General features: G+C 62.2%; 60 protein-coding genes and 1 tRNA gene (2 of these 61 cut by a window edge). 26 read left to right on the forward strand and 35 right to left on the reverse strand.

The annotated features are described in order from the left end of the window. The 6 genes from RB548_RS13950 to RB548_RS13975 all read left to right on the forward strand — a co-directional run. Positions 1-645: the 3' portion of an ATP-binding cassette domain-containing protein gene (locus tag RB548_RS13950; protein WP_153439080.1), read on the forward strand. The gene continues 141 nt to the left of window position 1, outside the view; only the last 645 of its 786 coding nucleotides appear in the window; the start codon falls outside the window, past its left edge; its stop codon occupies positions 643-645. 210 nt (positions 646-855) lie between these two features. Beyond that, a tRNA-Arg gene (locus RB548_RS13955) sits at positions 856-932 on the forward strand. A 132-nt stretch (positions 933-1,064) separates the two neighbouring features. After that, positions 1,065-1,616 carry an alpha/beta fold hydrolase gene (locus RB548_RS13960; RefSeq protein ID WP_331371884.1) on the forward strand — a complete coding sequence of 184 codons (552 nt, stop codon included), beginning with the start codon at positions 1,065-1,067 and terminating at the stop codon, positions 1,614-1,616. Between the two features lie 345 nt (positions 1,617-1,961). Next, complete coding sequence (locus RB548_RS13965; RefSeq protein ID WP_331371885.1) at positions 1,962-2,456, forward strand: MarR family winged helix-turn-helix transcriptional regulator; 495 nt, start codon at positions 1,962-1,964, stop codon at positions 2,454-2,456. Next, positions 2,446-3,207 carry a class I SAM-dependent methyltransferase gene (locus RB548_RS13970; protein ID WP_331371886.1) on the forward strand — a complete coding sequence of 254 codons (762 nt, stop codon included), beginning with the start codon at positions 2,446-2,448 and terminating at the stop codon, positions 3,205-3,207. Before RB548_RS13965 ends, RB548_RS13970 begins: the two co-directional genes overlap by 11 nt. A gap of 119 nt (positions 3,208-3,326) precedes the next feature. After that, positions 3,327-4,262: a bifunctional helix-turn-helix transcriptional regulator/GNAT family N-acetyltransferase gene (locus RB548_RS13975; RefSeq protein WP_331371887.1), complete on the forward strand. Its 936-nt coding sequence runs from the start codon at positions 3,327-3,329 to the stop codon at positions 4,260-4,262. 286 nt (positions 4,263-4,548) lie between these two features. On the opposite strand, the gene RB548_RS13980 is transcribed toward RB548_RS13975, so the two are convergent. The 4 genes from RB548_RS13980 to RB548_RS13995 form a co-directional block, all read right to left on the reverse strand. After that, entirely contained in the window at positions 4,549-5,109 is a 561-nt protein-coding gene (locus tag RB548_RS13980; protein WP_331371888.1) for a cytochrome P460 family protein, read from the reverse strand. 177 nt (positions 5,110-5,286) lie between these two features. After that, the gene (locus RB548_RS13985; protein ID WP_331371889.1) at positions 5,287-5,760 is read right to left on the reverse strand and encodes an aminoacyl-tRNA deacylase; all 474 of its coding nucleotides are present in this window, start codon (positions 5,758-5,760) and stop codon (positions 5,287-5,289) included. 238 nt (positions 5,761-5,998) lie between these two features. Continuing rightward, positions 5,999-6,841: an oxidoreductase gene (locus RB548_RS13990; RefSeq protein WP_331371890.1), complete on the reverse strand. Its 843-nt coding sequence runs from the start codon at positions 6,839-6,841 to the stop codon at positions 5,999-6,001. Positions 6,842-6,889: 48 nt separating this feature from the next. Continuing rightward, a complete protein-coding gene (locus tag RB548_RS13995; protein WP_331371891.1) occupies positions 6,890-7,735 on the reverse strand; it encodes an oxidoreductase in 846 nt (281 codons plus the stop codon). 145 nt (positions 7,736-7,880) lie between these two features. Between RB548_RS13995 and RB548_RS14000 the strand changes: the two genes are divergently transcribed. Further along, complete coding sequence (locus RB548_RS14000) at positions 7,881-8,765, forward strand: LysR family transcriptional regulator (RefSeq protein ID WP_331371892.1); 885 nt, start codon at positions 7,881-7,883, stop codon at positions 8,763-8,765. A 33-nt stretch (positions 8,766-8,798) separates the two neighbouring features. Here RB548_RS14000 and RB548_RS14005 read toward each other — a convergent pair whose 3' ends face one another. Both RB548_RS14005 and RB548_RS14010 read right to left on the reverse strand, forming a co-directional pair. Then, complete coding sequence (locus RB548_RS14005) at positions 8,799-9,743, reverse strand: PLP-dependent cysteine synthase family protein (RefSeq protein WP_331371893.1); 945 nt, start codon at positions 9,741-9,743, stop codon at positions 8,799-8,801. Then, a complete protein-coding gene (locus tag RB548_RS14010; protein ID WP_331371894.1) occupies positions 9,740-10,117 on the reverse strand; it encodes a DUF488 domain-containing protein in 378 nt (125 codons plus the stop codon). The genes RB548_RS14005 and RB548_RS14010 overlap by 4 nt, the downstream gene beginning before the upstream one ends. Positions 10,118-10,164: 47 nt before the next feature. Between RB548_RS14010 and RB548_RS14015 the strand changes: the two genes are divergently transcribed. Next, positions 10,165-10,626: a MarR family winged helix-turn-helix transcriptional regulator gene (locus RB548_RS14015; RefSeq protein ID WP_331371895.1), complete on the forward strand. Its 462-nt coding sequence runs from the start codon at positions 10,165-10,167 to the stop codon at positions 10,624-10,626. A 119-nt stretch (positions 10,627-10,745) separates the two neighbouring features. Here RB548_RS14015 and RB548_RS14020 read toward each other — a convergent pair whose 3' ends face one another. From RB548_RS14020 to RB548_RS14030, 3 genes are all read right to left on the reverse strand, one after another. Further along, the gene (locus tag RB548_RS14020) at positions 10,746-11,144 is read right to left on the reverse strand and encodes a GNAT family N-acetyltransferase (protein ID WP_331371896.1); all 399 of its coding nucleotides are present in this window, start codon (positions 11,142-11,144) and stop codon (positions 10,746-10,748) included. A gap of 44 nt (positions 11,145-11,188) precedes the next feature. Then, on the reverse strand, positions 11,189-12,622 hold the full coding sequence (locus tag RB548_RS14025; RefSeq protein ID WP_331371897.1) for a pyridoxal phosphate-dependent decarboxylase family protein: 1,434 nt from the start codon (positions 12,620-12,622) through the stop codon (positions 11,189-11,191). Between the two features lie 145 nt (positions 12,623-12,767). Further along, positions 12,768-14,207, reverse strand: a complete 1,440-nt coding sequence (locus RB548_RS14030) for an FAD-binding oxidoreductase (RefSeq protein ID WP_331371898.1) — start codon at positions 14,205-14,207, stop codon at positions 12,768-12,770. Positions 14,208-14,482: 275 nt separating this feature from the next. Between RB548_RS14030 and rfbF the strand changes: the two genes are divergently transcribed. The 3 genes from rfbF to RB548_RS14045 are packed head-to-tail and all read left to right on the forward strand — an operon-like array spanning position 14,483 to position 17,555. Continuing rightward, a complete protein-coding gene (rfbF, locus tag RB548_RS14035) occupies positions 14,483-15,250 on the forward strand; it encodes a glucose-1-phosphate cytidylyltransferase (RefSeq protein ID WP_331371899.1) in 768 nt (255 codons plus the stop codon). Beyond that, positions 15,247-16,320 (forward strand): CDP-glucose 4,6-dehydratase, encoded by a 1,074-nt coding sequence (gene rfbG / locus RB548_RS14040; protein ID WP_331371900.1) that lies wholly within the window; start codon positions 15,247-15,249, stop codon positions 16,318-16,320. Before rfbF ends, rfbG begins: the two co-directional genes overlap by 4 nt. Before the next feature lie 2 nt (positions 16,321-16,322). Continuing rightward, the gene (locus tag RB548_RS14045) at positions 16,323-17,555 is read left to right on the forward strand and encodes a class I SAM-dependent methyltransferase (protein WP_331374972.1); all 1,233 of its coding nucleotides are present in this window, start codon (positions 16,323-16,325) and stop codon (positions 17,553-17,555) included. A 138-nt stretch (positions 17,556-17,693) separates the two neighbouring features. On the opposite strand, the gene rfbC is transcribed toward RB548_RS14045, so the two are convergent. After that, positions 17,694-18,227: a dTDP-4-dehydrorhamnose 3,5-epimerase gene (gene rfbC, locus RB548_RS14050; RefSeq protein ID WP_331371901.1), complete on the reverse strand. Its 534-nt coding sequence runs from the start codon at positions 18,225-18,227 to the stop codon at positions 17,694-17,696. A 236-nt stretch (positions 18,228-18,463) separates the two neighbouring features. On the opposite strand from rfbC, the gene RB548_RS14055 reads away from it, so the two are divergent. Genes RB548_RS14055 through RB548_RS14065 form a run of 3 tightly spaced genes read left to right on the forward strand, consistent with a single transcriptional unit; the run spans position 18,464 to position 21,142 of the window. Then, positions 18,464-19,291 (forward strand): NAD-dependent epimerase/dehydratase family protein, encoded by an 828-nt coding sequence (locus RB548_RS14055; protein WP_331371902.1) that lies wholly within the window; start codon positions 18,464-18,466, stop codon positions 19,289-19,291. A gap of 23 nt (positions 19,292-19,314) precedes the next feature. Continuing rightward, positions 19,315-20,382, forward strand: coding sequence for a class I SAM-dependent methyltransferase (locus RB548_RS14060; protein WP_331371903.1), 1,068 nt, complete (start codon positions 19,315-19,317; stop codon positions 20,380-20,382). Continuing rightward, on the forward strand, positions 20,375-21,142 hold the full coding sequence (locus RB548_RS14065) for a cephalosporin hydroxylase family protein (RefSeq protein ID WP_331371904.1): 768 nt from the start codon (positions 20,375-20,377) through the stop codon (positions 21,140-21,142). Before RB548_RS14060 ends, RB548_RS14065 begins: the two co-directional genes overlap by 8 nt. A gap of 88 nt (positions 21,143-21,230) precedes the next feature. Here RB548_RS14065 and RB548_RS14070 read toward each other — a convergent pair whose 3' ends face one another. The 8 genes from RB548_RS14070 to RB548_RS14105 all read right to left on the reverse strand — a co-directional run bounded on the left by RB548_RS14070 (position 21,231) and on the right by RB548_RS14105 (position 28,745). Continuing rightward, the gene (locus RB548_RS14070) at positions 21,231-21,980 is read right to left on the reverse strand and encodes an ABC transporter ATP-binding protein (protein WP_331371905.1); all 750 of its coding nucleotides are present in this window, start codon (positions 21,978-21,980) and stop codon (positions 21,231-21,233) included. After that, the gene (locus RB548_RS14075; RefSeq protein WP_331371906.1) at positions 21,977-22,810 is read right to left on the reverse strand and encodes an ABC transporter ATP-binding protein; all 834 of its coding nucleotides are present in this window, start codon (positions 22,808-22,810) and stop codon (positions 21,977-21,979) included. Before RB548_RS14075 ends, RB548_RS14070 begins: the two co-directional genes overlap by 4 nt. After that, on the reverse strand, positions 22,807-23,739 hold the full coding sequence (locus RB548_RS14080) for an ABC transporter permease (protein ID WP_331371907.1): 933 nt from the start codon (positions 23,737-23,739) through the stop codon (positions 22,807-22,809). The genes RB548_RS14075 and RB548_RS14080 overlap by 4 nt, the downstream gene beginning before the upstream one ends. Continuing rightward, positions 23,736-24,797 (reverse strand): ABC transporter permease, encoded by a 1,062-nt coding sequence (locus tag RB548_RS14085; RefSeq protein ID WP_331371908.1) that lies wholly within the window; start codon positions 24,795-24,797, stop codon positions 23,736-23,738. Before RB548_RS14085 ends, RB548_RS14080 begins: the two co-directional genes overlap by 4 nt. 24 nt (positions 24,798-24,821) lie before the next feature. After that, complete coding sequence (locus RB548_RS14090; RefSeq protein WP_331371909.1) at positions 24,822-26,462, reverse strand: ABC transporter substrate-binding protein; 1,641 nt, start codon at positions 26,460-26,462, stop codon at positions 24,822-24,824. A 51-nt stretch (positions 26,463-26,513) separates the two neighbouring features. Next, entirely contained in the window at positions 26,514-27,569 is a 1,056-nt protein-coding gene (locus tag RB548_RS14095; RefSeq protein ID WP_331371910.1) for a dipeptidase, read from the reverse strand. Positions 27,570-27,793: 224 nt separating this feature from the next. Then, positions 27,794-28,135, reverse strand: coding sequence for a DMT family transporter (locus RB548_RS14100; protein WP_331371911.1), 342 nt, complete (start codon positions 28,133-28,135; stop codon positions 27,794-27,796). 49 nt (positions 28,136-28,184) lie between these two features. Continuing rightward, a complete protein-coding gene (locus RB548_RS14105) occupies positions 28,185-28,745 on the reverse strand; it encodes a TetR/AcrR family transcriptional regulator (RefSeq protein WP_331371912.1) in 561 nt (186 codons plus the stop codon). 137 nt (positions 28,746-28,882) lie between these two features. On the opposite strand from RB548_RS14105, the gene RB548_RS14110 reads away from it, so the two are divergent. Beyond that, positions 28,883-29,275, forward strand: coding sequence for a globin domain-containing protein (locus RB548_RS14110; protein ID WP_331371913.1), 393 nt, complete (start codon positions 28,883-28,885; stop codon positions 29,273-29,275). Between the two features lie 6 nt (positions 29,276-29,281). Further along, positions 29,282-29,650, forward strand: coding sequence for a DUF423 domain-containing protein (locus RB548_RS14115; protein ID WP_331371914.1), 369 nt, complete (start codon positions 29,282-29,284; stop codon positions 29,648-29,650). Between the two features lie 10 nt (positions 29,651-29,660). Here the strand turns inward: RB548_RS14115 and RB548_RS14120 are convergent, their stop codons facing one another. From RB548_RS14120 to RB548_RS14140, 5 genes are all read right to left on the reverse strand, one after another. Further along, positions 29,661-29,975, reverse strand: a complete 315-nt coding sequence (locus tag RB548_RS14120) for an antibiotic biosynthesis monooxygenase family protein (protein WP_331374973.1) — start codon at positions 29,973-29,975, stop codon at positions 29,661-29,663. Positions 29,976-30,086: 111 nt separating this feature from the next. Then, complete coding sequence (locus RB548_RS14125) at positions 30,087-30,356, reverse strand: hypothetical protein (protein ID WP_331371915.1); 270 nt, start codon at positions 30,354-30,356, stop codon at positions 30,087-30,089. Positions 30,357-30,410: 54 nt separating this feature from the next. Beyond that, on the reverse strand, positions 30,411-30,821 hold the full coding sequence (locus tag RB548_RS14130; RefSeq protein WP_331371916.1) for a DUF2325 domain-containing protein: 411 nt from the start codon (positions 30,819-30,821) through the stop codon (positions 30,411-30,413). A 248-nt stretch (positions 30,822-31,069) separates the two neighbouring features. Beyond that, positions 31,070-31,978, reverse strand: a complete 909-nt coding sequence (locus tag RB548_RS14135) for an energy transducer TonB family protein (protein WP_331371917.1) — start codon at positions 31,976-31,978, stop codon at positions 31,070-31,072. A 43-nt stretch (positions 31,979-32,021) separates the two neighbouring features. After that, entirely contained in the window at positions 32,022-32,459 is a 438-nt protein-coding gene (locus tag RB548_RS14140) for a hypothetical protein (RefSeq protein ID WP_331371918.1), read from the reverse strand. Between the two features lie 136 nt (positions 32,460-32,595). Between RB548_RS14140 and hemP the strand changes: the two genes are divergently transcribed. The 7 genes from hemP to RB548_RS14175 all read left to right on the forward strand — a co-directional run bounded on the left by hemP (position 32,596) and on the right by RB548_RS14175 (position 37,823). Then, positions 32,596-32,829, forward strand: coding sequence for a hemin uptake protein HemP (gene hemP, locus RB548_RS14145; RefSeq protein WP_331371919.1), 234 nt, complete (start codon positions 32,596-32,598; stop codon positions 32,827-32,829). A gap of 10 nt (positions 32,830-32,839) precedes the next feature. Beyond that, complete coding sequence (locus RB548_RS14150; protein WP_331371920.1) at positions 32,840-33,901, forward strand: hemin-degrading factor; 1,062 nt, start codon at positions 32,840-32,842, stop codon at positions 33,899-33,901. Between the two features lie 9 nt (positions 33,902-33,910). Beyond that, positions 33,911-34,861: a heme/hemin ABC transporter substrate-binding protein gene (locus tag RB548_RS14155; RefSeq protein ID WP_331371921.1), complete on the forward strand. Its 951-nt coding sequence runs from the start codon at positions 33,911-33,913 to the stop codon at positions 34,859-34,861. Beyond that, the gene (locus RB548_RS14160) at positions 34,848-35,972 is read left to right on the forward strand and encodes a FecCD family ABC transporter permease (RefSeq protein ID WP_331371922.1); all 1,125 of its coding nucleotides are present in this window, start codon (positions 34,848-34,850) and stop codon (positions 35,970-35,972) included. Before RB548_RS14155 ends, RB548_RS14160 begins: the two co-directional genes overlap by 14 nt. Positions 35,973-35,981: 9 nt before the next feature. Next, a complete protein-coding gene (locus tag RB548_RS14165) occupies positions 35,982-36,773 on the forward strand; it encodes a heme ABC transporter ATP-binding protein (RefSeq protein ID WP_331371923.1) in 792 nt (263 codons plus the stop codon). A 178-nt stretch (positions 36,774-36,951) separates the two neighbouring features. Continuing rightward, entirely contained in the window at positions 36,952-37,314 is a 363-nt protein-coding gene (locus RB548_RS14170) for a hypothetical protein (RefSeq protein WP_331371924.1), read from the forward strand. Positions 37,315-37,391: 77 nt separating this feature from the next. Beyond that, positions 37,392-37,823, forward strand: a complete 432-nt coding sequence (locus tag RB548_RS14175; protein ID WP_331371925.1) for a hypothetical protein — start codon at positions 37,392-37,394, stop codon at positions 37,821-37,823. Between the two features lie 33 nt (positions 37,824-37,856). Here RB548_RS14175 and RB548_RS14180 read toward each other — a convergent pair whose 3' ends face one another. The 3 genes from RB548_RS14180 to RB548_RS14190 all read right to left on the reverse strand — a co-directional run bounded on the left by RB548_RS14180 (position 37,857) and on the right by RB548_RS14190 (position 40,383). Further along, positions 37,857-39,359: a sensor histidine kinase gene (locus RB548_RS14180; protein WP_331371926.1), complete on the reverse strand. Its 1,503-nt coding sequence runs from the start codon at positions 39,357-39,359 to the stop codon at positions 37,857-37,859. 249 nt (positions 39,360-39,608) lie between these two features. Further along, complete coding sequence (locus RB548_RS14185; RefSeq protein ID WP_225106431.1) at positions 39,609-40,163, reverse strand: RNA polymerase sigma factor; 555 nt, start codon at positions 40,161-40,163, stop codon at positions 39,609-39,611. 7 nt (positions 40,164-40,170) lie between these two features. Further along, positions 40,171-40,383 carry a NepR family anti-sigma factor gene (locus RB548_RS14190; protein ID WP_331371927.1) on the reverse strand — a complete coding sequence of 71 codons (213 nt, stop codon included), beginning with the start codon at positions 40,381-40,383 and terminating at the stop codon, positions 40,171-40,173. 138 nt (positions 40,384-40,521) lie between these two features. On the opposite strand from RB548_RS14190, the gene RB548_RS14195 reads away from it, so the two are divergent. Beyond that, a complete protein-coding gene (locus RB548_RS14195) occupies positions 40,522-41,316 on the forward strand; it encodes a response regulator (RefSeq protein ID WP_331371928.1) in 795 nt (264 codons plus the stop codon). A gap of 358 nt (positions 41,317-41,674) precedes the next feature. Here RB548_RS14195 and RB548_RS14200 read toward each other — a convergent pair whose 3' ends face one another. From RB548_RS14200 to RB548_RS14240, 9 genes are all read right to left on the reverse strand, one after another. Then, on the reverse strand, positions 41,675-43,258 hold the full coding sequence (locus tag RB548_RS14200; RefSeq protein WP_331371929.1) for an FGGY-family carbohydrate kinase: 1,584 nt from the start codon (positions 43,256-43,258) through the stop codon (positions 41,675-41,677). Positions 43,259-43,346: 88 nt separating this feature from the next. Further along, positions 43,347-44,015, reverse strand: coding sequence for an HAD family hydrolase (locus tag RB548_RS14205; protein WP_331371930.1), 669 nt, complete (start codon positions 44,013-44,015; stop codon positions 43,347-43,349). 2 nt (positions 44,016-44,017) lie between these two features. Continuing rightward, positions 44,018-45,502, reverse strand: a complete 1,485-nt coding sequence (locus RB548_RS14210) for a mannitol dehydrogenase family protein (protein WP_331371931.1) — start codon at positions 45,500-45,502, stop codon at positions 44,018-44,020. A gap of 36 nt (positions 45,503-45,538) precedes the next feature. Further along, on the reverse strand, positions 45,539-46,312 hold the full coding sequence (locus tag RB548_RS14215; RefSeq protein WP_331371932.1) for an L-iditol 2-dehydrogenase: 774 nt from the start codon (positions 46,310-46,312) through the stop codon (positions 45,539-45,541). Further along, positions 46,309-47,310 (reverse strand): ABC transporter ATP-binding protein, encoded by a 1,002-nt coding sequence (locus RB548_RS14220; RefSeq protein ID WP_331371933.1) that lies wholly within the window; start codon positions 47,308-47,310, stop codon positions 46,309-46,311. The genes RB548_RS14215 and RB548_RS14220 overlap by 4 nt, the downstream gene beginning before the upstream one ends. Before the next feature lie 10 nt (positions 47,311-47,320). After that, positions 47,321-48,151 carry a carbohydrate ABC transporter permease gene (locus tag RB548_RS14225; RefSeq protein WP_331371934.1) on the reverse strand — a complete coding sequence of 277 codons (831 nt, stop codon included), beginning with the start codon at positions 48,149-48,151 and terminating at the stop codon, positions 47,321-47,323. Positions 48,152-48,156: 5 nt separating this feature from the next. Further along, positions 48,157-49,029 (reverse strand): carbohydrate ABC transporter permease, encoded by an 873-nt coding sequence (locus RB548_RS14230; RefSeq protein WP_331371935.1) that lies wholly within the window; start codon positions 49,027-49,029, stop codon positions 48,157-48,159. Positions 49,030-49,219: 190 nt separating this feature from the next. After that, positions 49,220-50,530 carry an ABC transporter substrate-binding protein gene (locus tag RB548_RS14235; RefSeq protein ID WP_331371936.1) on the reverse strand — a complete coding sequence of 437 codons (1,311 nt, stop codon included), beginning with the start codon at positions 50,528-50,530 and terminating at the stop codon, positions 49,220-49,222. A gap of 225 nt (positions 50,531-50,755) precedes the next feature. Continuing rightward, positions 50,756-51,709 carry a sugar-binding transcriptional regulator gene (locus tag RB548_RS14240; protein ID WP_331371937.1) on the reverse strand — a complete coding sequence of 318 codons (954 nt, stop codon included), beginning with the start codon at positions 51,707-51,709 and terminating at the stop codon, positions 50,756-50,758. 202 nt (positions 51,710-51,911) lie between these two features. Between RB548_RS14240 and RB548_RS14245 the strand changes: the two genes are divergently transcribed. Next, positions 51,912-53,273, forward strand: coding sequence for an NAD(P)-dependent oxidoreductase (locus RB548_RS14245; RefSeq protein ID WP_331371938.1), 1,362 nt, complete (start codon positions 51,912-51,914; stop codon positions 53,271-53,273). Positions 53,274-53,304: 31 nt separating this feature from the next. Further along, positions 53,305-54,555 carry the 5' portion of an NAD-dependent dihydropyrimidine dehydrogenase subunit PreA gene (gene preA, locus RB548_RS14250; protein ID WP_331371939.1) on the forward strand. Its footprint extends 63 nt past the window's final position, so 1,251 of the gene's 1,314 nt are visible here — the first part of the coding sequence; its start codon is at positions 53,305-53,307; its stop codon lies off the right edge, out of view.

Below are 54,555 nucleotides of genomic sequence, written 5' to 3' on the forward strand. Positions count from 1 at the left end.
TCCACGCTGATCAAGATCCTCTCGGGCGCCTACAGGCGCGATGCCGGCGAGATCCTGATCAACGGCGAACCGGCCGAGATCCACAATCCGCGCGACGCCAAGAAATACGGCATCGAGACGATCTACCAGACGCTCGCCGTCGCCGACAATGTCGACGCCGCCGCCAATCTCTATCTCGGGCGGGAACTGCGCACCCCCTGGGGCACGCTCGACGACGTGGCGATGGAGGCAAAGGCGCGCGAGGTGATGGGTCGCCTCAACCCGAACTTCCAACGCTTCAAGGAGCCTGTGAAGGCGCTCTCCGGCGGCCAGCGGCAGTCAGTGGCGATCGCCCGCGCCATCCTCTTCAACGCTCGCATCCTGATCATGGACGAGCCGACGGCAGCCCTCGGGCCGCAGGAAACCGCACAGGTGGGCGAGCTGATCAAGCAGTTGAAGCGCGAAGGCATCGGCATCTTCCTGATCAGCCACGACATCCACGACGTCTTCGATCTCGCCGACCGCGTATCGGTGATGAAGAACGGGCAGGTCGTCGGCCACGCCCGCACCGAGGACGTGACCAAGGACGAAGTGCTCGGCATGATCATCATGGGCAAGGTGCCGCCAAAGGCGATCCCCGGCCCCGGCGCCATGCAGATGGCATAAGTCCAGAGCACTGCAACACCGCGAATGCCGCGTCCCAGGGCGCGGCATTTTTCTTCCCGGATGTCCCCTGCCCCGAGAGGCACTACGGCCTCGACGCCAACACCGAACGCAAATTTCCGCTGCAAACTCCTTCAATCACCATTGAAGCGGCGCGCAAGCTAGGCTAAGAACCGCTCACAGCCTGCTTCGGCGGCCCTGCCGCCAATGGATGCACCCGTAGCTCAGCTGGATAGAGTGTTGGATTCCGATTCCAAAGGTCACAGGTTCGAATCCTGTCGGGTGCGCCACTTCCGGTATAGAACTGCAAACGCCAGCAGCCGCCGATTCCACGCCCGCAGCGGCGACAAACGTCTTTAGCAGTTCGGTTTTTTTGCGACGCCAAGGGTGGCGTATTATGTTGCCGTGCAAGGACCTCAACGATGAAGAAGCAAGTCCTGTTCATTCAAGGCGGCGGCGCAGGGACTCATGATGAATGGGACAACAAGCTCGTCGATAGCTTGAGGCGAGAACTCGGGCCTGGCTACGACGTTCGCTACCCGCGCATGCCGGACGAGGCGGATCCCGGCTATGCCATATGGAAGGCCGCGCTCGTGGAAGAGATCGCCCGCCTGGAAGATGGCGCGATACTGATGGGCCACTCGGTTGGCGGAACGATTCTGATCAATGCCCTCGCGGAGGCACGCCCGAGCCGGAAGCTTGCCGGCGTATTTCTCATCGCAGCGCCCTTTGTTGGCGCTGGCGGGTGGCCGAGTGAAGACATCGACCCAACGGCCGACCTCGGTGCGCGACTGCCTCCAAAGACGCCGATCTATCTCTATCATGGCAGCGAGGACGACACTGCGCCGTTTGCGCATGTCGATCTCTATGAGAGAGCGATACCCGGCGCGATCGTGCATCGGCTCCACGGCCGCGATCACCAGCTCAACGACGACTTGGCCGAGGTTGCCGCTGACGTCCGCGCCTTGGCATGAGGCGGGCCCGCCCAGCGGAAGCCTGCGCACGTCCGAGGCACTTCGTCTTCTGGCTTCGGCGTGACCGCCTTCGCTGCGGGTAACGAAGGCAGACGCTTTGCTCTTGCCCCGGTGGACTCCAACGGGACTTCACGCCCGGTATTTGGCAAGTGCTTCCTCCGCCCGGCCCCGGCGGTGCAGATTGCAAGTGACCGTAGTCGTTTTGGCGAGCCCCGGTCGCAGATGTTTTTGCGGCGGCTCGGCGCCGCAATCGATCGTTCGTTGTTCAGCGGTCGATCTGATCGATCGCGAAATGCACTGAAACTCATGCTTGAAAATACATTAGCACTAATGTAATTTGCGACGATGAGCGAAAAACAGATGCCGGGTCTCGGTGAACTGCTCCGCTATGTCGGCGAACTGGTCGATCAAGGTGCGGAGGAAGAGTACCGCGCCATGAGCCTCCCCTATCGCGCCAGATACACCCCGGTTATGCGCGCGCTCGCCGCCGGCGCGGAAACGGTGACTGAAATCACTGCCCTGAGCAGCCTTACCCAGGGCGCGATCAGTCAGTCGGTGCGGTTGATGGAGGCCGATGGTCTGGTGGCACGCCACAGCCTGGAGGATGGGCGCAAGAGCGGTGTTCATCTGTCGCCTCGCGGCCGGAAACTGTTGAAGAGGCTTGAACCCCACTGGGCGATCACCTTCGCGGCCATAGACGCGTTGGAAAAGGAGATCGGCCATCCGCTTCTTCAGGTCCTGGCAAAGACGGCGCGCGCGTTGGAGCGTCAAGGATTTGCCGCTCGGCTGAGGGCGGCAGCTGCACATCAGGCAAATGAGGATCACGCCGATGCGAAATGACACCATGCCACGCAAGAACTGGTTCGATGCAGGAGGCAGCGCCTATGCGCAGTTCAGGCCGGAATACCCGGCCGGGCTCTCGACGTATCTTGCGGGAATTGCCCCCACCCGTGAGATGGCCGTCGATGTCGGCTGCGGCAGTGGGCAGCTGACCCGGCAATTGGCGAGGTATTTCGACAGCGTGATTGGGCTCGATCCTAGCGAAGACCAGATCGCCAATGCGCGGGCTCACGACAAGGTGCGGTACCTTTGCGCACCGGCCGAGAAACTGCCCCTTGCGGACAACAAGGCCAGCCTCATCACCGCAGCACAGGCCGCGCACTGGTTCGATCTCCCGGCCTTTTATGCCGAGGCTCGCCGGATCGCCGTCGAGAACGCCGTCATCGCGCTCATCAGCTACGGGGTCCTTCGGCTGGAGCCGGACGATCTTCAGGAGCGGTTCATTCGTTTCTACCGCAACGAGATCGGCCCCTATTGGCCGCCCGAGCGCAAGCTGGTGGATACCGGCTACCCGGATATCAGCTTCCCTTTCGACGAGCGCGCTGCGCCAGAAATGGAAATCTGCAGGGCCTGGGAACTTGGCGAATTCCTTGGCTACCTGTCGACATGGTCCGCCGTGCGCCGCGTCAACGACGCTGGGCGCGAGGATATTCTCACTGGCTTCGTCCGGGATATTTCCGAGCTCTGGGGCGACCCGACGAGAAAACGGCCCGTGTCTTGGCCCGTCAACATGAGATTGGGGACGATATGAGGGACACCAAGGGGCTGGCGTTGGGTGATCATGTTGTCCAAGTCGGATAGTTGACATTGTCGGATATTTCATGACAAAGTCAGCGATATATCTGACATAGTCAACTAAATGAGTATGCCATGCCGCGGATCGATCAGGAAGATTATGTGGCCGCAGTCCGCCGCTTCAGCCGTTTCTACACACGCCGCATCGGTCTGCTGCACGAGGGCCTGCTCGGCGGTCCCTTGTCTCTCGCCGAAGGCCGCCTCGTCTACGAGGTCGCGCAGCGGAAGACATCCACAGCGAAGGAGCTTGGGGCAGAGCTCGAGCTTGATTCCGGATATCTCAGCCGGCTCTTGCGGGGCCTTGAGGAGCGCGGCCTCGTCTCGAAAAGCCCGTCGCAGGAGGACGGGCGACAGGTTCTGATCTCGCTGACCCCGGCGGGCCGCGAGAGCTTCGCCGCCATCGACGCGCGCTCGCGCGAAGAAGTGAGCGCGATGCTCGATCGTCTCTCCCTGCCGGAGCGGCGGAATCTCGCCACGGCCCTTGCCGAGGCGGAACGACTGCTTGGCGGTGCGCCCCCAGAACCTGCTCGCGTCCCCTATATCCTCCGCACACATCAACCCGGAGACATGGGTTGGATCGTCCATCGCCATGGCGTGCTCTATTCTGAGGAATACGGATGGGATGAGAGGTTTGAGGCTCTCGTCGCCCAAATCACGGCTGATTTCATTCAGAACTTCAAACCGAGCCGCGAGCGCTGCTGGGTCGCCGAGCGCGAAGGCGAGATCGTCGGCTCTGTCTTCCTGGTCGAAGAGTCGGCGACCGTCGGCAAGCTCCGCCTCCTCTACACCGAGCCGAACGCACGCGGTCTCGGGATCGGCCGTCGGCTCGTCGAGGAATGCATCCGCTTTGCACGTCACGCCGGTTATTCGAAGGTCACGCTTTGGACCAATGACATACTGACCGCCGCAAGGCATATCTACCAGACGACAGGTTTTCATCTCGTGCACGAGGAGAAGCACCATAGCTTCGGTCACGATCTGGTCGGGCAGAATTGGGAACTGGTGCTGTGACGGCTACATGGCGCTGCCCACAGCGCCACTAGAGCGCCGTGCGTTCAAGTGAACGCACAAAGGACGCTCTAGAGCAATTCCAGGAAAAGTGTGTAACGGTTTTCCGTCCGGAATTGCGTAATTTCAAATAGTTAGATCATTTCACTGTTTCAAAGAAACAGTGAAATGATCTAGCACTTTTATTCTAGAGCATCTTATCCGCTTTCAGTGATTCCACTTGAGGATGCTCTAGGCTGCGCCGACGACACAAGCAATTGCGCTCCGTGTTCACGGCGTTTCGGGTCGTTCACCGCTTCTGATACGAGTGAAAAATGTAATCCTTTGCCTCCACGGCGGTATGGCACGCGTGCCCGCAATCGGAGCCTGTCCCATCGGGAGTGAACGTATTGGATGCACCGTCGTAGTTGAAGTTGGCGTATCCCCATCCGCCGCTGTCCGGAAATCTCTTGCTGTCCTTCGCAATGAAAGCAACATTCCTCAGGGCGTTCGGCACATTCACGGAAAAGGGTGATTCCGCATCCTTTTTCGTTGTCCACTGGATCTTCGCAATCTTTGAGCCGTCGGGGAATTTTGTCCCGTTGCCGGGTACGCCGTTTCGATAAGCCTCGATCATCGCCGGATTGGCCATGATTACGTTGAGCACTGAACCAGCCTCGCCGTTCATAGCCGGTTCGGTAGGGTCGACCATAGCGACGGAGACGACCTCCCAGCTTTCGTATCCCCTGAAGTCAGAGAATGCGAGCCCGTCCGGCACTTGCACGGTGTATTTGTCTTGTGCGGCTGCGATCATGCCGCCTAAAGCGGCGAGCCCTCCCGCAACAATCATCAAGAATGGAATTTTCGTCATGATGATTCCCCCCAAGAGATTGCAAGCAGACTCGGTGACATTCCTTCAAACCACGCCGATGCGGCGAGCGCGACTGAACGACAACACGGCGCAGCCCCCTGCGCCGTGTCATACACGCACGGCCAAGCCTCGGTAGCGCCGGTTCGGCGTACGCTTGCCAAGGCTCGGCCGGGGATCTTAACCGGACGGGTGGCTGAAGCGGGCGACCTGCGCATCCTTCATCAGGCTGCGGAAATTTGGTCCGCTAACGTGGACCAGTGTCCTGTGGTCACCGCCTTCGAAATAGACGTCGCTGACGTTGCCGAGACTTTCGTCAAGGACCACCGGCACATTGTAGGCCGATCCGATGGGCGGCACCGCACCGGTGTCGCAATCGGCGAAAAGCGTGCTGACTTCCTCCTCCGAGGCAAGGCCAAGGCGCCTGTTCATCACGTCCTGCAATGTGGAGAGCTCGATCCGATGCGTGCTCGGAACAACGGCGAGAAAGTAACCCATTTCGTGATGCACGACCACGGATTTGGCCAGCCTGCTGCCCGGAACATGCGCCGCCTGCGCCGACTGGCTGGTGGTTGCCGTGCGGTGATGAGCGACGGTGTCGTAGGCCACACCCTCGCCTTCGATATAGTCCTGAAGTTTCCTTGCGATCGTCATCGTAGGCACCCTTGATGTTGCATAGTGACGTATCAGGGGAAACATTTTCCTCTCATCACCTGCGAAGTCAACGGCGAATGGCAGGTGGTAGCAGCGGGATGGGAGACTGCGCGGGTCACAAGAAGAGGCCGGCGGCCGCTTTGCGCAGCCGCCGACCTCCAGATATTTGACACCACGCAATTCCGGACGGAAAGCCGCTACACACTTTCCTGAATTGCTCTTGCAATTCGGCCGATCGTCAGGCGGACGCACTCTCCTTCGGAAAGTCCGTCGATACTGCGAGCTCCCGCCAGGCGGCGAGTTCGCCGGCGACATGGGCATTCTTGGCTTCGATCGCGGCGACCGTGTCGCTGCCGAAGGGCATGCGCAGCGGCGGGTTGTCGGCATGGGCCAGTTGGACCATGGCTTTTGCGAACCGCGCCGGATCGCCCGGCTGGGCATGGTTTGCGGTCTTGGCGAATTCACGCATGGCGCCGACGGTCTCGCTGTAGTCCGAGATCGACAGCGGGCTCACCGCCAGCGACTGCCCGTCCAGGAAGTCGGTACGGAAGAACCCCGGCTCGACCACCGTCGCCTTGATGCCGAGCGGCGCCAATTCCTGCGCAAGTGACTCGGTCAATCCCTCGATCGCGAATTTGGTGGAACCGTAGACGCCCCAGCCGGTAAAGGCCGAATAACCGCCGACCGACGAAATGTTGATGATGTGGCCCGAACGCTGGCGCCGCATTTGCGGAAGAACGGCACGGGTGACGGCGAGGACGCCGAAAACGTTGGTGCGATAGATCTTTTCGATTTCCTCCGCCGTCGCTTCTTCAACGGCCCCGAGCAGGCCGTAACCGGCGTTGTTGAGCAGGACGTCGATCCGGCCGAAGCGCTCCACCGCCGCCGCGGCTGCCGCCAGGGCCTGTTCCTCATTGGTGACGTCGAGCGCCACCTTCAGGAGATTTTCGTGTTGGCCGAGGGCATCGAGGGATTCGACGCGGCGTGCTGTGGCGACCACCGCATCTCCGGCACTAAGTGCCTCCTTCGTGATCAGCGCGCCAAAGCCGCGGGAGGCACCTGTGATGAACCAGATACGCATGAGAAAGTCCTTTCCTTGAGTTGAGTTGGAATTCTGTTCGAGTTTCGATCAGTTCGAATTGGCGGCCGGGAAATCGGCCCCTTCGCTCACTTCTGCCCAGGCGTCGAAATCCTTGCGCAAAGCATCGAGCTTCGCCCGAGCACCGGCCAGAGCCTCCCGGCCGAGCAGCAGTCGCAGCGGCGGTTCGGCGGCATTGACGGCCATGACGATCGCGCGCGCGGCCCGTTCCGGATCGCCGGGTTGCTTGCCGCTGTACCCCCTGATCCTGCGCCAGACGGCACCCGCCGTGTCCTCGTAGTCGTTGATCGAGACGGTGGCCTCCCCTGCGGAACGTCCCGCCCAATCGGTTCGGAAGGGACCGGGCTCGACAATGAGCACCTTGATGCCAAGAGGCTCGGTCTCCTTCGACAGCCCCTCGGACAAAGCCTCGACGGCGAACTTGGAGGCCGCGTAGAAACTCAGCGACGGAACCGACCGCAGGCCGCCGACCGACGAAATGTTGACGATCGTGCCCGAGCGTCGCCGGCGCATGCCGGGCAGGACCGCACGCGTCATGTTGGCGAGGCCCCAGACATTGACCTCGAACATGGCGCGGACCGCATCCATGTCGCTCTCCTCGAAGGCGCCGAAATAACCGACACCGGCATTGTTGACGAGAACGTCGATGTGGCCGAAGCGCTGCTCGGCGGCGATTGTGGCCCGGGCAATGTCGTCCGCCTTCGTCACGTCGAGCGCGAGAGCAAGCGTGCGGTCCGGCGCGATGGCCGACAGATCGGCAACCTGCGCCGGATCGCGAGCCGTGACGACGACATTGTTGCCGAGCGCGATGACGTGCTGTGCGAGCGCGCGGCCGAAGCCGGTCGAGCAGCCTGTGATGAACCATGTCTGTGCCATTGCGAACTCCTTCCCTGATCGGATGAGCATGAAATCCTTCGAGGCCGGGGCTGACTGACCCCCTGGCGACAAGGGGAGAATGGCGCAATTCGATTTAGCTGATTAGGATAATAATTCTCTCAACAATGCTGAGCGAGATTCATCTATGCGCGCAACCGACCTGTCAGAACTTGCAGCCTTCGACGCCGTCGCCCGGCACCGAAGCTTCCGGAAGGCCGCTGAGGAACGTGGGGTCACCGCCTCGGCGATCAGCCATGCCGTCAGCAACCTGGAGGAGCGGGTCGGGCTCCGCCTGCTCAATCGCACGACCCGCAGCGTTTCGCTGACCGACGCCGGCACCATGCTGCAGGCGCAGCTCACCCCGGCCTTCGGTGAGATCGGTTCGGCGCTCGATGCGCTAAACAGGTTTCGCGACACGCCATTCGGCAAGGTGCGCATCAATGTCCCGAATTCAATTGCCCCTTTCATCCTGGGGCGGGTGATGGGGCCGCTCATCCGGAACAATCCCAATCTGCAACTCGAGATCTCGGCGACCGACCGGCTGGTGGACATCGTCGAGGAGGGTTTCGACGCCGGCATTCGCCTCGGCGAGAGCCTTCGGGAAGGTATGGTGGCGGTGAAAGTCAAGCCCCGGCTGCGCTTCGCGGTCGTGGGCGCACCGGACTATTTCCGGGAGCGGACCATCCCGCAGACCCCGCATGAACTGAAGGACCATGTCTGCGTCCAGAACATGTATCCGAGCGGTGTGCGCTACGCCTGGGAATTCGAACGGCGCGGCGAGGCTGTCGCCTTCCACCCGACCGGACCGGTCGCGCTCGATGACCAGGAGCTCATGGTCCAAGTGGCGCTCTCCGGCGTCGCACTCGCCTATGTCTGGGAAAACCGCGCGCAACGCGAGATCATCGACGGCAGACTGATCCGCTGCCTCGATGAGTGGTGCCCGCCGGAGGACTGGTTCTACCTCTACTATCCGAGCCGCCGGAACATTTCGGCCGGATTGCGCGCCGTGATCGAAGCGATGCGGGTGTGATGGGGTACGGCCCGGCGCAATGTTCCATTGGCCTCAATCCCGCGGATGCTTCGCCGCATAGCTTCTGAGATACTTCATGCCCGTATCACACATGATTGTGACGACAGTCGCATTGGCTCCGAGCCGCGCGGCCAGTCGAAGGGCGCCGATGACGTTCGCCCCTGTGGACGTGCCGGCAAAAAGGCCCTCTTCGCGGGCGAGCCGCATCGCCATGGCGGTTGCGTCTTCCGTCGAAACCCTCTCGATATGATCCGTCACCTCCTGGTGCCAAAGCGGCACGACGAACCCGGCGCCCACGCCGTCGATCTTGTGCGCGCCAGGCTCGCCTCCCGACAGGACCGGTGATTCAGATGGTTCCACGGCAACGAGCCGAACCCGGCCGTTGCGGCGACGTAAGCCCTCGCCGATACCCCGAAGGGAGGCAGCGGTCCCCACGCTCTGGACGAACCCGTCGATGCGCCCCGCTGTCTGCAGCCAGATTTCCTCCGCCATGGCGTGATAGGCGCCGATCTGGTCTTCGTTCTTCATCTGGTCGGTCCAATAGGCGCCGGCCTTGAGCGCAACGACGCGCGCGGCCTCGATCATGTCCCGTGTCAGCTTCCCGGTCATCCGGCCCTCGTCACTGCGCACGATCTCAAGCTCGGCGCCGAGAATCTTCATGTGGTCGAGCTTCTCTTGGGCAAACGCATCGGACGTCACGATATGAAGCGGATGCCCCTTCACGGCGCAGATGAACGCCAGCGACACACCCGTGCTGCCACCGGTATATTCGACGATCGCCCCGCCCGGCGTGAGGCGCCCGTCCGCCTCTGCCGCCTCGATCATGGCGAGCGCCATGCGGTCCTTCATGCTGCCGGTGGGGTTCTCGCTTTCGAGCTTCAGCAGGATGCGCGCGCCATTCTCGGGCACGACCTTGCGGAGGGCGAGCAGGGAAGTGTTGCCGATGCAATCCAGAATGTTCCCGCGAAGCTTCTTCATGGCGACCGGTCACCGCCCCCATGGCGCTGAAGCCATGTCTTCAGCGCCACAGCATTGTTCCTCTCGACGTCGCGCGCGGCGTAGAGCAATGTCACGGGCCCCTCCGCCAGCCGCTCGAGAAGTTCCTTGACCGCCGCCTGCGCTCCCGCTTCCTTCAATTCCGCCGCATAGGCCGCGCAGAACTCGTCCCATGCAGCCGGCATTCCATGAAAGCGTTTGCGCAAGGCATCGCTCGGCGCGATGTCCTTCAACCAGAGGTCGACCCCGGCCTTGTCCTTGGCAATGCCGCGCGGCCAAAGCCGATCGACGAGGATGCGCGTGCCGTCGCCTGCCTCCTGCGCCTCGTACACACGCTTCAATTTCAGCGAGGTCATAGGAAAAACTTTCCATGTATCTACATACTATGTATATGCATACAATCATGCGAAAGACGAAGCAACCGCCAAAGACGCTGCGCAGCGATGCCAGTACCCTGGTAGACATCTGCGCCGGCCTGAACAGCCGGCTCGCCGCCCGGCGCATCACCCAATTCATGGACCGCGAAATGGCGGGATGCGGGCTCACGGTTGCGCAACTCGGCCTGATGGCCCAGATCGCGGCGGCATCCGACGACACCCTCGGCGCACTGGCGCGCCGAAGCGGGCTTGAACAATCCACCCTGTCGCGCAATCTGCGTACGCTCGAGAGCGAGGGCTTGATCGAGATCGCCGTGGTCGAGGCCGATTTGCGCCGCCGGGCCGTGTGGCTGACAGAGGCCGGCGCTCAACGGTTGGAGGCGGCGATCCCGGTCTGGCGCGACGCCCATGCGAAACTGGCGGCATGCCTCTCCCCCGACCTCGCCCGCCGTCTGGCGGAAGAGACGGAGGTCTTAGTCAGGGTTTGAGCGGGGCGCCTCGAGCTCGCGCTCCATGAAGACGATATGGGGCATGAGCTCGTCCGGATATTGATGGTAGGGAGGACAGTCGCGGAACCCAAGCGACTTGTACAAGGCGATCGCCTCCGTCAATCGGCCGGCCGTGCGAGCCGCATCAGCGCGTAACCCTCGGCGCTCGCCGCAACCATGATCGCCTCGCCGAGGCGCCTGCCGATGCCATGTCCCTGGAAGCGCGCGGGAACGAACAGCCGCTTCATTTCGCAAATCTCGTCGGACAGCCTGCGGTAGGCGCAGGCGCCGTGGGTCTGGTCGCCGATCGTAGCAAGAAGGGTTTTGCCGTTTGGCGGCCCGTATGCGGCGGGCAGGTTCTTTAGTTCCGTATCGAGCGCCTGATGACCGAAGGCGGCGTCCACGAACCAGCGGTCGTCTGCATAGCGGGCACGGCACCAGTCCGTATACTCCAGGATCAGCGCGCCAAAGGCGCGATAATCGTCGGCCGACACTGCGGTGCGGATGGTTAGCTGCATGGTTGCGTTCCCAAAGCCCCTGGATGCGGCGCGTATTATGAACCTTAAGCCGAGGGACGGCCCCCGCCCTCCCGAAGCACCGCCCGCCAGGCAGCCATGATCGCGTCTGCCGCAACATTGCCGGCAAGATCATCGGTCAGCCATGAGATCACCGATACCCGCATCACCTTGCGGCCGCGCCAGATCGCGCCGCCGCAGAAACAGACACCGTCGGCTTGTACCCGCTCGATCGTCCCCTGCGTGAGCCGGTCGGCCTCGTCGTCCGGGTAAGTCATGCCGAACCGCACGAGAAACTGATTGAGCACGACGTCGTTGAGCACCGCCACCCCTTCTTCCGGCCTCAGCCTTTCGGCCATGGCATGGGCGATCCGGCAGTGACGTTCGACCATGGTAGCGATCCCGTCGCGCCCGAGATGCTTGATCATCGCCCAGGTGGCGAAGCCGCGGGCACGACGCGACAATTCCGGGACGAAATGGCTCGGGTCGCGCTCGCCCTCGAAGCTCGGCGGCAGGAAGCTTGCCGCGATCGTCATTGCACGGCGATGCGCCTCTTCGTCGCGAACGATGGCGTAGCCGCAGTCATAGGGCGTCTGCAGCCATTTGTGGCCGTCGGTCGCCCAGGAATCGGCGTCGTCGATGCCCTTGGCGAGCCCGCTCCTCTGTGGGCAGGCGCGTGCCCAGAGACCAAACGCGCCGTCGACATGAACCCAGGCGCCTATGCCCCTGGCGATTGGGATGATGTCTTCGAAATCGTCGAACGCGCCGGTGTTGATCTGCCCAGCCTGAAGGATGGCGATGCAGGGGCCGGAGACGTTGCCAGCCGCCTCGGCGAAATCGGACACGAGAATGCGGCCGGCATCATCGGTCTTCACGCGGACGACCCGGTCGTGCCCGAGCCCGAGAAACTGCAGAGCGGAGAAAACCGTCGCGTGAGCGTCATCGCCGATCAGAACCGTGATCGGCGGTGCGCCGAACAGGCCCTGCACCTCGACGTCCCAGCCGACCTTCCGCAAGACATCGCCGCGTGCTGCGGCGAGGCATACAAAGTTGGCCCCCGTCGCCCCGGTAACGAAACCGACGGAACTCTCTCTCGGCAGATCGAGAAGATCGAGCAGCCAGTTGCCCGCGACGGCCTCGGCCGCCGCTGCCGCGGGCGTTGCATGATGATTGCCGGTGTTTTGGCCCCAGGCGCTCGTCAGCCAGTCGGCCGCGACGCCTACAGGATGAGACCCGCCAATGACCCAGCCGAAGAAGCGCGGGCCTGTCATCGCGCGAAGTCCGGGCTCCGCCTTAGCCACAAGCTCCTCGATCACGCCAAGGCCAGCGTCCCCTTGCTCTGGCAGAGGTTCGCGAAATTCCTCAAGCGATGCTCGATAGGTAGCCCGCGGCCTCTGCAGGCCTTCTGACATGCTGTTGCGGAAGCGCACGGCATGTTCCGCCGCGCGCTGAAGCAGGTCGTCTACCGATTCCTCCCCCATGTCCCCCTCCCCGCCAAGGCGCTGGCCCTCGCCAGCGACAACGACAACTCCTTACGCCTCCATTCGACCTCACGACATGCGACCGGCCATACGCGTTATTCCGTGCATGGCCGGATCTTGGCGGTGGGAGGCGGCTCCTGCGGGCTCACGCCGCCCCTCGCTCCTCGATCGGCCGTACGTTCTGGTTCATCCGGAACAGGTTCTGCGGATCGTATTTCCGTTTGACCTCCACGAGCCGCCCGTAATTGCTGCCATAGGCGGCCGCCACGCGTTCGCCCTCGTCGGCCGGCATGAAATTGATATACGCCGTCCCGGCTGCGTAAGGCTTCGCGGCCTCGAACAGACGACGCGCCCAGTCTGTGCAGGTCTGGTCCATTGCCGGTTCGCGCCACCGAGCATGGACATTCATGACGAAGTGGGAGCTGCGCTGCGGAAAAGCCGTTTCCTCCGCCGCTATACGACCCGCGACGCCACCGACATGACCGATGAAGATTTCGCATTCCGGTCCCGGCAATTGACGAATGGCGTCGAGCAGGATGGCGATCGTCGCATCGGACAGTTCCATGAAATCGTGGCTCTTCCAATAGTTGCGAGCGCCGGGCGTGAGCAAGGGATCAAACGCCTGCTGCCAGCCAACGAAAGGACTGGGACCGACAACATCCGCGATCGGCTTGCCGATAGAGCGCAAGGCCGCGGTTGCCTGCCCGCCGGCGGCGACATCGCCCGAGTAGCACATGGCCAGAACAAGGATTTCCTTGCCGTGCCATTCTTCCGGAAGGAATGGCAGCGGCGGCGCCTGCCGCATCACCGCCCAGCAGGTGAGTTCGTCCGGCGCTGTCTCAAGCGCCTGGCGGTATTGCTGGAGGACGGTTTGCGCATCCGCAAAGGGATGCACGACGAGACCCGCGAGAACCTGCGTGTCGAGTTCGTGAAGCTGGAATTCGAATGCCGTAACGACACCGAAATTCCCGCCGCCGCCGCGCAGCGCCCAGAAAAGGTCGCGATGCTCCGTGGGGCTGGCGCGCACCAGTTCGCCATTCGCCGTCACCACATCGACCGAAAGCAGGCAGTCCAGGGTCAATCCGAACTTGCGCGTGAGCCACCCGAAGCCGCCGCCAAGCGTCAAGCCGGCAATGCCGGTGGTCGAATTGATGCCGGTCGGAAGCGCCAGCCGGAAAGCCTGGGTTTCCTTGTCAACATCGGCGAGCGTCGCCCCCGGCTCGACCCATGCGCGCTTCGCCGTGGCGTCGACGCGCACTGATTTCATCGGCGAAAGATCGATCATCAGGCCGCCGTCGCAGACCGCGTTGCCGGCAATGTTGTGCCCACCGCCGCGCACGGCGACGAGCAGGCCGTTTTCGGACGCAAAACGAACCGCATTGATGACATCGGCAGCCCCGATGCATTGCACGATCAATGCGGGCTTGCGGTCGATCATCGCGTTCCAGATCGTACGCGCCTCGTCGTAGGCCGCGTCGTTCTCGGTCAGCACGCGGCCGCGCAATTGCCCCGCCAGCGCCTCGATGGCTTCCGCCTTAACAGTCGTTTTTCCCGCTTGCAGATTGGTGAGGCTCATGTCGTTCATGATTCGCTCCTCCCGCGGTGAACCATGCCCCAGCGCCCGGCATTCTGCGCCTTTCCCCAACCCCGCGCAAGCAGCCGGCCCGGCCGCATCGACCGGCTCAAGCACGCCCCATGGCTGTAATTTTCGCCAATATATTCCACTGACCGCCCGCGGCGTGCCCACGCCTCCGCTATTTGTTCCGAATCCCCAGGAAGGCCGTCGTCAATCAAGCCCCGGGCAAGGCTGAAATACGAAAAAAGCGGAGCGCAGCCGCGCACGTTGGAGGCAGATCGGGCATGAAAGTCGTCATTCTCGCCGGTGGATATGGCACGCGCATCTCCGAGGAGAGCCACCTGCGACCCAAGCCCATGATCGAGATCGGCGGCCGTCCGATCCTCTGGCACATCATGAAGATCTATAGCCATTTCGGCTTTTCCGATTTCGTGATCTGCCTTGGCTACCGCGGCTACATGATCAAGGAATATTTCTCCAACTACATCCTGCACTCCTCCGACGTCAGTTTCAACATGGCGACCGGAGAGACCACTTATCATACCAGCAATGCAGAGCCCTGGCGGGTAACCCTTGTGGAAACCGGTGCGGAATCGTTGACCGGCGGGCGCTTGAAACGCGTCGCCGGTTATCTCGGCGACACCTTCTGCCTCACCTACGGAGATGGCGTCGCGGACATCGACATCCGCGCATTGACCGATTTCCATCTCCGGCATGGGCGCGACGCGACGGTGACGAGCGTCGTGCCGCCGGGGCGATACGGCGCGCTCGCGATCGACGCCGGCCAAGTCTACAGCTTTACGGAAAAGCCTGCAGGAGACAACGGCCGCATCAATGGCGGCTTCTTCGTGCTCAACCGCGCTGTGCTCGACCGCATCGAAGGCGATCACACCCCCTTTGAAGACGGGCCGCTCGAAGGTCTGGCGCGGGACGGCCAGTTGATGGCTTTCTCGCATGACGGTTTCTGGCGTCCAATGGACACGCTGCGCGACAAGAACCAGCTTGAAGAGCTGTGGCAGCAGAACCGCGCGCCCTGGAAGGTCTGGTCATGACCCCTCTGGCCGATCCGGACTTCTGGGCGGGAAAGCGCGTCCTTCTCACGGGCCACACCGGCTTCAAGGGCAGTTGGGCTGCGCTATGGCTGAGGGAGATGGGAGCGCATGTCACCGGCTACGCCCTGCCGCCAGCCTCCCAACCGTCACTGCACGCCTTGTTGCATCCGGGTGAATTGCCGGACCGGCAGTTCGGGGACATTCGCGATCGCGAAGCACTTGCCGAAACCCTGCGAAAGAGCGAGCCGGAAATCATCCTGCACATGGCAGCACAGCCGCTGGTGCGGGAAGGCTATGCGGCGCCCGCCGAAACTTTCGACGTGAACGTCATGGGCACGGTGCGGCTCCTCGAAGCCGCCCGCGCCGTTCCTTCGGTGAAGGCCATTCTGGTGGTGACGACCGACAAGGTCTACCGCAACGACGAGAGCGGCCGCCACTTTCGGGAATCCGACACGCTCGGCGGCCACGATCCCTATTCGGGCTCGAAGGCCGCGTGCGAGATCGCGGTCGCGACCTGGCGCAGCTCCTATTTCAACGAGCGCGACATCCGCATCGCAACGGCCCGTGGCGGTAATGTCATCGGCGGCGGCGACTTTTCGACCGACCGGCTGGTGCCCGATATCGTGCGGGCAGCGCTTTCAGGTGAAAGGCTCCATATCCGCAGTCCGCTGGCGACACGCCCATGGCAACATGTGCTTGACTGTCTCAACGGCTATTTCCTGCTCGCCGAATCGCTCTACCGGGACGAAACTGGTGTCACCGCACTGAACTTCGGTCCCTCGCCCGCCGAGCAGCCGATTGCCGTGCGCGATGTGGCAAGCGCCATCCAGGCCGCAATGGGCCTGTCCCCGCAATGGGATGATGTTTCCTCGCTCGCGCAACCGCGCGAAATGCAGACCCTCGGTCTCGACCCTACACTTGCGGGCGAGAGCCTCGCCTGGCGCGCGCGGCTGACGCAGCGACAGGCGATCGAGTGGACCGCACACTGGTACAACGCCTGGCGCCGGGGCGAGGCCGCCCGCCAGCTCACGCTCGGCCAGATCGCCGCATTTACGAAAGGTCGCCCATGATAATGCCCCATCACTGCCGTTTCTGCTCGACCCCGCTGGCAACACTCGTTGCCGACCTGGGTGCGACGCCCTGGTCCAACTCGTTTCTCGAGCCGACCGAAGAAGCGATCGCGCGCGAGCAGGCCTTTCCCTTGCAGGTGATGGTCTGCTCGGAGTGCCTGCTCGTCCAGACCACGGAAACGGTACCTGCCGATGAGATCTTCAACGGAGAATATCACTACCTGTCGTCGTTCTCGACGAGCTGGCTGGATCATTCCCGACGCTATGCCGAAAAGATGATCAACCGTTTCAATCTGGACGGCGCGTCGCAGGTGGTGGAGGTTGCCTCCAACGACGGCTATCTGCTGCAATATTTCGCCCAGAAGAATATTCCCGTACTTGGCGTCGAACCGGCGGCCAATGCCGCCAGGATAGCCGAGGGTCGCAACGTCCCGACCCATGTCGCCTTCTTCGGGCAGATAACCGCAAGCGAACTGGTCGCCCGCGGAATCCGCGCCGACTTGACGGCGGCAAACAATGTCCTGGCGCACGTGCCGGATATCGCCGATTTCGTCAGCGGCTTCCCGATCCTGCTCAAGCCGGACGGCGTGGCGACTTTCGAGTTCCCGCATCTGCTGCACACGATCGAAGGCATCCAGTTCGATACGATCTATCACGAGCACTATTCTTATCTCTCGCTGGTCGCCGTCGAGCGCATTTTCAAAGCCTGCGGCTTGCACGTTTTCGACGTCGAGGAACTGCCGACCCATGGCGGCTCGCTCCGCATCTATGCGCAACTGGCAGGCGGCAAGAGGCCGGAGACCGCGGGGCTGGCAAAGGTGCGCGCCGACGAAGCTGCGGCCGGTCTGATGCGCATGGAGACCTACCTGGCGTTCGGAAAGCGGATCGCGGCGGTCTGCGAAGAATTTCGGGCCTTCCTCGCGGACGCAAAGGCCGAGGGCAAGACCGTGGCGGCTTACGGCGCGGCGGCCAAGGGCAACACTTTCCTCAATGTTTGTGGCCTCACCTCCGACGACATAGCCTTCATCGTCGACCGTAACGACCTGAAACAGGGCAAGCTGTCTCCCGGCAGCCATATCCCGATCCATGCGCCAGACGAACTGGCGGCGGCCAAGCCCGACTACGTCGCGATCCTTCCCTGGAACCTGACGGAAGAGATCGTTGCTGCGAATGATCACGTCCGCTCCTGGGGTGGCCGCTTCGTGGTTGCGATCCCGGAAGTGCGGGTGATCTGAGGGCGCGCCCACTGCATGTTTCCTTAAATCGTAACCGATTTAAGGACAAAACCATGGAGCAATTCAAAGTGCTACAGCGCCCTTTGTGCGTCTGAAAGGACGCACGGCGCCGTAGGCGCCCCAACTCCATGCCGGCGATCAGACGAAAGCGAGGTTGCGGTCGCGCTCGGACATCTGGGTAATTTCGATCGGCCATGCGATATTCACGCGCGGATCAAGCGCATTCAGTCCACCTTCCGCCTCCGGCGCAAAGGGCTTGTCGTGAAGATAGATCAGCTCGCAATTCTCGGTGAGGGTCTGGAAGCCGTGGGCAAAGCCGCCCGGGATCATCATGGACCGCGCGTTCTCGGCGCTCAGAACCTCGCCGTGCCAACGCAAATAGGTTGGCGAATCCGGCCGCATGTCGACAGCAACGTCGAAAACCGCACCGGCCAGACACGAGACGAACTTCGCCTCCTCATAGGGAGGCCGCTGGAAATGCAGCCCGCGGACGGCGCCCTTGGTGCGCGTCATCGAGTGATTGATTTGGGCAATCGACGCGAAAGAACCAAGCTCGAAAAGCTCCTCCTGGCAAAAGAAACGCGAGAAGAAACCACGCGCGTCACCGAATTGCTTGCGCTCGACCACCGTCAGGCCGGGAAGTTCCGTATGGAAGCGCTTGAAGCGCGACATTGCATGTCCCCTCAATTGGCGAAGCGATTGATCAGCGCGGCGAGTTTGGAGGCGGTATCATCATTCCCGCGCGATCAAAAGGACGTTAGAGCGATTCCACGGAAAGTGCGTAGCGGTTTTCCGTCCGGAATCGCATCGCTTCAATGGGTTGCGCCGAAACCTGGTACCGGTCTCATGAACACTACCCCTTTGAACACTACACCTTGCAAAAATCCTTGCCCGTGAATGGAGACCGCTTGACCAAACAAGTCCTTCTCACCGGAGCCACAGGCTTTGTCGGCCGCCATGTCCTGCGTGAATTGGCCGAGTGCGGTATCGCCGCGTGCCCTGTCGTACGCACGGGAACCGAAAACCGCCTCGCCGACGCGGTCGGAACCGGGCGCATTCTTTCAACCGATGCACTTTTTTCCGAGCCGGCGGAATGGTGGACGCAAGCACTCGCCGGGATCGACACGATCATCCATCTGGCGTGGTATGCCGAGCCCGGCAAATACCTGACGTCACCCATCAACATCGATTGTCTCACTGGCACTCTTGCCATGGCAAAAGGTGCCGCGGCCGCCGGTGTCAGGCGCTTTGTCGGCATAGGCACGTGCTTTGAATACGAACTCACTGGCCGCCCGCTGACCACCGACACGCCGCTCAGGCCCCTGACACCCTATGCGGGTGCCAAGGCAGCGGCCTTCCTTGCGCTTTCGCAATGGCTACCACAGGCGGGCGTCGAATTTGCCTGGTGCCGGCTGTTCTATCTCTACGGCGAAGGAGAAGACGAACGGCGGTTCGTCCCCTACCTCAGAAAATGCCTTGCCGCGGGGCGGAGAGCGGATTTGACCAAAGGTCACCAAGTCCGCGACTTTCTGGACGTCAGAGAAGCCGCCAGGATGATCGTGGACACTGCGGTCAGCACCGCGCAAGGAGCGGTCAATATTTGTTCAGGCGTACCGGTAACGATCCGAGAATTTGCCGAGAGAATCGCCGACGAGCATGGTAGGCGGGACCTACTCAATTTCGGAGGTCGAGCCGAAAACCTCGTCGACCCACCTTATGTCGTGGGTGTCAGGTGAACCGACAGGCTGAGGAACCACTTATGGCATCAGGAAACGCCACGCGGGTGCTTTATGAGCAGCGCGAGTTGCCGATTTTTCAAAACAGGATGTACGACAGCGCCGATGAGGCGATATCCTCGCCGCGCGGGGAAATGCGCCTCGTGGAGGATCTTGGCACGGGCCTGGTGCGCAATGCCGCCTTCAGGCCGGAACTGATGGTTTATGATACGAGCTATCAGAACGAGCAGGCCGTCAGCCCTTCATTCCAGCGGCATCTCGATGATGTCGCCAAGATCATTCTCGACACGATGGGACGCCGGGAGCTCGTTGAAGTGGGATGCGGCAAGGCCTTCTTCCTCGATAAACTTCTTAGCGAAGGCGTCGATATCACCGGTTTCGATCCGGCCTATGAAGGTAACAACCCTCGCGTCCGCCGGGAATATTTCCAACCGGACTCCGGCATCGAGGCCAAGGGCCTCATCCTGCGCCATGTGCTCGAGCACATTCCGGATCCCGTCGCTTTCCTTGAGCAATTGAAACAGGCGAACGGTGGTCAAGGAAAGATCTATATCGAAGTCCCCTGCTTCGACTGGATCTGCGATCGCCGCGCCTGGTTCGACATCTTCTACGAGCACGTCAACTATTTCAGGCTGTCCGACTTTCACCGGATCTTCGGCAACGTCATTTCGAGCGGCCGGGTCTTTGGCGGCCAATATTTGTTCGTGGTCGCAGAACTCGATTCGTTGCGCAACCCTGTCATCGACGAGAACGACCGGGCAGGCATTCCGCAGGACTTCACCCGCAAGCTCGACACGCTGGATACCGCCGACCGGGAACCGGCGGTGATCTGGGGCGGAGCGTCGAAGGGCGTCATCTTCTCGCTGCTCCGCACGCGCTCGGGGCTGCCGGTAAAGGCGGTCATCGACATCAACCCGGCCAAGCAAGGCAAATACCTGCCGATTACCGGACTACGGGTCCGCGCGCCTGAGGACGTGCTGGCAGACTTGCCCCCCGGCTCGAGCATCTACGTGATGAACCGCAATTATCTCGACGAGATCAAGCGAATGTCCAACAATGCCTACACCTATATCGAGGTCGATCATGACTGATTTCCGGAAGGAGGTCGCCGCGCGCATCTCCGAAATCGAAGCGAACCGTGAGTTGCGCAAGAGTGCCGCCGATTTCCTGCGCCAGTCGATCGGTCCGAAATACTCCTACAACTACTTCTGGATGGATCGACCGATCATCCAGTATCCGCAGGATATCGTCGCGATGCAGGAGATCATCTGGGCGACACGTCCCGATCTCATCATCGAAACCGGCATCGCTCACGGCGGATCGCTCATCATGAGCGCATCGATCCTGGCGCTCCTCGACATGAGCGACGCGATCGAGGCTGGCACGACGTTCGACCCGCGCGCCCCGCACCGGAAGGTGCTGGGCGTCGACATTGATATCCGCGCCCACAACCGGCAGGCCATCGAGGCACACCCGATGTCGTCCCGGATCCACATGATCCAGGGGTCGAGTGTCGAGCGCAGCGTCGTCGAGCGGGTCCACGACTTTGCAAGACCGTTCGAGCGCGTCCTCGTCTGCCTCGACAGCAACCACACCCATGATCACGTGCTGGCGGAACTGGAGGCCTACGCGCCGCTGACGACGAAGGACAGCTATTGCGTCGTGTTCGACACTGTCATCGAAGATCTTCCGGAAGAGGCCTATCCCGATCGTCCCTGGGGCAAGGGAAACAACCCCAAGACGGCAGTGTGGAAATACTTGGAATCGCATCCCGAGTTCGAGATCGACCGCTCCATCGACCAGAAGCTGATGATCACGGTTGCTCCGGACGGCTTCCTGCGACGTCGTTGATCCCGAGAAGGAACCGATGCAACGCCCCGAAAACACTGTTTTCGGGGCGTTTTTGTTCTGGAGCAGGCGCAATACCTCGCTTCGAGGTTTATCCCCGCCGGAATCCCTTGCTCGCTACCATCAGGTCGCGGGTGTAGTCCTCGCCGATGCGTCCGGCGACGAGGTCGGCCGACGACAACCGTTCGACGACGCGCCCGCCGCGCATAACCGCCAGCCGGTCGCACATATGGGTGACGACCCCGAGATCGTGGCTGACCATGATGAAGGTGAGCTTGCGGTCGCGACGCACCTGTTCGAGGAGGTTGAGCACTTCCGCCTGGACGGAGGCATCGAGCGCCGATGTCGGCTCGTCGAGCAGCAGGATCGAGGGTTCGAGAATGAGCGCCCGCGCGATGGCGATGCGTTGGCGCTGGCCACCGGACAGCTGGTGCGGGTAGCGGAAGCGGAAGCCGGAACCGAGCCCGACCTCGTCCAGCGCCTTGAGGATGCGGCGCTCGCCGTCGCCAACACCGTGGATCGCCAGCGGCTCCAGCAATTGGCGGTCAACCGTCTGGCGCGGATGCAGCGAGCCGTAGGGATCCTGGAACACCATCTGCACCGAGCGGTAAAAAGCCTTGCCGCGGCGCGCGCCTTGAAGCTGCCGGTTTTCGACGCGGATAGTGCCCTCGGTTACCGGCGCGAGACCGGCAACCGCCCTGAGCAGGGTGGATTTTCCCGAGCCGGACTCGCCGACGAGGCCAAAGGACTCGCCGGCAACAACATCGACGCCGACAGCGTCAAGCGCCTTGAAGTCGTCAAAGCTGACTGTGAGATTTTGAACGGAAACGGCAGTCGTCACAGCGCCCACTCCGGCTTGCGGTCGAGGACGGGCAAGGGATGGCGATCCGCCCCGATGACAGGCATGCAGTTCAGGAGTCCCTGCGTGTAGGGATGCTTGGCGCTGGCGAGATCCGATGCGGCGATCTCCTCGACGATCTTTCCGGCATACATCACCAGCACCCGATCGCAGAAAGACGAGACGAGCCTGAGATCGTGCGAGATGAAGATCAGTCCCATGCCGCGATCAGCGACCAGCTTGTCGAGGATCGACAACACTTCGAGCTGCACCGTCACGTCGAGGGCAGACGTCGGCTCGTCGGCGATCAGAAGCTCCGGTCCGGCGACCAGCATCATGGCGATCATCGCGCGCTGGCCCATCCCGCCCGAGATCTCGTGCGGGTAAAGGTCGAAGACGCGAGCCGGGTCGCGAATCTGCACCGCCGCGAGCATATCCAGCGCCCGCTCCCGAGCTTCAGAACGGCTGATGCTCTCATGCCGCCGAAGCGTCTCGACGATCTGCCGGCCGATGCTCATCACCGGATTCAGCGAATATTTCGGATCCTGCAGGATCATCGCGATGTGCTTGCCGCGAAGATCCCGGCGGACTTTTGGCGGAGCGGAAAGCAGATCGACGCTGCCGAACGAAACCGTCTTTGCGGTAACCTCCGCATGCGACGGCGTGAGCCCCATGATCGCCCTGCCCGTCTGCGATTTGCCGGAACCGCTCTCGCCGACAATGCCGAGACGTTCGCGCCCGAGCGTAAAGGAGACGCCGCGCACGGCCTCAATCACGCCGGTACGCGTCGGAAACCGGACCCTCAGGTCGTTGACGGTCAGAAGCGCGCTCATTGGCCGCTCTCCCGCGGATCGAGCGCGTCGCGCAGGCCGTCGCCGAGGAGGTTGAAGCCGAGGCTGACGATCAGGATGGCGACACCAGGCATGGTGGCGACCCACCATTGATCGAGAATGAAGCGGCGGCCCGAGGCGATCATCGCACCCCATTCCGGCAGCGGCGGCTGCGCGCCGAGGCCGAGGAAACCGAGGCCTGCAGCCGTCAGGATGATGCCGGCCATGTCGAGCGTGACGCGCACGATCAACGACGAAAGGCACATCGGCATGACATGGCGGAAGATGATGCGCGCCGGCGACGCCCCCATCAGTTGAACGGCGGCGATATAGTCGGAATTGCGCACCGTTAGCGTCTCGGCGCGGGCGATGCGCGCATAGGGCGGCCAGGAGGTGATCGCAATCGCGATGACGGCGTTTTCGATGCCGGGTCCAAGGGCCGCGACGAAGGCGAGCGCCAGGACGAGCTTTGGAAAAGCGAGGAAGATGTCGGTGATGCGCATCAGCACGGCGTCGACCCAGCCGCCGGAGTATCCGGCGACAGCGCCGACGATGAGGCCGACCGGTGCGGCGATGATCGCGACGAGCACGACCACCGCAAGCGTCAGCCGCGAACCGTGGATCAGTCGCGACAGGATATCGCGGCCCTGGTCGTCCGTGCCGAGCAGATAACCCTCGCTTCCCGGCGGCAGCAGCCGCGCGCCGGCGAGATTGCCGACGACTGGCGAATGCGGCGCGAGGACATCGGCAAAGGCCGCCACGAACACCAGCCCCAGCAGGATGATGAGGCCGAGAACCGCGAGGCGATTCGCCGAAAAGCGCCGCCAGGTCATATAGGCGCGACCGAGACGCGCCTGTGTGCGCGATTGCGGCCGGTCGGACAGCAGCCATTCGCGGCGTGTCATCGGTCGTGTTTCGGTGGCAAGGCTCATCGTGCGCGCGTCCTTGGATCGAGCGTCCGGTAGAGGAGGTCGGACAGGAGATTGATGCCGATGAAGACCGATCCGATGACAATCGTTCCGCCGAGCACGGCATTCATATCGGCATTCTGCAGCGAATTGGTGATGTAGAGGCCGAGCCCCGGCCAGGCGAAGACGGTTTCGGTGAGCACCGATCCTTCAAGCAGGCCGGCATAGGAAAGCGCGATCACCGTCACGAGCGGCACAGCGGCGTTGCGCAACGCGTGGCCCCAGATGATCCGCGCTTCTGAAAGACCCTTGGCGCGCGCGGCGACGATATATTCCTGCTGCAGCTCGTTCAGCATGAAACTGCGGGTCATGCGGCTGATATAGGCGAGCGAGAAGTATCCGAGCAGCGACGCCGGCAGGATGATGTGACGGAAGACATCGCGGAAGACGTCCCACTGCGCCTGCCAGAGCGCGTCGACGAGATAGAAGCCGGTGATCGGCGAAAACGTGTATTCGTAGACGATGTCGATGCGGCCGGGATAGGCGACCCATTGCAGCCGGGCGTAGAAGACGAGCAGCGCCAGCAGCGCCAGCCAGAAGATCGGAACCGAATAGCCGACGAGGCCGATGACGCGGACGATCTGGTCCGCAATGCTGCCGCGCTTGACTGCGGCGAGCACGCCGAGCGGCACGCCGATGAAGGCGCCAATCAGCGTTCCAAGCGTCGCAAGCTCGATCGTCGCCGGGAAAACGCGGCGGATATCCGTCATCACCGGGTTGGTCGTCAGCACCGAAACGCCGAAATCGCCGGAAAGCGCCTGTCGGACATAGATGAAGAATTGCTGGTAGAGAGGCAGGTTGAGCCCCATCGCCTCACGGGTTCTCTCGACGACATGCGAAGGTGCCCGGTCGCCGAGAACGGCGAGGACCGGATCGATCGGAATCACGCGGCCGATGAAGAAGGTGACGGCGAGAAGGCCGAGATAGGTGGTCGCCACGACGACAAGGAATTGCAATGCCGAGGCCACAGCCTTTCGGGAACGGGCGCGCCTGCGCCCGTTCAATCGTTCTGTTCCGCTCATGCTCAAGGGAACGGTCCTTTCGGGTTATTCCTTGGAGACGTTCCAGACGTAGTTGGTGTCGAAGCTCGGACCGAGCTTGAGGCCTTTTAGGTTGCCGCGAAGGCCGGCAACTTCCGTCTGCTGGAAGATGATGACGAACGGGCTCTCCGCGAGCACAGTCTTCTGGAGTTCCTTGTAGGTCTCGGCACGTTTCGCGCTATCGCGCTCAAGCAGCGCTTCCTTGGTCTTCTTCGTCAGTTCCGGAACGTCCCAGGCGTTGCGCCAGGCGAGCGTCTTGTTCTTGCCTTCGTCGGAATTGTCCGGGTTGCTGGTGAAGGTTTCGGCGTTCGAGTTCGGATCAAAATAATCCATGCCCCACTGACCGATATACATGTCGTGGTTGCGGGCGCGGTACTTCGTCAAAGTCTGCTTGCCGTCGCCGGGGATGATCTCGAGCTTCACGCCGGCCTGACCCAGCGTCTGCTGGAAGGACTCGGCAACGCCGGTGACCGGCTGGGTGTTGCGGACGTCCATGGTGACGGAGAAGCCGTCGGGATAGCCGGCTTTTGCCAGCAGTTCCTTGGCCTTGGCGACGTCCAGCTTGTAGGGGTTCTCGTCGAGCGCGCCCAGAACCCCCTTCGGCAGGAAGCTCTGGTGGATTTCGCCGATGCCCTTGATCAGGGTCGAGCCGATCGCGTCGTAGTCGACAAGGTACTTGAACGCTTCGCGCACTTCGGGCTTCGCCAATGCCTCGTTCTTCTGGTTGAGACTGATGTAGTAGACCGTGCCCTTCGCTGCGCTGGTCGTTGCCAGATCGCCGTTCTTCGCCACGGCCTCGTAGTCGCCCGGCTCCAGGTTGCGAGCAACGTCGACGTCGCCGGCTTCGAGCGCCAGGCGCTGGCCGGAGCTTTCCTTCATGTGCCGATAGATGACGCGGGCGAGTTTCGCCTGTTCGCCGTAATAGTTGTCGTTGCGCTCCAGCACGACGACTTCGTTCGCCCGCCATTCGCGCAGCTTGAACGGCCCGGAACCGGCATAGCCCGTCTTCAGCCATTCGTTGCCGAAGTCGTTGTCATACTTGTAGTCCTCGGTCGGGGTCACGGCCTTGACGTGCTCGAGCACCAGCTTCTTGTCGACAACCGAAGCAACCGTCGCGGTCAGGCAGTTGAGGACAAAGCTCGGTGCATAGGCCTGGTCGACGGTGAAGACGAAGGTCGTTTCGTCGGCCGCCTTCGCCTTTTCGGTGACGTTGTCGCCGTTGAGGCCGAACTGGGTGAGGATGAAGGCCGGGCTCTTGTCGAGCTTCACGGCGCGCTCGAACGAATAGGCGACGTCCTCTGCCGTGATCGGGTTGCCGGAGGCGAATTTCAGACCGGATTTCAGCTTGAACGTATAGGTCAGGCCATCATCGGAAACCGTCCAGCTTTCCGCGAGATCGCCGACGACCTTGGTCGTGTCGTTGAGGTCCAGGCGGACGAGCAGGCTGTAGGTGTTGCTGGTCATTTCGGCGGTCGAAAGCTCGAAGGCTTCGCCGGGATCCATGGTGATGATGTCATCGAATGCGAAGGCTTCGACCAGCGTGTCCTTCGGCGTTTCTGCGAAGGCAGGCTGGGAAGCGACCATCACCATGGCAAGTGCTGCCGAAGCGGCAAGCAGTCGAAAACGTCCATTGAGCTTGTGCATCATTTTTTGCAGTTCCCTCGTTTTATGCCCTTTTCCGGGCCTTTCTTCACAGGATCAGGCAGCCTCGTGCCATGCCTGTCCCAGAACTCTCAGCCAGTTCTCCCGGCATATCTTTGCCAGTTCGGACTCACCATATCCGGCGTCTTTAAGTGCGGCAACGAGCTTCTGGTTACCTGCCGCGTCGGCTATTTCCTCCGGTATGGTCGCGCCGTCGAAATCCGAACCGAGCGCGACGCAATCGATCCCCATGCGCTCGATCATGTAATCGACATGACGCACCATGGCGGACAGAGGCGTTGCCGCATTCTCCTGGCCGTCCGGGCGAAGCATCGTCGTCGCGTAGTTGAGACCGACAAGCCCGCGGCTTTCGCGCACGGCATCGAGCTGCCTGTCGGTGAGATTGCGCGCCACCGGTGTCAGCGCATGGGCATTGGAATGGCTGGCGACAAGCGGCTGGTCGGTGGTCTTCGCCACATCCCAGAAACCTTGCTCGGTGCTGTGTGCCAGATCGATCAGGATGCCGAGCCGGTTGCAGGCGCGCACCAGCTCGAAGCCCGCCTCGGTCAGTCCCGGGCCTGTGTCCGGAGACATGGGATAGGCGAACGGCACGCCGTGGCCGAAAACATTGTGACGGCTCCAGACCGGACCCAGCGAGCGAAGCCCGGCCGCATAAAAGGTTTCGAGCGACGAAAGGTCGGGCCCGATCGCCTCGCAGCCCTCCATATGCAGGACCGAGGCGAAGATACCGTCCGCGATCGCCGACCGGATTTCCGCGGTCGAGCGGCAAAGCCTCCAGGCCCCCGCACGATCGAGTCTCACGGCAATGTCGGCAAGCTCCATCGCCGTAGCAAGCGACGGCAGACGGTCAAGCGGTGCGGACAGAGGAGTGGCGTAGTGGCCGTTTTCGTCCGGCGTCTTCAGCACCAGATCGCCCGATGGAATGTAAATTGCCGAAAGACCGCCGGCGAGGCCACCCCGCTTGGCGCGTGGCGCATCGATGTGGCCCTTGTCGGTTCCCTCGACGAATTCGGTTACCGGATCGCCTCCGCTGCGCCCGTGCTGCCAAAGGCGCAGAAGCACGTCGTTATGGCCGTCGAAAACCGCCTGCATTCCAAAAATTCCTTCGCGTTATCAGGGAGATCGGATGGAATGCTTCCATACCGCATCCAAAGAAGGGACGCGGGCGATGCTATTGAAACAGATCGGCCATTTCAATGAAATTCAGGGGTTTTCCCAGCGTAGTCTGTAGCGAAAAGTTGCAGGGACGCCGCGCTGATTGCTGACACCAGCTGGCGCACGACCCGAAACACCGTTCGAAAGGCATCGTCGACGGGTCAGTGAAACGTCGACTTGGAACAGAGATTGAGAACCAGCACGCCGGCAATGATGAGCGCCAGCCCGAATACGGCTGGCAGGTCGAGCTTCTGACCGAAAACGAGATAGCCGGCGGCAGAAATCAGCACGATGCCGAGGCCGCTCCACAGGGCGTAGGCGATGCCGACCGGAATATAGCGCAGCGTGAAGGAGAGGAAAAAGAAAGCGACACCATAGCACAGGACCATGATCACCGTGGGCGTCAGCCGCGAGAAATGCTGCGCCGCCTGCATGGCGGAGGTGCCGAGCACCTCGAAGACGATGGCGATCACCAGGACCGTATAAAGCATGGCGGGGTTCATGGGACGTCTCCGGTGGAGTGGTTGAGAGCGGTCTGCTCCGACTTCTTGCCTATTGCAGTGAAAGCGCCTTGAGGTTCTGGAGCAGAATCGCTCGGGCCGGTGCATCGAGCTTGTGGCTCTCAAGCAGGTCCGCCAGCCAGACACCGTCGGCAGCAAAACGGGCGAGAAGGCAGCTCGGCGAGGAATCGGTCGCTGCGAACTCAGCCGCCCGTCGCGCCACCCAATCGCGCCAGCGCGCTTTGAGATGCGGCTCGGCGAGCAACGCGATCGTCAGCACCTGCCATCCCTTCCCTTCCGCCTCCGCCTCGAGCGCAAAGCAGACCGTCAGATAGGCGCGCGTAAACCGCCCTTGCTCGACATCGTCACTCGCCATTGCCGCCTCGATCGCCCGATCGAAGCGCGCGACGAGTTCATCGAAGAGGCCGTCGAGCAGGGCGAGCTTGTTCGGAAAATGATGCAGCAGCCCGCCCTTGCTGACGCCGGCGGCCTGCGACACCGCGTCCAGCGTCACGGCGCCGATGCCCTGCTCCAGCGACAGGCGCGCGGCGACCTCCAGCAATTGCTGGCGAACGTGCTCCGGCTGCTTTTTCCTGCGATGAGCGTTTGTCATACCCCATAAAGATACCGTCTGGACGGTTTGTCAAGTATGTACTTGGCTCGACGCGATGAAACGCCGCAAAGAGAAGACAGTGAAAGAGATTGTCGGAAGGCGGGTCGCGTTATACCAATCCGGCAAAGGACGACGATATGGCGGGAACCGAAACGACAACTCTTTACGAAGCGATCGGCGGCGACGCCACGGTTCGCGCGCTTACACGGCGCTTCTACGCGCTGATGGACAGCCTCCCGGAAGCCGCCCGCTGTCGCGCCGTTCATCCGCCGGACCTCTCGGGCAGCGAGGAGAAACTCTATGAATACTTGACCGGCTGGCTCGGCGGGCCACCGATCTATGTGGAAAAACGCGGTCATCCGATGCTGCGACGCCGGCACTTCATCGCAGAGATCGGCCCGGCCGAGCGCGACGAATGGCTTCTTTGCTTCACACGCGCGCTTGAGGAGACCGTTGCCCATCCGAAATTGCGGGCAGTCATTCTCGAACCGATCACGCGGCTCGCTTATCACATGCAGAACAAGGAATAGCTATCGATGCCGAACAGCGCAGCGCGCTCGACCGTGCTTTTCATTGCGGGGCTGATGGGACTTGCCGGTGTCGCGGCCGCGGCGGCGGCATCGCATGGCGCCGATCCACGACTTCTCGGCAGCGCCTCCGCCATGTGCCTCGCCCATGCGCCGGCACTCGTCGCACTCCATGCCGGATGGGCCCATTTCCGCACGGCCGCGATCGCCGCACTGTTGTTGGCCGCCGGCACTGCGCTTTTCGCGGGCGATCTCGCGGCGCGCCATGCCCTCGGCCATGGCCTTTTTCCGATGTCGGCACCGCTCGGTGGACTGACGATGATGGCGGGTTGGCTCGCCGTGACGCTCGGGGCATTTCTGCCGTCGAGCGCGAGCTAAAAAGCGTCGCTCACGCGCCCTCGACCACGGAATAACCTTCGAATTTCGGTGGGCCGAGATACATGGCCTTGTTGTCGCCGGCGCTCCGGTGCGCCGCGCGGAAATTTTCCGACTTCGTCCAGGCGATGAAAGCGTCCTTGCTTTCCCAGGTCGATTTCGAAATGAAGGGCGTATAGCCCTCTTCCGGCACGCTCTCCCCGCGAAGCAGGTGGAAGGCGATGAAGCCGGGCATTTCGGCCAAGCTCGTGTCCCGGCCTTTCCAGATGGCCTCGAACGCCGCTTCCCGGCCGATCGCAATGCGGAAACGGTTCATGGCGAAGTACATGTCGTCGCTCCCGAGCATTTCATCGTTTCCTCGAAACGATGAAATGCTCTAACTCTTTGAAATTACGCAATTCCGGACGGAAAACCGTTACACACTTTCCCTGGAATTGCTCTATGCACGATCTTTTTTCAAGGGAGCGTCGCTCCCGACGCTCGGGAACGGCAGGATAGCGCCCTCAAGCGGTGACGCAAGGCCGAGAGGATCCCTGCCCGGCTGCCGCGCCTGCCAAGTCGGAAACTCGGCGACGTTCGGATTTTCCTCCAGCATGCGGGCCCGGCGGGTCAGCAACTCGTAAAGTTCGGGCACCAGTCCATCGCCGAACTGCGAGGCCAGCTTGTGAAGGCCGATCATCGTCATGTGATCGGGACGCTCATCATTCATTGTCGGTTCTCCAGCCACGACGCGCCCCTGCGCACGCGTGACTTCGCTTTTTGGTTAGCCGTCGCGGCTGTTGGTGGTCAGATCCTGCAGCGCTCGCTCGAGACTCGATTTCGAGCCATTGCGCAGTGGCACGAAGGCCTTGCCCCACTTCTTGCAGCCGGTCTTCACGCGAAGACACGCATCGTGGCTGATGCAATCGATGGGGCAGAAGACGCAGTCGACCGAGGGAAGGACGCGGTCGATGCGTGACACGGCTTCGCGCAGTCCCCCGTCATGATGGATCAACTCCGCGCCGAAGGAACTGGCGATCTCGCGCAGATGGGCAACCTGGCAGTCTCTGCCGCCGACATAGAGGAAGCTGCGACCCTCGAGGGTCGCCTTGCCGGCATCGGGCCTCTGTTCGGTTGCTGCATTCGCCGCTTTGCCCTTGCCGCCCTTGCCTGCGTTCTGCCGCTTACCGCGCATGCATTCCTCTCCATCTTGTTCCGCGTCTCCGGCGCTTCGCCGTTGGATCGCCCTCGCGATTGATTCAGAGCACACACCGAACGGTTGCGTGACGGCGGCAACCTATTAAACTTGATAATCAGAGTAAAGTATAAACATGAGTTTTTAATTCATATTTTTTTCGAACTTTTTTAGCGAGTGTCCGGTGCCACTCACCGGCCGCTAGACGGGCGGCGGTGAATTCCCGTTCTTCACGCGCGTGCGCTGACTTAGCGTTTGAATTCAAGCGGAATGGTGAAGACCCAACTGTCGCGTCCGGCTCCGGCCGGGATCGCCGGGAAGGGAGCGGCGCGGCGCACGGCATCGAGAGCCGCTTCGTCGAGGATCGGCGAGCCGGCGCTTTTCGCCAAGCTGACGCTCGCCAGACCGCCATTGGACGTAACGGTGAAGCGCACATGAGCAACGCCGCGTAGACCCTGGCGCTTGGCTTCGGCCGGATAACGCCTTGTCCGACTGAGCTTGCGCCGCACCTTGCCCTTATAGTTGTCAACAGCGGCATTGCCAGCTTCCTGAGCGGCGGAGCCGCGCTTCTCGCCCGTAGCCGCGCTGACGGCGGCGTTCTCTGCGCCGTCCGCCTGGCCTTTGACCTGCGTTTTCGCCTGTTCGCCGCCCTCGCCGGCCTTCTTGCGTGCGACTTTTTTCTTCTTTACCGGCTCCTTCTTCGGTTCCGGTTTCTCGATCTTCTCTGGCTCCGGCTTCTCTTCCGGCACTACTGTTTCGACAGGCGCGACGCTCGCTGTTACCGGTGCGTCGGTGGCCTGAGTCGTCGGCATTTCATCCGCCGGCACGATGACATCCGCCTCCGTCGGCGGAATGTCGGACGGCTGTTTCGAGACACTCTCCGGCGTTGTCGGCGGGATCTCTTGCGCCATCTCTTCCGTCGGCGAAGCTTCGCTCGGCTTCACCTCCTCCGGTGCGTCCTCAATAGGTTCGACCGCGTCCAGAGGTTCTCCTGCCTGCAGCGCCTCCTCGAAGGCATTGCCAAGTAGCGTAACCTCAGTCGCCGCACCGCCAGCCATCAGAAAATCGTCCTCGCTAGGCTCCAGCAGCATTGCTCCACCGGCATGCGCCAGCAAGGAAAGGCCGATGGCCGCGGCCCATTTCATGATGTGCTTCATCTGTGCTTGCCTTCCAATCGGCAACGTCAAAAGGCCGAGGCTCTCAGCCCTTAAGCTCGACCGCCGACTTGGAACCGGTCTTCAGACCCGTCATGCAGGCGTTCTTGTCAACGCCCTCGCCGACGCATGCCGGTGCATCATTGATCAGCAGGCTCTTCACCGACTCGCATTTCGTGCCCGGCAGATCGAACTGGCGGACCTTCGTCTTGCCGGCGGGCAGCTCGCGGAAGTCGAGCACCGCCATTCGTTCCACCAGTCCCTGCCGATCGAAGAGAACGAATTCGAACGAAACTTTCGAGAGCGACTGCGGCAGCGCGTTGCCGGCAACGAAAGTCAGCTTGCAGCCCTTCTCCGACGGCGCGACCTCGTTCAACTCGATTGCGAGCCCGCCCGAAGCCGCCGCCTCCTGCGCGATGGCCGGCGCGGCCACGGAAAAAAGCGCGAATACGGCCGAAAGAGCGAAACGGAAAGGATGCGTCATCACAACACCACTCGACATCTGCACGCGTGCCCCGGCAATCCTCAAACAGCTCGCGCTCATAAACTTGACTATAAAAATCCGGTATTGCGTCCTTAAAGAAATATGAGTAATGAAGTCAAGATAATAAAAGGAATACGTGGGGAGGAAATCGGAAAACAGCCGGTTCGTCCCTCGCGAACTGGCCGAAACCGTGACACCTAACGATACCGATACCGAGCGCCCCTCGCGGCCGACACTGGCGGACCGAAACCAGCGAATCGTGGAGAGCCGCGATCTCTTCCGCGGCGATAGCGAGATCCTCATTTCCCATGACGGTACGATCTACCGGATGAGGATCACCCGTCAGGGCAAACTGATCCTGAACAAATAGGCAAAAGATAATGATCGAGAGCATTCGCCCAACCCCTTCCGAAATCCGTGCCTATCGCGCCGCCAATCCGAAGCTGCGCGAGCGCGATATCGCCGCGCAACTCGGCGTTTCGGAAGCTGCGCTCGTTGCCGCCGAATGCGGCCTCGCGGCGGTCCGCATCGATAGCGACGCCAACCGTTTCCTGGAGCGGGTCGAGGACCTGGGTGAAGTACTCGCGCTCACGCGCAACGAATGCGCGGTCCACGAGAAGATCGGCGTCTACGAGAACATCAAGGCGGGGAAGGCAGCCGCCCTGGTGCTGGGGGCCGAAATCGATCTGCGCATCTTCCCAAGTGCCTGGGCCCACGGCTTTGCCGTCAGCAAGACCGACTCGAATGGGGAGGTCCGCCGCAGCCTGCAATTCTTCGACAAGTGGGGCAACGCCGTCCACAAGGTCCACCTGCGCCCAGCCTCGAACGGAGCGGCCTACGACAGGATCGTCGAGGACCTCCGCCTGGACGATCAATCGCAGGACTTCGTTGCCGACGCGAGCGCACCGACGAGCGACGACAAGTCCGATGTTGCGGTCGATGCCGACGAGCTCCGGGACCGCTGGTCGAAACTGACCGACACCCACCAGTTCCACGGCATGTTGCGCAACCTGAACATCGGCCGGCGCCAAGCCCTGCATGCCGTCGGCGAGGACCTGGCCTGGCGTCTCGATCCGACGGGCGTCGAGGCGATGATGCGCGGCAGCGCCGAAATTGAACTGCCGATCATGTGCTTCGTCGGCAATCGCGGCGTCATTCAGATCCACTCCGGTCCGGTTGCCCGCATCGGGGTGATGGGCCCGTGGCTCAATGTTATGGATCCGACATTCCATCTGCATCTGCGCACGGACCATATCGCCGAACTGTGGGCGGTCCGCAAACCGACGACCGACGGCCATGTCACCTCGCTCGAGGCACTCGACGCCAAGGGCGAGATGGTCATCCAGTTCTTCGGCAAGCGCAAGGAAGGCCTCGCCGAGCGGCCGGAATGGCGCAGCCTCGTCGAAGCCCTGCCCCGGCTCAACACGATCGTCGCAGCCTGAGGAACGCTCATGATCACCGGTCTCGATTTCCGCCGCCTTCGCCGCTGGGAACTCGCGCTTGCCGCCTTTGCGTTCTCCGCGCCCCTGTTGCTGCCGGCACTGGCCCCCGGAAGCCCCTCTTTCCTGCGCCCGGCAATGGCCGAGGATATGCAGCAACCGGACGTCTCCCGCGTCGTGTCGGTTGGTGGCGCGATCACAGAGATCATCTACGCGCTCGGCGAAGAAAGCCGCCTCGTCGGTCGTGACTCCACCAGTACCTATCCGGAAGCGGCGACAAAGCTGCCGGACGTCGGCTATATGCGGCGACTGGCACCTGAAGGCATCATCGCCGTCAATCCGACGGCAATCGTCGCGATCGAAGGCAGCGGACCGCCCGAGGCGCTCGCCGTGCTTAAGGAAGCAAAGATTCCCTTCACCAGCGTTCCCGATGCCTTCGACAAAAACGGTATCGTCGCGAAGATCCGCGCCGTCGGCGCTTTTCTTGGCGTGAAGGACAAGGCGGAGGCGCTCGCCCAATCCGTGGAGAAAGATCTCGATGCTGCGCTGGCGGAGGCAGCCAAGCGCCCCGAAAGCGAACGCAAGCGTGTCCTCTTCATTCTCAGCACGCAGGGCGGCAAGATCCTGGCATCCGGCACTGGCACGGCCGCAGACGGCATCATCCAACTTTCAGGCGCGGTCAATGCGGCCGGGACGTTTCAGGGCTACAAGGCCCTGACGGACGAGGCGATCATCGAAGCCAAGCCGGATGTCGTCCTGATGATGACCCGGGGCGGCGGCGAATCGGCCGGCATCGACGAACTGTTCGCCATGCCGGCGATGAGTCTGACGCCGGCTGCAAAAAACAAGGCGCTGATCCGCATGGACGGGCTGCACCTGCTCGGCTTCGGCCCCCGCACCGCCGGCGCCATCCGCGAACTGAACGACGCAATCTACGGAAAGAAGACCAATGCCTCGCAGTGAGGCGATGGAAGGCAGCATGCGCGCGCCTGCCTTCGCCGCCAATATCGTCAGCGAATGGCGCGCGGGGAACCGCTCGGGTCTTGCGCGCCTGCTGATTGTCGTGCTCGCGGTTCTTGCAACGGCGACGTTCGTCACATCGATCATGACCGGCGCCGCCGACGCCTCGCTCTCCAATGTAGTCCATTGGCTGGCCGGCGCGGAGGGTGCGGATCAGGCGCTGAGCGTCCGCGACCGCATCATCATCCTCGACATTCGCCTGCCGCGGGCGGTGCTCGGCTTGCTCGTCGGTGCGGCACTTGCCGTCTCCGGCGTGGTGATGCAGGGCCTCTTCCGCAATCCGCTCGCCGATCCTGGCCTCGTCGGCGTTTCGTCCGGCGCGAGTCTCGGCGCCGTCCTGCTGATCGTCCTCGGTTCGAGCGTGTTCGGCCCGCTCTTTGCGCTCGTCGGATTTTACGCGCTTCCAGTCGCCGCTTTCTTCGGCGGCCTTGCCACGACCCTGCTCCTCTACCGCATTGCGACGCGCGGTGGCCAGACTTCGGTGGCGACAATGCTGCTTGCGGGCATCGCGCTTGGCGCGCTCACCGGTGCCGTCACCGGCGTGCTCGTCTTCATTGCCGACGACAAGCAACTGCGCGACCTGACCTTCTGGGGCCTCGGTTCGCTTGCCGGCGCCAACTGGACAAAGATCCTCGCCGCCGCACCGATCATCCTGATGTCGCTTGCCGTGGTCCCCTTCCTGGCACGTGGCCTGAACGCAATCACGCTCGGCGAAGCGGCGGCGTTCCACATGGGTATTCCCGTCCAGCGCCTCAAGAACATCGCAATCCTCAGTGTTGCGGCCGCGACGGGCGCATCCGTTGCCGTCAGTGGCGGTATCGGTTTCGTCGGTATCGTCGTGCCTCATCTGCTGCGCCTCGTCATCGGTCCCGACCACCGCTACCTGCTGCCCGCCTCTGCGCTTCTCGGCGGCACCATGCTGATCTTCGCCGATATGGTGGCCCGGACGATCGTTTCGCCCGCCGAATTGCCGATCGGCATCATCACGGCCTTCGTCGGCGCGCCTTTCTTTCTCTGGATCCTGCTGCGCGGCCGATCGAACATGGGACTTTGAGAGCGCGTCATGATCACGGTTTCCGATATCTCCGTCCGTCTTGCCGGCAGGCAGGTGATCCATGGCGTCTCGTTCGATGCTGCTCCGGGCACGATGACGGCGATCGTCGGCCCGAACGGTTCGGGCAAGACAACCACCCTGAAGGCCGTTTCCGGCGAACTCTCGCCCGTCACCGGCAAGGTCACCATCAACGGCCATGATCTCGCCGCCCTCAGGCCGTGGGAGCTTGCGTTTAAACGTGGTGTCCTGCCGCAATCGACCGTTATTTCCTTCTCTTTCACCGTGCGAGAAATCGTCCGTCTCGGCCTTTCGGCCGGCGACGCAGGCAGCCACTCCTCCAAAGACCGCATTGCCGACGATGCGCTCGAGGCCGTTGATCTGGCGGGCTTTGCCGGACGCTTCTATCAGGAGCTCTCGGGCGGCGAGCAACAGCGCGTGCAGCTTGCGCGTGTCCTTTGCCAGATCTCGGCCCCGGTCAGCGATGGCGAGCCTCGCTATCTCCTGCTCGACGAGCCCGTATCGAGCCTCGACATCCGCCACCAGCTGACAATCATGCAGCTTGCGCGCCAATTCTGCCAGCGCGGAGGCGGCGTCATCGCCGTCATGCACGACCTCAATCTGACCGCGATGTTCGCGGACCAGATGGTCATGATGAGGGCCGGTCGCGTCCGCGCGAGCGGACCGCCGCGGGAGGTTCTGAACGACGAGACCATGGAAGCCGTGTTCGGATGCCGAATGCAGGTCAACGTCACTCCGGCGCGCGATATCCCTTTCGTGCTGCCACAATCGGTGGCGATCTGATCGCTCCCGGACGCTTTTTCGCTATTTCCAGGAGCTATTTGCGGTAGCGGCAGGATTTATCGAAACGAATCTCGCCTTCATGCGTTGTTCCGCTGAATGTCGGGCGAGGCGCTTCTTGCCCGAGGGGAATACGCGCCGGCTGTCTTGGCCGGCGTTGCAGCGAAAGGGAGCTCACATCATGGCAACGGGCCTTTTCTCGAGTTCGAGCACCAGGAAACGCAACGGCGGGCACGGCGAAACCCCCATCGAAGACCAACTCCAAGAAATTCGAGCGGACATTGCGACACTCGTCGGACTGTTCAGCGAGCGCGGGGCGGCGGTTTCCCAGGATGCGAAAGCCAAAGCAAAAGGCGCGCGTGATCGGGCCGAAGCCGATCTCGAAAATCTGCTGGCAAGCGGCGAGCAATTGCTCTCGGATTTGCGCGACCGCTATTCCGGGACGGAAAGGGAGATCCGCAGGGCAGTGCGCGAGCATCCGATCGCGACGCTCGGCGCCGCAGCGGCGATAGGTCTTATCGCGGCTGCGCTTCTGCGCCGATAGGCGTTTCCACAGCGTGAACAATCTGCAGCAGGAAGGCCGCTCTTCCTGCCCCGCACGACGCAATCGGAGTGACTCGCATGGGAACGCTGGGGGCCGCCTTGTCCGCCTTGCTGGCAGCCGACGTGGCTGCAGCCACCTCACGCTACAGGCGCAACGCGATTTTATGGGCGATCATCGCGACCTTGCTCGGCACGGCTTATGTCTTTGCGCTGGCAGCAGTCACGCTGTTTCTCGCCGCGCGCTACTCGCCGGTGGCGGCGGCTGCGACGATGGCCGTCGTTCTGTTCGCGACGGCGTTGATCGTAATCGCGGTGATGGCAGGGCTTCGCGCCCGCGACCGGCGGCTCGCCGAAGAGCGCCGGCGCCTCTTGGCGATGCAGACGAATCTGGCACTCGTGGCTGCCGCCGGCATCTTGCGAAGGCAGCCGCTGCTCGCCGTGGCGACCGCCGTTGCGGTCGGAGCCGTGCTCGGCCTCGGCAAAGGCCGCCCTCGCAATGAAGAGCGCTGACTTCTGCATGCATCCCGCTGCCGCAACCCATGGTTAAAGCGGCAACCGGATGAGCGCGGTCACGCCGGCCGGCAGATATTCGACCTTGACCGAGCTGCCTATGACCTTGTCGAGGCTGCGCTCGATCAGGATCGAGCCGAAACCACGCCTTCTCGGTTCGCGAACCGGCGGGCCGCCAACCTCGGTCCAGGTTAGATGCAGCACCGAGCCGCCGTCTTCTACGACGCCCCGCGCGGTCAGCACGACCTTGCCTTTCGGCACCGAGAGCGACCCGTATTTCAGTGCATTCGTCGCCAGCTCGTGCAGCACCAATCCAAGTCCAACCGCCTGATCGGGCCCCAGCAGGATTTCGTCCTTATGGATCTCGACCTGTTCGGCATAGTCGCTGACATAGGGGCGCAACTGCTTCGATATCAGTTCCGACAGGCGGATCGTGCCCCATTCGTAGTCGGACAGCAGCCCGTGCGCGTCCGAGATGGACTGAAGCCGGCCGGCGAATGCAGCCATGAACTCGGCAGGATCGCTCGTCTGTCGAAGTGTCTGACGGGCGAGCGACTGCAACATCGCCAAGGTATTCTTGACCCGGTGGTTCAGTTCCTTGAGCAGAAGCCGCGTCCGCTGTACCGCAGCCTGCTGGTCGGTGACATCGATGGTCATGCCGAGGAAGGTCAGCGGAGCACCCTTGCCGTCGCGGTCGTGCACCCTGCCGCGCCCGAGCAGCCAGCGCCCACTGTCGCCGATGCGAAACATGCCGTCATATTCCTCGTTCGCGGCCATCGCCTGCCTGAGCTTGGAAAACGTCGAGATGCGGTCGTCCGGATGGATGGCGGCGAAGATCGCCCTGGCGCCGACCGAGCGTTCAGCCGGCAGCCCGAACATGCGCATCATCGCGCTGTTGCCCGCAACCGTGCCGGCGCGGATGTCCCAAAGCCAACTGCCGACATTCGCTGCGTCGAGCGCCATCGCGAGGCGCTGTTCCTCGCGCGAAAGCGCCGCCTCCTTGAGCGCGCGCCGGCGCGACTCGTCCTTGAGCTTGAGCAGTGATGCGGCAATGCCGGCAATCCGGCGAAGCTCATCGATCAATTTCGGCTCGATTTCCTTACGCGGCGCCACGTCGAAAACACAGACAGTGCCGACCGCCTGGCCGTCCAAGAGAATGGAAGCGCCTGCATAGAAACGCAGGAACGGTGCGTCGGTGACCCTTGGCCGATGACGAAACAATGGGTGCCGCGACGCGTCGAGCACGACAAAGACGCCGTCGGGATCCGCGACCGTGTGGAGGCAGAAAGATTCGTCGCAGCGCAGCCGCGTGTCCGTCGTTCCGACGGCCGCCTTGAACCATTGCCATTCACTATCAACGAGGCTGACGAGCGCAATTGGTGCGCTGAACAGGCTTCCCGCGAGCTTCGCAAGCCCGTCGAAGTCGCTGTCCGGCACCGCCATGTCGGGCACGACGGCATGCAGGACGCCAAGCCGTTCGCGGGCATCCAGCACCTGCGCTACCGTTGGAAGCATCGCCTCGGTCTTCTCGCGCATCCGGTCCAACTCCAAACTCGCGCACCCGCCGCAGCAGAACCGATCAGGGTCAACTGCATGTTTCCTTAAATCGCACCCGATTTAAGGTTAAACATGCAGCAGTTCAAAGTGCTACAGCGTCCTTTGCGCGTCTGAAAGACGCGCGGCGCCGCAGAAGGTTCCCGCCCTCACCGCCGTGACTGGTGCTCCAAGCAAAAAAGCAGGACCGCCGACGACTTGCAACGGTCTGGCTTCACGAGCGCACGAAGATCACGAAACGAATGCGCGCGAGGTAATGGGCGCCGAGGTCTCGTCAGGGCCGTAGTCGTTCTCGCCTTGCACCTGGAGAATTTCCTGAAGGCGCTGGCGCGCGCGATTGACGCGGCTCTTGATGGTACCGAGCGCGCAGCCGCAGATCTTGGCAGCTTCTTCGTAGGAGAAGCCGGATGCCCCGACCAGGATGATCGCTTCGCGCTGGTCCGGTGGCAACTGATCTAGAGCCCGCCGGAAATCCTGGAGATCGAGCGAACCATATTGCTCGGGATGGTGGGCGAGCGTTTCGGTGAAATGGCCGTCGCTGTCCTGGATCTCCCGACCGCGCTTGCGCATCTGGCTGTAGAGTTCGTTGCGCAGGATCGTGAAGAGCCAAGCCTTCATGTTCGTGCCGATCTCGAAATGGTCCTGTTTCGCCCAGGCTTTCATGATCGTGTCCTGCACGAGATCATCCGCTCGGTCGTGGCGGCCGATCAGCGACATGGCAAAGGCGCGTAGGCTGGGAAGTGCGGCGAGCATCTCGCGCTTGAATTCTTGATTTTCGGACGGCATTCGGCGCCTACTCCCTCCCTTGCAGAACCGATCGGCCTTGCAGAGTCGAGTGTTGTTCCGCTGCGTCGAGCTTTTCCAGCAAATCGAGGAACCTTGCTGGAATCGCCTCCTCCTGCACTGATTGATAGAGCGCCTTCAGCTTCGCTGCGATCTGTGCATTCGGATCACCGGTCGACGAGCTTGTGCCAATCGGCCGCCCTGCCCCTGAATTATATCTCATCTTGCAATCGTCACCTTAGAGAGTTCGCCTGCACCATAACGCAGGAAAAAAATGAAATGTTCCAGCGCGGAACCTTTTTTTCGGCCGGGCGTTTCCGCGTCGAGACAAGAACCGAAGAGATGACTGAGGGAGTCCTGTATGACACTGTCTAACCGGATCGCGCCGCTCCTGCCCTATTTGCGCCGTTATTCCCGCGCGCTGACAGGCTCGCAAACCTCGGGCGATGCTTATGTGGCCGCGGTTCTTGAGGCTCTTATCGCGGACACGACAATCTTTCCCGAAGCAAGCAACGACAGGGTCTCCCTGTTTCGCCTTTATACGTCCTTGTTCGGCTCATCCTCGGTCCTGATCCCCGAGCCGGTTTCGCCTTTTGCCTGGGAACAGCGGGCATCGGTCAACCTCGCGGCGGTGTCGCCACTGGCACGCCAGGCCTTCCTGCTGGTGTCGGTGGAAGGCTTCAGCCCCAACGAGGCTGCAGAGGTGCTTGATGTCGATGCAGACAAACTGAGCGCGCTTCTGGAACGGGCATCGCAGGAAATCTCCCGTCAGGTTGTGACCGATATCATGATCATCGAGGACGAACCGCTGATCGCGATCGACATCGAGCAGATGGTCAAGAGTCTCGGCCATCGCGTCACCGGCATCGCGCGGACCCGGGACGAGGCAATCGCCCTCTACAAGGAAACGAAGCCGAGCATGGTGCTCGCCGACATTCAGTTGGCCGATGGAAGTTCCGGCATAGATGCGGTGAACGAGATCCTGAAGACCGCCGCCATTCCGGTGATTTTCATCACCGCCTTCCCCGAAAGGCTGTTGACCGGCGAACGGCCCGAACCAACCTTCCTCGTCACGAAGCCCTTCAATCCGGAAATGGTTAAGGCGCTTATCAGCCAGGCGCTCTTCTTCAACGAATCGACGAAGGCGGCCGCCTGAACCGCAATCCGAAAGCGACGGGCGATCGCCCGTCTGCGAAAGGGTCATACTCTCATAACGCAAAACAGCCAGTGCCGAGGGAAAGGCACTGGCTGAGCTTTATCAACTCACAGAGGGGATGTGAGTTGGGCAACCGGCGGTATGCCTCCGGCGTCACATTGGGGGCGATGTGCGCCACCGTCCGGTTGTCCGCCCCAACGCGCGAGGAGGAGAAAGGTTCCACAAAAAATGAAATCGATTCCTGCAGCGCCGCGCGTCTTTTCAGACGCGCAAAGGACGCTGCAGGACTTTGGATTGCTGCATGTTCTTATCCTTAAATCAGGTACGATTTAAGGAAACATGCAGTAGCTCCTTCCTCCTACTCCATCGCTTCCAGCTCGGCCCGATGTCGGTATAGCGCAAGAAACCGCCGATAGTCGCGATCGTAGAGGTTGCGCAACGCGGCATCGGGACGACGTTCCTGCCCGCCCGACGACATTGCCGTCCCCGCCCCTGCGAGATCGGAATGAAGCCCGCCGGCAACAGCAGCCGCCATCGCAGTGCCTAGCAGGACGGCATCGGGCGTCTCGGGCGCAACCACGCGGCAGCCGGTCGCGTCGCAATAGAGCTCCATCAGCAACGGATTGCGCACATGGCCGCCGGTCACGTGCAGCGTATCGAGATTGTACCCCGCCTCTTTCATCATTTCGAGGATATGCCGGATTCCAAGTGCGATCGCGACGCAGGTGCGCCAATAGAGACGGCAAAGCGCATCGAACGAGGAATCGAGCGCCAGACCGCTGACGACGCCGAGGGCGTGCGGATCGGCGAGCGGCGACCGGTTGCCGTGAAAATCAGGAAGGACGTGCAGCCGATCGGCGAAAGCCGGGCCATGCAGCGCGCGCAGTTCCTGCACGCGCTCGATGATCTTCATGTGCGTGTCCGCCGTCGGCTCCTGCCCGCCGCCATGCACGCGCACGATATGATCGAGCAGCGCGCCCGTCGCCGACTGCCCGCCCTCGACCAACCAGCAACCTGGAAGCACCGCCTCGAAATACGGTCCCCACATGCCGAAGCCAGGTTTCATATCCTTCGAAAAGGCCACGATGCAGCTCGACGTTCCGGCGATCAGAGCGAGCTGGCGCTCGAGCTTTGCAGGATCGCCGGCAAATTCGCCGAGGACCCCGAGCGCCCCTGCATAGGCGTCGATCAGCCCGGGTGCGACCCGGCATTGGGTGTCGAGCCCGAGCTCATCAGCAGCGGTTGGCGTAAGGTGACCGACAGCGCGCTCCATGGGAAGGGTTTCCTCAGGCAATCCGCCTCGGTCAAGCAGGTCTTCAAGGCCGATCCGCTCCAGATAATCTTGCTGCCAACCGCGCTCCTCATGGGCGAGATAGTTCCACTTCGCCGTCAGCGTACAGCGCGATCGGGCAGCACTCCCCGTCGCGCGCCAGGACATGTAGTCCGCGAGATCGAAGAAATAGCCCGCCTTCTCCCATTGCTGCGGCAGATTCCGCTTCAGCCACATCAGCTTCGGCATTTCCATTTCCGGCGACATCACCCGGCCCGAATGGTTCAGGACGGGATGCTCCGTCGCCGTGCAGAAATCGGCCTCGGCAAGCGCCCGGTGATCGAGCCAGACGATCGTGTCCCAGCGTGCCTCCCCCCGGCGATTGACCGATAGCGGCGCGCCGTCGCGGTCGCGCACGACCAGCGAGCAGGTCGCGTCGAAGCCGATCGCGGCGATATCCGTCGCTTCAACGCCGCCCTTCTCCCGGGCCGCCCTCACCGCCGCACAGACCGACGCCCAAATGTCCTCGGAATCATGCTCGGCGTGGTTTTCTTCCGGCCGGTTCATCGCAATCGGCCTGTCGGCCCGCGCGAGAAGCTTGCCTTTCCGGTCAAAAATGCCGGCACGGGCGCTACCGGTGCCGATATCGACCGCAACGACATATTCGCGCATAAATGGATATCTCCGTCCCGAGATCACGATGATTTAAGAGGTCAGAAGGGGATGTGGTACGCTCTGTCTGCCGCGATCCTGCTCTGACTTATTGTCGGACAAACTGTATCAATTCGCCCATATCGTCAAACAGCACATCGGGACGGAGTCGAGCCAGCGCTCGCCGATGCCGGTCGTTTCGCGCGTGGCTTGCGCCGGCGAAGGCAAAGACGCGCATGCCGGCCGCTTTCGCCGCCTCGATGCCGGCCGGGCTGTCTTCCACGACGACGCAATCGGCGGACGCGTAGCCCATTTGCTCGCTCGCATAGAGGAAGAGATCGGGCGCTGGCTTGCCGTGCGCGACCATGCTGGCGCTGAAGATGTGCGGCTCGAAGAGATCGATCAGTCCGGTCACCGTCAGGGAAAGACGAATGCGCTCGGGCTGGCTCGACGACGCGACGCAGCAGGCTCCGTCGAGCTGTTCGATCGCCCGGCGAATGCCGTCAACGGGCTTCAGTTCATCGCGAAAGCGCGCATAAAGGCGCGTCCGCATGCCTTCGAGAAAGGCGTCGTCGGTCGCAAGACCGTGTTCGTCATGAAGGATGGCAGACATGCTTTTGAGGCTGCGGCCGAGGAAACGTTCGCTCGCCTCGGCCGTCGTCATCGATATTCCCGCCGCATGCAGCGCCTCGACAAGGACGGCAAGCGAGATCGGTTCGCTGTCGACCAGGACGCCGTCGCAGTCGAAGATCACCAGCCTGGAGGCGCCGCCCGCCATCACTATCCCTCGAGTTTGTCGTCCAGATAGAGCTGGAGCGTTGCGCGCGTACCCTTTTCCCAGAGTGTTTTCAGTGCATGTCCGAAGCGCCGCCGGAAGAGGTCGGATCCGGCGACGTCGCCGAAAATGTCGGAAAGCGCGAGGAAGGCCATCGGGTCTTCCTTCGCTGCAAGGGCGGCGGCGTGCAGCCGGTCGGCGCTTGCATCGTTGAAGACGATATCCTTGCCGCTGTCCGATTTGCCGGCAAAATAGCGGCACCAGAGGGCAGAGACCAGCGACAGTCCTACCACATCTTCGCCGCGGCGCAGGCGATCAGCGGTCGACGGCAGGATAAACTTCGGCTGGCGGTTCGAACCATCCTGAGCGAGCCGCGGAATGGTGTCGCCGATCTTCGGATTGGCGAAGCGCGTCTCGATGAGCCTGTAGTAATCCTTGAGATCCGTATCCGGGACCGGCGGGATGACCGGGATGATTTCGTCGTGCTCGAGCTTCGCCAGGAAGCCGCGGATCAACGGCTCTTCCATCGCCTCGTGGACGAAATGGATATCGAGCAAGGCCGCCGGATAGGCGATTGCGGCATGGCCGCCGTTGAGGATGCGAATTTTCATGTGCTCATAAGGAGCGACGTCGGGGACGAACTGGACACCGACCTTTTCGAGTGCCGGGCGGCCTTGCGGGAAATGATCCTCCAGCACCCATTGCTTGAATTCTTCGCAAAAGACCGGCCAGGCGTCGTCGATGCCGTATTCCGAGGCGACGAAACCGATCTCCCGGTCGCCGGTCGCGGGCGTGATACGGTCGACCATGCCGTTCGGAAAGGCGACATTGGCATCGATCCAGTCCGCGAAGGCGGGATCCGAGAGGCGCGCAAGACCGGAAACGGCCGCGTGCGTGACCTCGCCATTGCCGGGGATATTGTCACAGGACATCACCGTGAACGGCGGGATGCCCTTCGCTCGACGCGCGGCAAGCCCGGCGAGGATCAATCCGAAGACGGTCTTCGGTGCTGCCGGATTTTGCGAATCCCCGACGATCGCCGGGTGGGCGGGATTGAAGACGCCAGAGGCCGGATCGATGAAATAGCCGCCTTCGGTGATCGTCAACGATACGATACGAATGGAAGGACTTGCGAGCTGTGCCACGATTGCCGGCATATCACCGGGCTTGATATAGGCGATCATCGCGCCGGTGACATGCGCACCCGTGCGGTTGTTGTCCTGCTCGACCACAGTCGTCAGGAAATCCTGTGCTTCGAGCTTGGCCCGCATGACCTCGTCCGCCGGCAACACCCCTGCCCCGATGATCGCCCAGTCACGGTCGAGCCCGAGGTTGAAGAGATCATCGAGATAGACGGCCTGGTGGGCGCGATGAAAGTTGCCGACGCCGAAATGGACGATGCCGGCGCGCAGATCGTGCCGATCATATTTCGGCACGCCAGCCTTGGCCTTGACTGCGTCGAGTGTGGCAAGGGAGAGTTTGGTCGTCATCCTATCGTTCCTTTCGACTCGTCTTGCGACGAAGCCTCAGCTCATCCAGTTGCCGCCATCGACGTTATAGGTCTGGGCGACGACGTAGTCGCTTTCCGATGAGGCCAGGAAAATCGCCATGCCGGTGAGATCTTCGGCAGTGCCCATCCGTCCGTAAGGTACCTCCTCGCCAACCAGGCGCTTCTTTTCGCCGAGCGGACGGTTCTCGTACCTGGCAAAGAGCGCGTCGACGCCATCCCAGTGTTCGCCGTCGACAACGCCCGGAGCGATCGCGTTCACGTTGATGCGATGCTTGATGAGATTGAGCCCGGCCGACTGCGTAAGGCTGATGACGGCCGCCTTGGTGGCGCAATAGACGGCGACCAGTGCCTCGCCGCGGCGGCCCGCCTGGCTTGCCATGTTGATGATCTTGCCGCCGCGCCCCTGCGCGATCATCTGCCTAGCCGCCGCCTGCAGGGTGAAGAGCGTGCCGGCGACATTGATCGAAAACAGTTTTTCGTAGCTTTCTCGGGTGATCTCGATGATCGGCGCCAGATCGAAAAGCGCGGCATTGTTGATCAGGATGTCCAGGCCGCCCGCATGGTCGACGACGGCAGCGATCGCCGCATCGATCGACTCCTGTCGGGTCACATCCATTTGCACGGCATAGGCCGCCGGTCCGATTTCCGCGGCCGTCTGCTTCGCCCGGTCGAGATTGATGTCGGCGATCGCGACGGTGGCCCCCTCGCGCGCATAGGCTTCGGCGAAGGCACGGCCGATACCCCGCGCGGATCCGGTGATCAACGCGCTTTTCCCTTCAAGACGTTTCATCGAATTGCCAATCCCTTTTCGTCAAACTTGTGCAGGCGCTGGGCGTCCGGCGTCAGGAAGACCGGATCTCCGTGGGTCACCCCGAAGTCGCCGCTGACGCGCGCCGTCAACGTGCCGATGCCATCGGCATTCACGTGCAGGAAGGTGTCGGAGCCGAGATGCTCGGCCACACCGACGGTGCCCCGCCACGTTCCCTGATCCTTGGAAAGCGCCAGATGCTCGGGGCGAATGCCGATTGTGTGGGCCTGATAGGCGGCTGCCGGCGCCCCGGAAATGAAATTCATCTTCGGCGAGCCGATGAAGCCGGCAACAAAAAGATTGTCCGGCTTGTGATAGAGTTCGAGCGGCGAGCCCACCTGCTCGATGCGTCCGCGATTGAGCACCACGATCTTGTCGGCCATGGTCATGGCCTCCACCTGGTCGTGCGTGACATAGACCATCGTCGTCTTCAGCTGCTGGTGAAGCTGGCTGATCTCCAGCCGCATGTTGACGCGCAGCGCCGCATCGAGGTTCGAAAGCGGCTCGTCGAACAGGAAGGCGTCCGGCTGCCGGACGATCGCCCGGCCGATCGCCACGCGCTGGCGCTGACCGCCGGAAAGCTGGCGCGGCTTGCGGTCGAGATAATCGGTGAGGTTCAGCACCCGCGCGGCGTCCGCCACCTTCTTGTCGATCACGGCCTTGTCCTCGCCCGCCATCTTCAGGGGAAAGGCGATGTTGGAACGCACGCTCATATGCGGATAGAGCGCATAGGACTGGAACACCATCGAGAGACCGCGCTTTGCCGGCGGCAGGTCGGTCGCTTTCTTGCCGTCGATGACGATCTCACCGTCACTGACATCCTCCAGGCCGGCAATCAATCTGAGCAGCGTGGACTTGCCGCAGCCGGACGGTCCGACGAAGACGACGAATTCACCGTCATTGATGTCGAGGTCGATCGAAGGGATGACGGCGTGGGCGCCGAAGACTTTCGATACGTTCTTGAGTGTGATGCTTCCCATGGTCGTATCCTTATTTGACCGCGCCGAAGGTCAGGCCGCGTACAAGCTGCTTCTGCGAGAACCAGCCGAGAATGAGAATGGGGGCGATCGCCATCGTGGAGGCGGCCGAGAGCTTCGCGTAGAAGAGGCCTTCCGGGCTCGAATAGGCAGCTATGAAGGCGGTCAGCGGTGCTGCTTTCGCCGCGCTCAGGTTCAAGGTCCAGAACGCCTCGTTCCAGGCGAGAATGATGTTGAGGAGCAGCGTCGATGCGATGCCGGGGATCGCCATCGGCGTCAGCACGTAGATGATCTCCTTGGAGAGCGAGGCGCCGTCCATGCGCGCCGCTTCCAGGATCTCGCCGGGGATTTCCTTGAAGTAGGTATAGAGCATCCAGATGATGATCGGCAGGTTGATCAGCGTCAGGACGATCACCAGGCCGGTGCGCGTGTCGAGGAGCGCCGAGTTGCGGTACATCAGATACATCGGCACCAGTACGCCGACGGGCGGCATCATCTTCGTGGACAGCATCCACATCAGCACGTCCTTGGTCCGTTTCGTCGGGGCGAAGGCCATGGCCCAGGCCGACGGAATGGCGATGATGAGGCCGAGCAGCGTCGAGCCGAAGGAGATGACCACCGAGTTCATGAAGTGCTTGAAATAGTTCGAGCGACTTTGCACCTCGAAGTAGTTCTCGGTCGTCCAATCGAAGAAGAGGAATGCCGGCGGCGAGGCGATCGCCTGCGCCTCCGTCTTGAAGCTCGTCAGGAACGTCCACAGGATCGGGAAGAAGATCAGGATGCCGACCGTCCAGGCGACGACGGTGACAACCACCTTGTGTCGAGTCGAAACATTGCGTGCCATGGGTCTCAAGCCTCCAGCGTCTTGCCGATCATGCGCATCAGGAAGAATGCGACGATATTGGCGAGGATGACCGCGATGATGCCGCCGGCGGAGGCGCCGCCCACGTCGAACTGCAGGAGAGCCTGCGCATAGACGAGAAAGGTGAGGTTCGTGCTCTGCGTACCGGGCCCGCCGTTGGTGGTGACGAGGATTTCGGCAAAGACGGAGAGCAGGAAGATCGTCTGGATCAGGATCACAACGGTGATTGCGCGCGAAAGATGCGGCAGCACCAGATAGAAGAAGCGGCTCCAGGCGCCGGCACCATCCATCTGCGCGGCCTCCTTCTGTTCCTCGTCGAGCGACTGCAGCGCCGTCAGCAGGATGAGCGTCGCAAAGGGTAGCCATTGCCAGGCGACGATAAGGATGATCGAGAACAGCGGCGCATTGGCGAGGAAGTCGAAGGGCTGCAGGCCGACGAGCTTGGCGAGCCAGGCAAACAGCCCGTTCACCGGGTTCATGAACATGTTCTTCCAGACGAGCGCCGCAACGGTCGGCATGATCAGGAACGGCGCGATCACCAGGATGCGCACGATCCCCTGCCCGAACATCGGCTGGTCGAGAAGAAGCGCGAGGGCGATCCCGCCGATCACCGTGATGAACAGTACGCCGAGCACGATTGCGAGCGTGTTGAAGATTGCGTGGAAGAATGCCGGATCGGTCAGAAAGTAGATGTAGTTGGAGAGCCCTGCGAACTCCTCCATTCCGGGCATCAGCAGATTGTAGCGCAGAAGCGAGAAATAGATGGTCATGGCCAGCGGAACGATCATCCAGGCCAGAAGCAGGAGCACCGAGGGCGCGATCATCAGCCGCGCAGCGGAGCGGGTATGCAAGGTCGCCATGGCGTCCTCCCGTAATTGTCAACGCTGTTCCATGAAGGCGGGCGCGGTTTACCGCGCATGCCGGACGCGCCGTGACCGATCAAAAAAGTCAGAGCGGGAAGCGGAAAACCCGTTCCGCTTTTCCCCATCCCGCCCTGAGAGTTGCCGGGACACCAGCCGTTTCCAGCCAGCGCCCCGGCCCTTGGGAGCCTTACTTGATGTAACCGGCCTTGGTCATTTCGCGGGTCGACAGTTGCTGCGCGCTGGCAAGCGCCTGATCCACGCTCATCTGACCGGCCAGTGCTGCCGAGAAGACCTGGCCGACGGCGGTGCCGAGGCCCTGGAATTCCGGGATCGCGACGAACTGCACGCCGACATAGGGCACCGGCTTGACCGCAGGGTTCTTCGGGTCGGCGGCGTTGATCGAGTCGAGCGTCATTTTCGCAAACGGCGCCGCCTTCTGGTACTCCGGGTTCTCATAAAGAGACGTGCGGGTACCGGGCGGAACGTTTGCCCAGCCTTCCTTCTCGGCGACGAGCTTCAGATAGTCCTTGCCAGTTGCCCAGGCGATGAACTTTTCGGCCGCCTCCGCCTTCTGCGAGCCTGCGGGGATCGCGAGGTTCCACGCCCAGAGCCAGTTGCCGCGTTTGCCAAGGCCGGTATCGGGTGCGAGTGCGAAACCGACCTTGTCGGCAACCGTCGATTCCTTCGGGTTGGTCACGAAGGAAGCGGCAACCGTCGCGTCGATCCACATGCCGCACTTGCCGGTCTGGAAGAGTGACAGGTTTTCGTTGAAACCGTTCGAGGAGGCACCGGGCGGGCCTGCGTCATTCATCAGCTTGACGTAGAAGTCGAGCGCATTCTTCCATTCGGGCTGATCAAACTGCGGCTGCCATTTCTCGTCGAACCAGCGCGCGCCGAAAGCGTTGGCCGTCGCTGTCAGGAAGGCCATGTTCTCGCCCCAGCCGGCCTTGCCGCGCAGGCAGATGCCGTAGATTTCACTGTCCTTGTCGGTGATCTTGCGGGCAGCTTCCGCGATGAAGTCCCAGGTCGGGGCGTCGGGCATGGTGAGACCGGCTTTTTCGAACAGGTCCTTGCGATACATCACCATCGAGCTTTCGCCATAGAAGGGTGCGGCATAAAGCTTGTCGTCGATCGTCAGGCCGCTGCGGATCGCCGGCAAGAGGTCATCGACGTCGTAATCGGCGCCAAGGTTGTCGAGCGGCAGGAGCCAGCCCTGCTTGGCCCAGATCGGCACTTCGTAGGTGCCGATCGTCATGATGTCGTACTGGCCGCCCTTGGTCGCGATATCCGTCGTCACGCGCTGGCGCAGCACGTTTTCCTCGAGCGTTACCCACTCGAGCTGAATGTCCGGATTTTTCGAGGTGAAATCCTCCGTCAGCTTCTGCATCCGGATCATGTCGCCATTGTTCACGGTCGCAATGGTCAGGGTTTCTGCTTGGGCCAGACCCGCCAGAGCGACTGCCGAGCACGTGCCCAGCAGGAAAGTTCTCAAATTCATCGACTTCCTCCCAGAAGAAAATGAGCATTTGCTTTGCTCATGGGCAATTACTCACTCATTGGCGCAAAATGTCAATGTGCATTCGATGCTGCGACGCACCCGAAATTGTTAATGGGCTGTTTTAGCTATGGATTTTTTGTCAAGCTCGGCGCACAGAATGCACGCTCGCAACCCGGGCGGCGGCGTTCTCGAAGCTCGATGTTGCCGAGTTTTATCTTGGCTGAATCACGCGCCAAGCAAAAAGTCGGCAGTGGTTTCGTCGGTGACAAGGCCGTTGATGATGCGGCCCTTGAGCGCTGCGCGGAGCGCCTCGTATTTGCGCCTGCCCTTGGCAATGCCGATGACCGATGCCCGATCGCGCGGCGGCAGCGGAATGGAGGCGACGCGTTCGTTGATGCTGCCCGTCAGCAACTCGCCCTCGTGATCGAACATCCAGCCGCAAATTTCCCCTGCGGCACCGGCTGCCGTTAGCCGCGCCATTTCCTCGCGCGCCAGGAAGCCGTCCTCGCAGAGCGGTGCGTCCGGCCCGAGTTCGCCCACGCCGACGAAGGCGGCATTGGCTTCTGCACCGAGCTTGAGCGCGATCTTAACGAGACTCTGGTTGTGCAGGACCTCGCGCTCCTCGGGCGACGAAACGAGCACCGGCAGGGGCATGGGAAAATGGCGCGCCTTGATCGTATCCGCCATGCTGAAGATGACGTTGTAATAGGCGGCCGAACCATCGAGCCTGATATTGCCGGTCAGCGAGACGATCCGATGCTGCGGGCACTCCATCGGGGGCAACTGGTCGATCGTCGCCTTCAGCGTCCGCCCGGTTCCGATCGCCAGAACCACCGGGTCCGTCGATTTCAGCCAGCGCTCGATCTCCACTGCGCCGGCTTCCGCGATGCCGACCGTCGTCGAACTCGAACCGGGATCGCTCGGCACGACGTCGACATGTTTCAGCTCGTATTTTTCCTTGAGCCGGGCGGCGGTTTCGAGGCAGGCGGCAATCGGATGATCGAGCCGAACCTTGATCAGTCGCTCGGCCATGGCGAGGGAGACGAGGCGCTGCGCCGATTGCCGCGAGATGCCCATGACCGATGCAATCTCGTCCTGCGTTCGGCCGGCGACATAGTATAGCCAGCCAGCCCGGGCAGCATCGTCCAGCCTGTTGTTGGTCTCCGGCCTGCGCGCCATAAGATTGTCTCCTTCCCCCTTGATTTGCTGCCACTATTTGCCCTGCCCTGTCAAACAAACGTGCAGGGCGAACAGGATGCGTGAAGAGAAAGCCCGGGTTCTTGGGGCGTTCGGCAAGTTTCCGAAGCAAACTTTTACCGTTTGATAAAAAAATAAAGCGTGTTACCGTTCTCTCATCCTGAGAAAACATTGGGAGCTAAAAATGGGAACGACGCAATCTGGGATCCTTGGCGGCCGGCTGCCGTTCAAGGAATACGAAGCCAATTTCTCCGACCTTCATCCGCCGCTCGACAAACACGAGGCTGTGGTCGCTGCCGACCGCTGCTACTTCTGTCACGATGCGCCGTGCATGACGGCCTGTCCCACCTCGATCGACATCCCGATGTTCATCCGGCAGATTGCAACAGGCAATCCAATCGGCTCGGCGAAGACGATCTTCGACCAGAACATTCTCGGCGGCATGTGCGCCCGCGTCTGTCCCACCGAAACGCTCTGCGAGCAGGCCTGCGTGCGCAACACGGCCGAGGAACGGCCGGTGGAGATCGGCAGGCTGCAGCGTTACGCGACCGATATTGCGATAAAGGAGAACAAGCAGTTCTACGCGCGGGCCGCCTCGTCCGGTCGAAAGGTAGCCGTGGTCGGTGCCGGGCCTGCGGGCCTTGCCTGCGCCCACCGGCTAGCGGTCAAGGGCCACGACGTGGTCGTCTACGATGCGCGCGAGAAATCCGGCGGGCTCAATGAATACGGCATCGCCGCCTACAAGTCGGTGGACGACTTCGCCCAGAAGGAGGTCGATTACGTCCTTTCGATCGGCGGTATCGAGATGCGCCATGGCCTGGCGCTTGGCCGCGACTTCTCGCTTGCCGACCTGGCCGAGCAATATGACGCCGTCTTCCTCGGCCTCGGCCTTGCCGGCGTCAACGCGCTCCGGATCGAAGGCGAGAATGCCGAAGGGGTCCAGGACGCCGTCGACTTCATCGCCGCACTCCGCCAGTCGAAGACCAAGGCCGACATCCCGGTCGGCCGGCGGGTCGTGGTGCTCGGCGGCGGCATGACCGCAATCGACGCGGCCGTCCAGTCGAAGCTCCTCGGCGCCGAAGAAGTGACGATCTGTTACCGCCGCGGCAAGGAACACATGAATGCCTCCGAGTTCGAGCAGGATTTGGCTACCTCCAAAGGCGTCACCATTCGCCACTGGCTGCAGCCGAAGCGCATCGCGCTGAAGGACGGCCGGGTCGCCGGCATCGAGCTCGACTACACGACGCTCGATAACGGCAAGCTGACGACAACCGGGGAAACGGGTATCATTGCAGCCGACCAGATCTTCAAGGCGATCGGCCAGACCTTCGAAGCATCAGGCCTCGGCGCGCTTCAGATGGAGAGCGGGCGCATCGTCGTCGATGCCGAGGGCCGGACCTCGCTCGCCAAGGTCTGGGCGGGCGGCGACTGCGTTCTCGGCGGAGAGGATCTGACCGTTTCCGCCGTCGCCATGGGGCGTGACGCCGCCGAATCGATCAACCGGGCCTTCGCCGCGGCTCAGCCGCTGGCGAGCGCGGTCGCGTAAGAAGCGGAACAGGATCGAGAGGAAGAGAACAATGGCTGATCTTCGCAACAATTTTGTCGGCATCAAATCCCCGAACCCGTTCTGGCTCGCCTCGGCGCCGCCGACGGACAAGGCCTATAACGTCGAGCGCGCGTTCAAAGCCGGCTGGGGCGGCGTCGTCTGGAAGACGCTGGGCGAGGAAGGACCGCCCGTCGTCAACGTCAACGGGCCGCGCTACGGCGCGATCTGGGGCGCCGACCGGCGCCTGCTCGGCTTGAACAACATCGAGCTCATCACCGACCGGGATCTTTACGTGAACCTGCGCGAGATGAAGCAAGTGAAGATGAACTGGCCCGACCGGGCGCTGATCGCTTCGATCATGGTGCCCTGCGTCGAGGACGCGTGGAAAGCGATCTTGCCACTGGTCGAAGAAACCGGGGCCGACGGCATCGAACTCAATTTCGGCTGTCCGCACGGCATGTCCGAGCGCGGCATGGGTTCGGCGGTCGGCCAGGTACCCGAATATATCGAGATGGTCGTGCGCTGGTGCAAACAGTACACGCGCATGCCCGTGATCACCAAGCTGACGCCGAACATCACCGATATCCGCAAGCCCGCCCGCGCCGCCAAGGCCGGCGGCACCGACGCCGTGTCACTGATCAACACGATCAACTCGATCACTTCGGTCAATCTCGACACGTTCTCGCCGGAGCCTTCGATCGACGGCCGGGGCAGCCACGGCGGCTATTGCGGCCCGGCCGTGAAGCCGATCGCGCTCAACATGGTCGCCGAGATCGCCCGCGATCCGGAAACCCACGGGCTGCCGATTTCCGGCATCGGCGGGATCACCACATGGCGCGACGCGGCCGAATTCCTGGCGCTCGGCGCCGGCAACGTCCAGGTCTGCACGGCGGCGATGACCTACGGCTTCAAGATCGTCCAGGAAATGATCTCCGGCCTCTCCGACTGGATGGACGCCAAGGGCCACCGCACACTCGACGACATCTGCGGTCGCGCCGTACCGAACGTCACCGACTGGCAGTATCTAAACCTCAACTACGTCGCCAAGGCGAAGATCGACCAGGACGCCTGCATCAAATGTGGCCGCTGTCACATCGCCTGCGAGGACACCTCGCACCAGGCGATCACCCAGTTCGTCAACGGCGTGCGTCATTTCGAGGTGATCGAAGAGGAATGCGTCGGCTGCAATCTCTGCGTCAACGTCTGTCCGGTTGACAACTGCATCACGATGGAGCCGCTGGCAGCCGGCACTGTCGACAAACGCACCGGCAAGGCCGTCGAT

Origin of the sequence: Sinorhizobium chiapasense, from assembly GCF_036488675.1 — a bacterium.
GTDB classification, from domain to species: domain Bacteria; phylum Pseudomonadota; class Alphaproteobacteria; order Rhizobiales; family Rhizobiaceae; genus Sinorhizobium; species Sinorhizobium chiapasense.

Bases quoted from the DNA above. Each gene is read 5' to 3' on its own strand.
- RB548_RS13960 (WP_331371884.1), top strand. From the start codon at position 1,065: ATGAAGAAGCAAGTCCTGTTCATTCAAGGCGGCGGCGCAGGGACTCAT.
- RB548_RS13965 (WP_331371885.1), top strand. From the start codon at position 1,962: ATGAGCGAAAAACAGATGCCGGGTCTCGGTGAACTGCTCCGCTATGTC.
- RB548_RS13970 (WP_331371886.1), top strand. From the start codon at position 2,446: ATGCGAAATGACACCATGCCACGCAAGAACTGGTTCGATGCAGGAGGC.
- RB548_RS13975 (WP_331371887.1), top strand. From the start codon at position 3,327: ATGCCGCGGATCGATCAGGAAGATTATGTGGCCGCAGTCCGCCGCTTC.
- RB548_RS13980 (WP_331371888.1), bottom strand. From the start codon at position 5,109: ATGACGAAAATTCCATTCTTGATGATTGTTGCGGGAGGGCTCGCCGCT.
- RB548_RS13985 (WP_331371889.1), bottom strand. From the start codon at position 5,760: ATGACGATCGCAAGGAAACTTCAGGACTATATCGAAGGCGAGGGTGTG.
- RB548_RS13990 (WP_331371890.1), bottom strand. From the start codon at position 6,841: ATGCGTATCTGGTTCATCACAGGTGCCTCCCGCGGCTTTGGCGCGCTG.
- RB548_RS13995 (WP_331371891.1), bottom strand. From the start codon at position 7,735: ATGGCACAGACATGGTTCATCACAGGCTGCTCGACCGGCTTCGGCCGC.
- RB548_RS14000 (WP_331371892.1), top strand. From the start codon at position 7,881: ATGCGCGCAACCGACCTGTCAGAACTTGCAGCCTTCGACGCCGTCGCC.
- RB548_RS14005 (WP_331371893.1), bottom strand. From the start codon at position 9,743: ATGAAGAAGCTTCGCGGGAACATTCTGGATTGCATCGGCAACACTTCC.
- RB548_RS14010 (WP_331371894.1), bottom strand. From the start codon at position 10,117: ATGACCTCGCTGAAATTGAAGCGTGTGTACGAGGCGCAGGAGGCAGGC.
- RB548_RS14015 (WP_331371895.1), top strand. From the start codon at position 10,165: ATGCGAAAGACGAAGCAACCGCCAAAGACGCTGCGCAGCGATGCCAGT.
- RB548_RS14020 (WP_331371896.1), bottom strand. From the start codon at position 11,144: ATGCAGCTAACCATCCGCACCGCAGTGTCGGCCGACGATTATCGCGCC.
- RB548_RS14025 (WP_331371897.1), bottom strand. From the start codon at position 12,622: ATGGGGGAGGAATCGGTAGACGACCTGCTTCAGCGCGCGGCGGAACAT.
- RB548_RS14030 (WP_331371898.1), bottom strand. From the start codon at position 14,207: ATGAACGACATGAGCCTCACCAATCTGCAAGCGGGAAAAACGACTGTT.
- rfbF (WP_331371899.1), top strand. From the start codon at position 14,483: ATGAAAGTCGTCATTCTCGCCGGTGGATATGGCACGCGCATCTCCGAG.
- rfbG (WP_331371900.1), top strand. From the start codon at position 15,247: ATGACCCCTCTGGCCGATCCGGACTTCTGGGCGGGAAAGCGCGTCCTT.
- RB548_RS14045 (WP_331374972.1), top strand. From the start codon at position 16,323: ATGCCCCATCACTGCCGTTTCTGCTCGACCCCGCTGGCAACACTCGTT.
- rfbC (WP_331371901.1), bottom strand. From the start codon at position 18,227: ATGTCGCGCTTCAAGCGCTTCCATACGGAACTTCCCGGCCTGACGGTG.
- RB548_RS14060 (WP_331371903.1), top strand. From the start codon at position 19,315: ATGGCATCAGGAAACGCCACGCGGGTGCTTTATGAGCAGCGCGAGTTG.
- RB548_RS14065 (WP_331371904.1), top strand. From the start codon at position 20,375: ATGACTGATTTCCGGAAGGAGGTCGCCGCGCGCATCTCCGAAATCGAA.
- RB548_RS14075 (WP_331371906.1), bottom strand. From the start codon at position 22,810: ATGAGCGCGCTTCTGACCGTCAACGACCTGAGGGTCCGGTTTCCGACG.
- RB548_RS14080 (WP_331371907.1), bottom strand. From the start codon at position 23,739: ATGAGCCTTGCCACCGAAACACGACCGATGACACGCCGCGAATGGCTG.
- RB548_RS14085 (WP_331371908.1), bottom strand. From the start codon at position 24,797: ATGAGCGGAACAGAACGATTGAACGGGCGCAGGCGCGCCCGTTCCCGA.
- RB548_RS14090 (WP_331371909.1), bottom strand. From the start codon at position 26,462: ATGATGCACAAGCTCAATGGACGTTTTCGACTGCTTGCCGCTTCGGCA.
- RB548_RS14095 (WP_331371910.1), bottom strand. From the start codon at position 27,569: ATGCAGGCGGTTTTCGACGGCCATAACGACGTGCTTCTGCGCCTTTGG.
- RB548_RS14100 (WP_331371911.1), bottom strand. From the start codon at position 28,135: ATGAACCCCGCCATGCTTTATACGGTCCTGGTGATCGCCATCGTCTTC.
- RB548_RS14105 (WP_331371912.1), bottom strand. From the start codon at position 28,745: ATGACAAACGCTCATCGCAGGAAAAAGCAGCCGGAGCACGTTCGCCAG.
- RB548_RS14110 (WP_331371913.1), top strand. From the start codon at position 28,883: ATGGCGGGAACCGAAACGACAACTCTTTACGAAGCGATCGGCGGCGAC.
- RB548_RS14115 (WP_331371914.1), top strand. From the start codon at position 29,282: ATGCCGAACAGCGCAGCGCGCTCGACCGTGCTTTTCATTGCGGGGCTG.
- RB548_RS14120 (WP_331374973.1), bottom strand. From the start codon at position 29,975: ATGTACTTCGCCATGAACCGTTTCCGCATTGCGATCGGCCGGGAAGCG.
- RB548_RS14125 (WP_331371915.1), bottom strand. From the start codon at position 30,356: ATGAATGATGAGCGTCCCGATCACATGACGATGATCGGCCTTCACAAG.
- RB548_RS14130 (WP_331371916.1), bottom strand. From the start codon at position 30,821: ATGCGCGGTAAGCGGCAGAACGCAGGCAAGGGCGGCAAGGGCAAAGCG.
- RB548_RS14135 (WP_331371917.1), bottom strand. From the start codon at position 31,978: ATGAAGCACATCATGAAATGGGCCGCGGCCATCGGCCTTTCCTTGCTG.
- RB548_RS14140 (WP_331371918.1), bottom strand. From the start codon at position 32,459: ATGACGCATCCTTTCCGTTTCGCTCTTTCGGCCGTATTCGCGCTTTTT.
- RB548_RS14150 (WP_331371920.1), top strand. From the start codon at position 32,840: ATGATCGAGAGCATTCGCCCAACCCCTTCCGAAATCCGTGCCTATCGC.
- RB548_RS14155 (WP_331371921.1), top strand. From the start codon at position 33,911: ATGATCACCGGTCTCGATTTCCGCCGCCTTCGCCGCTGGGAACTCGCG.
- RB548_RS14160 (WP_331371922.1), top strand. From the start codon at position 34,848: ATGCCTCGCAGTGAGGCGATGGAAGGCAGCATGCGCGCGCCTGCCTTC.
- RB548_RS14165 (WP_331371923.1), top strand. From the start codon at position 35,982: ATGATCACGGTTTCCGATATCTCCGTCCGTCTTGCCGGCAGGCAGGTG.
- RB548_RS14170 (WP_331371924.1), top strand. From the start codon at position 36,952: ATGGCAACGGGCCTTTTCTCGAGTTCGAGCACCAGGAAACGCAACGGC.
- RB548_RS14175 (WP_331371925.1), top strand. From the start codon at position 37,392: ATGGGAACGCTGGGGGCCGCCTTGTCCGCCTTGCTGGCAGCCGACGTG.
- RB548_RS14180 (WP_331371926.1), bottom strand. From the start codon at position 39,359: ATGCGCGAGAAGACCGAGGCGATGCTTCCAACGGTAGCGCAGGTGCTG.
- RB548_RS14185 (WP_225106431.1), bottom strand. From the start codon at position 40,163: ATGCCGTCCGAAAATCAAGAATTCAAGCGCGAGATGCTCGCCGCACTT.
- RB548_RS14190 (WP_331371927.1), bottom strand. From the start codon at position 40,383: ATGAGATATAATTCAGGGGCAGGGCGGCCGATTGGCACAAGCTCGTCG.
- RB548_RS14195 (WP_331371928.1), top strand. From the start codon at position 40,522: ATGACACTGTCTAACCGGATCGCGCCGCTCCTGCCCTATTTGCGCCGT.
- RB548_RS14200 (WP_331371929.1), bottom strand. From the start codon at position 43,258: ATGCGCGAATATGTCGTTGCGGTCGATATCGGCACCGGTAGCGCCCGT.
- RB548_RS14205 (WP_331371930.1), bottom strand. From the start codon at position 44,015: ATGGCGGGCGGCGCCTCCAGGCTGGTGATCTTCGACTGCGACGGCGTC.
- RB548_RS14210 (WP_331371931.1), bottom strand. From the start codon at position 45,502: ATGACGACCAAACTCTCCCTTGCCACACTCGACGCAGTCAAGGCCAAG.
- RB548_RS14215 (WP_331371932.1), bottom strand. From the start codon at position 46,312: ATGAAACGTCTTGAAGGGAAAAGCGCGTTGATCACCGGATCCGCGCGG.
- RB548_RS14220 (WP_331371933.1), bottom strand. From the start codon at position 47,310: ATGGGAAGCATCACACTCAAGAACGTATCGAAAGTCTTCGGCGCCCAC.
- RB548_RS14225 (WP_331371934.1), bottom strand. From the start codon at position 48,151: ATGGCACGCAATGTTTCGACTCGACACAAGGTGGTTGTCACCGTCGTC.
- RB548_RS14230 (WP_331371935.1), bottom strand. From the start codon at position 49,029: ATGGCGACCTTGCATACCCGCTCCGCTGCGCGGCTGATGATCGCGCCC.
- RB548_RS14235 (WP_331371936.1), bottom strand. From the start codon at position 50,530: ATGAATTTGAGAACTTTCCTGCTGGGCACGTGCTCGGCAGTCGCTCTG.
- RB548_RS14240 (WP_331371937.1), bottom strand. From the start codon at position 51,709: ATGGCGCGCAGGCCGGAGACCAACAACAGGCTGGACGATGCTGCCCGG.
- RB548_RS14245 (WP_331371938.1), top strand. From the start codon at position 51,912: ATGGGAACGACGCAATCTGGGATCCTTGGCGGCCGGCTGCCGTTCAAG.